The sequence below is a fragment of the Rhodoferax sp. genome (genome assembly GCF_028715765.1).
Classification (GTDB): Bacteria; Pseudomonadota; Gammaproteobacteria; order Burkholderiales; family Burkholderiaceae_C; genus Rhodoferax.
In genome coordinates this window covers 1-57,242 of sequence record NZ_JAQURE010000016.1, presented here as the reverse complement: position 1 = coordinate 57,242, position 57,242 = coordinate 1, and the positions used below count along the sequence as shown (strand labels likewise).

At 54.0% G+C, this 57,242-nt stretch carries 53 protein-coding genes and 6 tRNA genes (1 of these 59 running past the window's edge); 44 read left to right on the top strand and 15 right to left on the bottom strand.

The genetic code is table 11. The features are described 5' to 3' along the window. Positions 1–543, bottom strand: partial view of a transporter substrate-binding domain-containing protein gene (locus PHT20_RS07655; protein WP_301020051.1) — the 5' portion only. It extends 402 nt beyond the left edge of the window; 543 of the gene's 945 nt are visible here — the first part of the coding sequence; the start codon lies at positions 541–543; the stop codon falls past the left edge of the window. A gap of 174 nt (positions 544–717) precedes the next feature. On the opposite strand from PHT20_RS07655, the gene tsaD reads away from it, so the two are divergent. The 24 genes from tsaD (at position 718) to PHT20_RS07535 (ending at position 28,245) form a co-directional block, all read left to right on the top strand. Then, positions 718–1,788, top strand: coding sequence for a tRNA (adenosine(37)-N6)-threonylcarbamoyltransferase complex transferase subunit TsaD (gene tsaD, locus PHT20_RS07650; protein ID WP_301020056.1), 1,071 nt, complete (start codon positions 718–720; stop codon positions 1,786–1,788). A 151-nt stretch (positions 1,789–1,939) separates the two neighbouring features. After that, positions 1,940–3,202: a branched-chain amino acid ABC transporter substrate-binding protein gene (locus PHT20_RS07645; protein ID WP_301020050.1), complete on the top strand. Its 1,263-nt coding sequence runs from the start codon at positions 1,940–1,942 to the stop codon at positions 3,200–3,202. A gap of 120 nt (positions 3,203–3,322) precedes the next feature. Beyond that, complete coding sequence (gene rpsO, locus PHT20_RS07640; RefSeq protein ID WP_300083553.1) at positions 3,323–3,589, top strand: 30S ribosomal protein S15; 267 nt, start codon at positions 3,323–3,325, stop codon at positions 3,587–3,589. A gap of 224 nt (positions 3,590–3,813) precedes the next feature. After that, positions 3,814–5,928, top strand: coding sequence for a polyribonucleotide nucleotidyltransferase (pnp, locus tag PHT20_RS07635; RefSeq protein ID WP_300083555.1), 2,115 nt, complete (start codon positions 3,814–3,816; stop codon positions 5,926–5,928). Between the two features lie 70 nt (positions 5,929–5,998). Next, on the top strand, positions 5,999–6,994 hold the full coding sequence (locus tag PHT20_RS07630) for an NAD(P)H-quinone oxidoreductase (protein WP_301020049.1): 996 nt from the start codon (positions 5,999–6,001) through the stop codon (positions 6,992–6,994). Further along, complete coding sequence (tpiA, locus tag PHT20_RS07625) at positions 6,991–7,740, top strand: triose-phosphate isomerase (protein ID WP_301020048.1); 750 nt, start codon at positions 6,991–6,993, stop codon at positions 7,738–7,740. The genes PHT20_RS07630 and tpiA overlap by 4 nt, the downstream gene beginning before the upstream one ends. A gap of 31 nt (positions 7,741–7,771) precedes the next feature. Then, a complete protein-coding gene (secG, locus tag PHT20_RS07620) occupies positions 7,772–8,125 on the top strand; it encodes a preprotein translocase subunit SecG (protein WP_301020047.1) in 354 nt (117 codons plus the stop codon). A gap of 107 nt (positions 8,126–8,232) precedes the next feature. Continuing rightward, positions 8,233–8,317 (top strand) — tRNA-Leu (locus PHT20_RS07615). A 59-nt stretch (positions 8,318–8,376) separates the two neighbouring features. After that, positions 8,377–8,736 (top strand): NADH-quinone oxidoreductase subunit A, encoded by a 360-nt coding sequence (locus PHT20_RS07610; protein WP_301020046.1) that lies wholly within the window; start codon positions 8,377–8,379, stop codon positions 8,734–8,736. A gap of 4 nt (positions 8,737–8,740) precedes the next feature. Continuing rightward, positions 8,741–9,220, top strand: a complete 480-nt coding sequence (locus PHT20_RS07605; RefSeq protein ID WP_223910790.1) for an NADH-quinone oxidoreductase subunit B — start codon at positions 8,741–8,743, stop codon at positions 9,218–9,220. Between the two features lie 10 nt (positions 9,221–9,230). After that, entirely contained in the window at positions 9,231–9,842 is a 612-nt protein-coding gene (locus PHT20_RS07600; protein WP_301020045.1) for an NADH-quinone oxidoreductase subunit C, read from the top strand. A 10-nt stretch (positions 9,843–9,852) separates the two neighbouring features. Next, entirely contained in the window at positions 9,853–11,106 is a 1,254-nt protein-coding gene (locus PHT20_RS07595) for an NADH-quinone oxidoreductase subunit D (RefSeq protein ID WP_301020055.1), read from the top strand. Continuing rightward, positions 11,103–11,594: an NADH-quinone oxidoreductase subunit NuoE gene (nuoE, locus tag PHT20_RS07590; protein WP_301020044.1), complete on the top strand. Its 492-nt coding sequence runs from the start codon at positions 11,103–11,105 to the stop codon at positions 11,592–11,594. Before PHT20_RS07595 ends, nuoE begins: the two co-directional genes overlap by 4 nt. After that, positions 11,591–12,943, top strand: a complete 1,353-nt coding sequence (gene nuoF / locus PHT20_RS07585; protein WP_301020043.1) for an NADH-quinone oxidoreductase subunit NuoF — start codon at positions 11,591–11,593, stop codon at positions 12,941–12,943. Before nuoE ends, nuoF begins: the two co-directional genes overlap by 4 nt. Positions 12,944–12,955: 12 nt before the next feature. After that, positions 12,956–15,088: an NADH-quinone oxidoreductase subunit NuoG gene (gene nuoG / locus PHT20_RS07580; RefSeq protein ID WP_301020042.1), complete on the top strand. Its 2,133-nt coding sequence runs from the start codon at positions 12,956–12,958 to the stop codon at positions 15,086–15,088. Then, positions 15,085–16,167: an NADH-quinone oxidoreductase subunit NuoH gene (gene nuoH / locus PHT20_RS07575; protein ID WP_301020041.1), complete on the top strand. Its 1,083-nt coding sequence runs from the start codon at positions 15,085–15,087 to the stop codon at positions 16,165–16,167. The genes nuoG and nuoH overlap by 4 nt, the downstream gene beginning before the upstream one ends. A gap of 45 nt (positions 16,168–16,212) precedes the next feature. Then, entirely contained in the window at positions 16,213–16,713 is a 501-nt protein-coding gene (nuoI, locus tag PHT20_RS07570; RefSeq protein WP_301020054.1) for an NADH-quinone oxidoreductase subunit NuoI, read from the top strand. Positions 16,714–16,736: 23 nt separating this feature from the next. Then, the gene (locus PHT20_RS07565; protein ID WP_301020040.1) at positions 16,737–17,396 is read left to right on the top strand and encodes an NADH-quinone oxidoreductase subunit J; all 660 of its coding nucleotides are present in this window, start codon (positions 16,737–16,739) and stop codon (positions 17,394–17,396) included. After that, on the top strand, positions 17,393–17,701 hold the full coding sequence (gene nuoK, locus PHT20_RS07560) for an NADH-quinone oxidoreductase subunit NuoK (protein ID WP_300083583.1): 309 nt from the start codon (positions 17,393–17,395) through the stop codon (positions 17,699–17,701). Before PHT20_RS07565 ends, nuoK begins: the two co-directional genes overlap by 4 nt. A gap of 4 nt (positions 17,702–17,705) precedes the next feature. Further along, a complete protein-coding gene (gene nuoL, locus PHT20_RS07555) occupies positions 17,706–19,724 on the top strand; it encodes an NADH-quinone oxidoreductase subunit L (protein WP_301020039.1) in 2,019 nt (672 codons plus the stop codon). A gap of 13 nt (positions 19,725–19,737) precedes the next feature. Further along, entirely contained in the window at positions 19,738–21,213 is a 1,476-nt protein-coding gene (locus PHT20_RS07550; protein WP_301020038.1) for an NADH-quinone oxidoreductase subunit M, read from the top strand. A 37-nt stretch (positions 21,214–21,250) separates the two neighbouring features. After that, positions 21,251–22,741: an NADH-quinone oxidoreductase subunit NuoN gene (gene nuoN, locus PHT20_RS07545; protein ID WP_301020037.1), complete on the top strand. Its 1,491-nt coding sequence runs from the start codon at positions 21,251–21,253 to the stop codon at positions 22,739–22,741. Positions 22,742–22,759: 18 nt separating this feature from the next. Further along, positions 22,760–23,377 (top strand): NUDIX hydrolase, encoded by a 618-nt coding sequence (locus PHT20_RS07540; RefSeq protein WP_301020036.1) that lies wholly within the window; start codon positions 22,760–22,762, stop codon positions 23,375–23,377. Positions 23,378–23,475: 98 nt separating this feature from the next. Beyond that, entirely contained in the window at positions 23,476–28,245 is a 4,770-nt protein-coding gene (locus PHT20_RS07535; protein WP_301020035.1) for an NAD-glutamate dehydrogenase, read from the top strand. 46 nt (positions 28,246–28,291) lie between these two features. Here PHT20_RS07535 and PHT20_RS07530 read toward each other — a convergent pair whose 3' ends face one another. The 9 genes from PHT20_RS07530 to hpnC all read right to left on the bottom strand — a co-directional run bounded on the left by PHT20_RS07530 (position 28,292) and on the right by hpnC (position 35,966). Further along, the gene (locus tag PHT20_RS07530) at positions 28,292–28,642 is read right to left on the bottom strand and encodes a hypothetical protein (RefSeq protein ID WP_301020034.1); all 351 of its coding nucleotides are present in this window, start codon (positions 28,640–28,642) and stop codon (positions 28,292–28,294) included. 37 nt (positions 28,643–28,679) lie between these two features. After that, the gene (locus tag PHT20_RS07525) at positions 28,680–28,877 is read right to left on the bottom strand and encodes a hypothetical protein (RefSeq protein ID WP_301020033.1); all 198 of its coding nucleotides are present in this window, start codon (positions 28,875–28,877) and stop codon (positions 28,680–28,682) included. 126 nt (positions 28,878–29,003) lie between these two features. Beyond that, positions 29,004–30,056, bottom strand: coding sequence for a lipocalin-like domain-containing protein (locus PHT20_RS07520; protein ID WP_301020032.1), 1,053 nt, complete (start codon positions 30,054–30,056; stop codon positions 29,004–29,006). 150 nt (positions 30,057–30,206) lie between these two features. Then, positions 30,207–30,983: an ATP-binding cassette domain-containing protein gene (locus PHT20_RS07515; protein WP_300086885.1), complete on the bottom strand. Its 777-nt coding sequence runs from the start codon at positions 30,981–30,983 to the stop codon at positions 30,207–30,209. A gap of 29 nt (positions 30,984–31,012) precedes the next feature. Then, positions 31,013–32,143: a M14 family metallopeptidase gene (locus PHT20_RS07510; protein ID WP_300086888.1), complete on the bottom strand. Its 1,131-nt coding sequence runs from the start codon at positions 32,141–32,143 to the stop codon at positions 31,013–31,015. Between the two features lie 23 nt (positions 32,144–32,166). Then, positions 32,167–32,880, bottom strand: a complete 714-nt coding sequence (locus tag PHT20_RS07505; protein ID WP_301020031.1) for an ABC transporter permease subunit — start codon at positions 32,878–32,880, stop codon at positions 32,167–32,169. Continuing rightward, positions 32,880–33,578 (bottom strand): ABC transporter permease, encoded by a 699-nt coding sequence (locus tag PHT20_RS07500; protein WP_300086894.1) that lies wholly within the window; start codon positions 33,576–33,578, stop codon positions 32,880–32,882. The genes PHT20_RS07505 and PHT20_RS07500 overlap by 1 nt, the downstream gene beginning before the upstream one ends. Positions 33,579–33,632: 54 nt before the next feature. Further along, positions 33,633–34,400, bottom strand: coding sequence for a transporter substrate-binding domain-containing protein (locus PHT20_RS07495; RefSeq protein ID WP_300086897.1), 768 nt, complete (start codon positions 34,398–34,400; stop codon positions 33,633–33,635). Positions 34,401–35,123: 723 nt separating this feature from the next. Next, positions 35,124–35,966, bottom strand: a complete 843-nt coding sequence (hpnC, locus tag PHT20_RS07490) for a squalene synthase HpnC (RefSeq protein WP_301020030.1) — start codon at positions 35,964–35,966, stop codon at positions 35,124–35,126. Positions 35,967–36,027: 61 nt separating this feature from the next. On the opposite strand from hpnC, the gene PHT20_RS07485 reads away from it, so the two are divergent. Together PHT20_RS07485 and PHT20_RS07480 are read left to right on the top strand one after the other, a co-directional pair. After that, the gene (locus tag PHT20_RS07485) at positions 36,028–37,221 is read left to right on the top strand and encodes an efflux RND transporter periplasmic adaptor subunit (protein ID WP_300086903.1); all 1,194 of its coding nucleotides are present in this window, start codon (positions 36,028–36,030) and stop codon (positions 37,219–37,221) included. A 7-nt stretch (positions 37,222–37,228) separates the two neighbouring features. Then, positions 37,229–40,381: an efflux RND transporter permease subunit gene (locus PHT20_RS07480; protein WP_301020029.1), complete on the top strand. Its 3,153-nt coding sequence runs from the start codon at positions 37,229–37,231 to the stop codon at positions 40,379–40,381. Positions 40,382–40,499: 118 nt separating this feature from the next. Here the strand turns inward: PHT20_RS07480 and PHT20_RS07475 are convergent, their stop codons facing one another. From PHT20_RS07475 to PHT20_RS07455, 5 genes are read right to left on the bottom strand one after another with little or no spacing between them, the layout of a single operon-like run. After that, the gene (locus tag PHT20_RS07475) at positions 40,500–41,138 is read right to left on the bottom strand and encodes a tetratricopeptide repeat protein (protein ID WP_301020028.1); all 639 of its coding nucleotides are present in this window, start codon (positions 41,136–41,138) and stop codon (positions 40,500–40,502) included. Between the two features lie 30 nt (positions 41,139–41,168). Continuing rightward, complete coding sequence (locus PHT20_RS07470) at positions 41,169–41,960, bottom strand: SDR family oxidoreductase (protein WP_301020027.1); 792 nt, start codon at positions 41,958–41,960, stop codon at positions 41,169–41,171. After that, a complete protein-coding gene (locus tag PHT20_RS07465) occupies positions 41,951–42,616 on the bottom strand; it encodes an iron-containing redox enzyme family protein (protein ID WP_300087472.1) in 666 nt (221 codons plus the stop codon). Before PHT20_RS07465 ends, PHT20_RS07470 begins: the two co-directional genes overlap by 10 nt. Then, the gene (locus PHT20_RS07460; protein WP_301020026.1) at positions 42,613–44,106 is read right to left on the bottom strand and encodes an AMP-binding protein; all 1,494 of its coding nucleotides are present in this window, start codon (positions 44,104–44,106) and stop codon (positions 42,613–42,615) included. The genes PHT20_RS07465 and PHT20_RS07460 overlap by 4 nt, the downstream gene beginning before the upstream one ends. After that, a complete protein-coding gene (locus PHT20_RS07455; RefSeq protein WP_300087468.1) occupies positions 44,103–44,669 on the bottom strand; it encodes a thermostable hemolysin in 567 nt (188 codons plus the stop codon). The genes PHT20_RS07460 and PHT20_RS07455 overlap by 4 nt, the downstream gene beginning before the upstream one ends. Positions 44,670–44,880: 211 nt before the next feature. Here PHT20_RS07455 and PHT20_RS07450 point away from each other — a divergent pair. From PHT20_RS07450 to PHT20_RS07365, 18 genes are all read left to right on the top strand, one after another. After that, positions 44,881–44,967 (top strand) — tRNA-Leu (locus PHT20_RS07450). 130 nt (positions 44,968–45,097) lie between these two features. Next, positions 45,098–46,408 (top strand): trigger factor, encoded by a 1,311-nt coding sequence (tig, locus tag PHT20_RS07445; RefSeq protein ID WP_301020025.1) that lies wholly within the window; start codon positions 45,098–45,100, stop codon positions 46,406–46,408. A gap of 149 nt (positions 46,409–46,557) precedes the next feature. Further along, the gene (gene clpP, locus PHT20_RS07440) at positions 46,558–47,157 is read left to right on the top strand and encodes an ATP-dependent Clp endopeptidase proteolytic subunit ClpP (RefSeq protein WP_301020024.1); all 600 of its coding nucleotides are present in this window, start codon (positions 46,558–46,560) and stop codon (positions 47,155–47,157) included. A 5-nt stretch (positions 47,158–47,162) separates the two neighbouring features. Further along, complete coding sequence (gene clpX / locus PHT20_RS07435) at positions 47,163–48,425, top strand: ATP-dependent Clp protease ATP-binding subunit ClpX (RefSeq protein ID WP_301020023.1); 1,263 nt, start codon at positions 47,163–47,165, stop codon at positions 48,423–48,425. 81 nt (positions 48,426–48,506) lie between these two features. Beyond that, positions 48,507–50,945: an endopeptidase La gene (gene lon / locus PHT20_RS07430; RefSeq protein ID WP_300087460.1), complete on the top strand. Its 2,439-nt coding sequence runs from the start codon at positions 48,507–48,509 to the stop codon at positions 50,943–50,945. A 61-nt stretch (positions 50,946–51,006) separates the two neighbouring features. Continuing rightward, a tRNA-Gly gene (locus PHT20_RS07425) sits at positions 51,007–51,082 on the top strand. Between the two features lie 36 nt (positions 51,083–51,118). Further along, a tRNA-Gly gene (locus tag PHT20_RS07420) sits at positions 51,119–51,194 on the top strand. 47 nt (positions 51,195–51,241) lie between these two features. Beyond that, positions 51,242–51,315: transfer RNA gene (locus PHT20_RS07415), tRNA-Cys, on the top strand. 78 nt (positions 51,316–51,393) lie between these two features. After that, a tRNA-Leu gene (locus tag PHT20_RS07410) sits at positions 51,394–51,486 on the top strand. A 185-nt stretch (positions 51,487–51,671) separates the two neighbouring features. Further along, positions 51,672–52,898 (top strand): integrase arm-type DNA-binding domain-containing protein, encoded by a 1,227-nt coding sequence (locus tag PHT20_RS07405; RefSeq protein ID WP_301020022.1) that lies wholly within the window; start codon positions 51,672–51,674, stop codon positions 52,896–52,898. Between the two features lie 46 nt (positions 52,899–52,944). Beyond that, a complete protein-coding gene (locus PHT20_RS07400; RefSeq protein ID WP_301020021.1) occupies positions 52,945–53,199 on the top strand; it encodes an AbrB/MazE/SpoVT family DNA-binding domain-containing protein in 255 nt (84 codons plus the stop codon). Continuing rightward, positions 53,196–53,540, top strand: coding sequence for a type II toxin-antitoxin system PemK/MazF family toxin (locus PHT20_RS07395; RefSeq protein WP_301020020.1), 345 nt, complete (start codon positions 53,196–53,198; stop codon positions 53,538–53,540). The genes PHT20_RS07400 and PHT20_RS07395 overlap by 4 nt, the downstream gene beginning before the upstream one ends. Before the next feature lie 95 nt (positions 53,541–53,635). Next, positions 53,636–54,175, top strand: a complete 540-nt coding sequence (locus PHT20_RS07390) for a hypothetical protein (RefSeq protein WP_301020019.1) — start codon at positions 53,636–53,638, stop codon at positions 54,173–54,175. A 127-nt stretch (positions 54,176–54,302) separates the two neighbouring features. Then, on the top strand, positions 54,303–54,635 hold the full coding sequence (locus tag PHT20_RS07385; RefSeq protein WP_301020018.1) for an AlpA family phage regulatory protein: 333 nt from the start codon (positions 54,303–54,305) through the stop codon (positions 54,633–54,635). Positions 54,636–54,645: 10 nt separating this feature from the next. Then, positions 54,646–54,843, top strand: a complete 198-nt coding sequence (locus tag PHT20_RS07380; RefSeq protein ID WP_301020017.1) for a hypothetical protein — start codon at positions 54,646–54,648, stop codon at positions 54,841–54,843. Continuing rightward, positions 54,840–55,505: a Rha family transcriptional regulator gene (locus PHT20_RS07375; RefSeq protein WP_301020016.1), complete on the top strand. Its 666-nt coding sequence runs from the start codon at positions 54,840–54,842 to the stop codon at positions 55,503–55,505. The genes PHT20_RS07380 and PHT20_RS07375 overlap by 4 nt, the downstream gene beginning before the upstream one ends. Beyond that, on the top strand, positions 55,498–56,421 hold the full coding sequence (locus PHT20_RS07370; RefSeq protein ID WP_301020015.1) for a hypothetical protein: 924 nt from the start codon (positions 55,498–55,500) through the stop codon (positions 56,419–56,421). The genes PHT20_RS07375 and PHT20_RS07370 overlap by 8 nt, the downstream gene beginning before the upstream one ends. Beyond that, positions 56,414–57,130, top strand: coding sequence for a hypothetical protein (locus PHT20_RS07365; RefSeq protein WP_301020014.1), 717 nt, complete (start codon positions 56,414–56,416; stop codon positions 57,128–57,130). Before PHT20_RS07370 ends, PHT20_RS07365 begins: the two co-directional genes overlap by 8 nt. Positions 57,131–57,242: the final 112 nt, after the last annotated feature.

The following is a 57,242-nucleotide window of genomic DNA, read 5'->3' as shown; positions in this document are numbered from 1 at the left end:
GGCGCGCATCACTGGCAGGTCAGCCCACTGGCTGTTCAGGCCAAAGATTAATTCCTTGCGCAGGGCTTGTTCGTCCATCTGTGCGATGCGTTGTTGGTCGGCGGCGCGAATCACGAAAATACGAAACCCCACCATGCCGCGCAAAATGTCGATCTTGACAGGCCTCATTTGTGATTCACGTTCGGCATTGGTGCCCAGGGCGATCACGTCGATGGCCCCGGATTGCAGTAACTGCACGCCCCGGTTTTGGGTAACTTCTTCGGCATAAGGTACCAGTTGCGTCGGCGTTGGTTTAGCTTGGGTGTGGGTCAATGCCAACTCCAGCAGCTTCCAGCGGTACTCATAAATCGGGCCGGACGGGAAATACGATAGGGATGTTCCAGCTGCCATTGCAGGCATTGCCAACACAGCGGCGAACACACAACACTGAGCCATATTCGCGCATTTGACCAACAACCAGCTGATCAGTGTGGCCACCCAGCCCTGTTGCGTGCATGGCGCAACCCGGGCAACAAGAATTTGAAGTTGGATTGATTCGCCCATGCTTAATTCTCCTTTGCTTTTCATGGTCGGTGACTAAAAGCACCGGCCTCACGTTACTTTTGCAATTACACACCCGCAATGGCTTCGATTGAGTGGACAGTGCCTGCAGATGTTGATTTTTTGATCGGTGTGAGGTCGGTCAATGCACATGGCCATCCCCTAAACTTGCCTACTATGGCAAAAGACTATTGTGTGTTGGGAATCGAATCCTCGTGTGATGAGACCGGGGTGGCGTTGGTGCGTGTCAGCGGCGCTGCTTTGCCGGAGCTGCTGGCGCATGCGCTTTACAGCCAAATTGAGATGCATCAAGCTTACGGTGGCGTGGTGCCTGAGCTGGCCAGCCGGGACCATATTCGCCGTGTCCTGCCGCTGACCCAAGAAGTGCTGGCTGCTTCTGGGCAGTCTCTGGCTGATGTGGATGTGGTGGCGTTCACGCGCGGGCCGGGCTTGGCTGGTGCCTTGCTGGTGGGTGCGGGTGTGGCGTGCGCGCTGGGCGCAGCGCTGAACAAGCCGGTCTTGGGCGTGCACCACCTGGAAGGGCATCTACTCTCGCCATTTTTGAGTGCTGACCCGCCTGAATTTCCCTTTGTGGCGTTGCTGGTGTCGGGTGGGCACAGCCAGCTGATGCAGGTCACTGGGGTGGGGCAGTACCACATATTGGGGGAAACCATTGACGACGCGGCGGGCGAGGCTTTTGACAAGTCGGCCAAGTTGTTGGGGCTGGGTTATCCGGGTGGGCCGGCGTTGTCCAAACTGGCAGAACTGGGCAACCCGGCAGCTTTCAAATTACCCCGGCCGTTGTTGCACAGCGGTGACCTGGATTTTTCGTTTGCCGGGCTGAAAACGGCGGTGATGGTGCAAGCCAAGAAATGCGCAGCGGCGCATGGTGGCGCGGTTGAAGCGCTGCCACAGGCGGTGTTGGCTGATTTGGCGGCCTCTACCCAAGCCGCCATTGTGGAAGTGCTGGTGAAAAAGTCGTTGACCGCTTTGCAGCAAACCGGCTTGAAACGCTTGGTGGTGGCCGGCGGTGTGGGCGCCAACCGCAGTTTGCGCACCCAGCTCAATGCCGAATGCGCCAAGCGCCAGGTGCGGGTGCATTACCCGGAGCTGCATTTGTGCACCGACAACGGCGCCATGATCGCCATGGCGGCCGCCATGCGGCTGCAGGCCGGCCAGCAAACAGCAAACAAACAGTACAACTTTGATGTCAAACCGCGCTGGTCGCTGGATGCGATTTTGAGCTGATTTATAGGGCTAAAAATGGCTCTATCGATTGATATATTTGCGTGAGCAGCTATCAAAAAAATTTACGTCATACCCCTCTGTACACTTGCCAGCTCAAAAAATCATAAAGGTTGTTGATATGTTGAATATGTTTGAAAAAGCTTTAAAGCTCATGTTTTTGACTTGGGTGCTGGCGTTGTCACCATGGGCTCAGGCGGTTCAGGTGGCAGCAGAGCCCATCAAGCTGGCGATGATTGAGGGCTTGAGTGGGCCTTTTGGCAACACGGGAGAGGCTGTTTTTCGCAACCTGCTATGGGCGGTGGAGCAGGTCAATGCCGCAGGCGGTGTGAGCTTGAAGACTGCATCGGGCAGCACCACAGCGAAACACCTGTTGCTGCTCACACGCTACGACAGCAAAGGGCAAACCGAAGAGGCTTTGTCGGTGCTGAAGGCGGCCATTGATGACGGAGCGCGGTTTATTTTGCAGGGCAATTCGTCTGCCGTGGCTGCGGCTTTGATTGACGCCATCAACAAGCACAACGCACGCGAGCCAGACAAACGCGTGCTGTTTTTGAACTATGCGGCGGTTGATCCGAGTCTGACCAATGAGAAGTGCAGCTATTGGCATTTCAGGTTTGATGCCCATGCCAACATGCGCATGACGGCTTTGATGTCGGTGTTGAAGGCCGACACGGCACTGAAAAGCGTGTACCTGATTGGACAAGATTACAGTTTTGGTCACGCCGTGGCGCGCGAAGCCAAGCGCCAATTGGCCGAGCTGCGACCCGATGTGGCGCTGGTGGGTGAAGAGTTGCACCCGATTGGACGCGTCAAAGATTTCCTGCCCTATGCCAGCAAAATCAAGTCCAGCGGGGCGCAAGCGGTCATCACCGGTAATTTTGGCAACGACTTGGCGTTGTTGATCAAGGCGGCGAAAGATGTGGGTTTTGAGGGCAAGTTTTACACTTTTTATGGCAATGCGCTGGGTGCGCCCGCAGCCATCGGCGACGCCGGTATTGGCAAAGTGCTGGCGGTGGCCGACTGGCTGCCCAATGTTAAAAACACCCAGAGTGAAGCGTTTTACAAATCCTTCAGGGCGCGTTTTCCCAACCCCGCTGACGACTATGTGCACATGCGCATGCAGCTGATGGTGCGGGCACTGGCACAGGCCATTGACCAAGCGGGTACTGTAAATTCAATAGCTGTTGCTGCAATGCTGGAAAGGGTTAGCCTCACTTTTAGCTCACAAACTGGCAGCATGCGCGCGCAAGATCACCAGTTTCAGCAACCGCTGGTGGTGGGGGTGATGGACAAGCTGGGCGCACCTGGTGTGAAGTTTGATGTGGAGGGGTCTGGTTATGGCTTTAGGGTGGTTAAAACCATGGCCGCGGCTCAGGCTGAACAGCCCAGCAGCTGCCAGATGCAGCGGCCTTGACACGAGGTAGTCAGGCGGGTGGAGGCCTCTGGCTATAATCACTGGCTCTACAACAGGTAGAAAAGCACGTCAGGGGCAGTTCCAGTGCCTGACGCAAGTTCAATTCAAACAGGAAATCTCATGATTGCATCCAGTATCAAAGCCGCAGTTGTCAAAGACAACGCACGTTCCGCCGGTGACACCGGTAGCCCTGAAGTTCAAGTGGCGCTGCTGACCGCCCGCATCAATGAGTTGATGCCTCACTTCAAAACCCACGCCAAAGACCACCATGGTCGCCGCGGTTTGCTGCGGATGGTGAGCCGCCGCCGCAAGCTGCTGGATTACCTCAAGAGCAAAGACGCTGACCGTTATCTGGCACTGATTGCCAAACTGGGTCTGCGTAAGTAATTGGTTTTAAAAATATGACGAACGCCTGAGTTAGGTCACTAGCTCAGGCGTTTTTTACTTCTTTTTACGTCGAAAGCGGCAATAAACACAAGCGAAGCTGTGTCATTCCAAAGTCTTGCGCGTCCTGCTGCAGGCGGGCTTTGGAATGGCATCGTGTTCTGTGTTGCGGCTTCCGGGCTCGGGTGGGGTGGCCTGCATCCCCCAAATTCACAGGAGATTTACACATGTCAATGTTCAATAAAGTTAGCAAAACCTTCCAATGGGGTTCAAACACCGTCACCATGGAAACCGGCGAAATCGCGCGTCAATCCAGTGGCGCGGTCAAGCTGGACATGGATGGCACGGTGGTGCTGGCCACCGTGGTGGCCAAGACCGAAGGCAAAGCAGGGCAAGATTTCTTTCCTTTGACGGTGGATTACCTTGAAAAATCTTACGCTGCAGGCAAGATTCCCGGCAGTTTCTTCAAGCGCGAAGGCCGTCCCAGCGAGTTTGAAACGCTCACCAGTCGCCTGATTGACCGTCCGATTCGTCCGCTGTTTCCTGAAGGCTTTTTCAATGAAGTGCATGTGGTGGTGCACACCTTGTCGCTCAATCCTGAAGTCGATGCCGACATCGCTGCCATGATTGCCGTCAGCGCCGCGTTGTCGGTCAGCGGTGTTCCGTTCAGCGGCCCCATCGGTGCGGCTCGCGTGGGTTACATCAACGGTGAATACGTGCTCAACCCCGGTCAAACCCAACGCAAATCCAGCCAGATGGATTTGGTGGTGGCGGGCACTGAAGCCGCTGTGTTGATGGTGGAATCGGAAGCCGACCAACTGTCTGAAGAAATCATGCTGGGTGCGGTGGTGTTTGGCCATGCGCAAGGTGCCATCGCCATCAACGCCATCCATGACTTGGTGCGCGATGCTGGCAAGCCCGCCTGGAACTGGCAAGCGCCAGCGCGTGATGAGGTGCTGATTGGGCAAGTGGACGCATTGGCCAACGACAAGTTGACTGCGGCCTACCAAATCCGCAACAAACAAGCCCGCACCCAAGCCTGCCGCAGCGCTTATGCCGATGTCATGGCTGGCTTGAAAGAGCAGGGCGTTGCGTTTGATTCGGTCAAGGTGGAAGGCCTGCTGTTTGACATTGAAGCACGTCTGGTGCGTGGTCAGATTCTGGCAGGTGAACCGCGCATTGACGGCCGCGACACACGCACTGTACGCCCGATCGAAATCCGCAACAGCGTGTTGCCTCGCACCCATGGCTCCGCTTTGTTTACCCGTGGTGAAACCCAGGCTTTGGTGGTGACCACCTTGGGTACAGAGCGCGATGCGCAACGCATTGATGCCCTGAGCGGTGACTACGAAGACCGTTTCATGCTGCACTACAACATGCCTCCCTTTGCCACCGGTGAAACCGGTCGTGTGGGCACACCGAAACGTCGTGAAATCGGTCATGGCCGCCTGGCCAAGCGCGCCCTCGTTGCGGTACTGCCCAACAAGGAAGATTTTCCCTACACCATGCGTGTGGTGTCTGAAGTCACCGAATCCAATGGCTCGTCGTCCATGGCATCGGTGTGCGGTGGTTGCCTGAGCCTGATGGATGCTGGCGTGCCGTTGAAAGCACATGTGGCTGGTATTGCCATGGGTCTGATCAAGGAAGACAACCGCTTTGCGGTGTTGACTGACATTTTGGGTGACGAAGACCACCTGGGTGACATGGACTTCAAGGTGGCCGGTACCACCAACGGCATCACCGCTTTGCAAATGGACATCAAAATCCAGGGCATCACCAAAGAGATCATGCAAGTGGCGCTGGCTCAAGCCAAGGAAGCTCGCATGCACATTCTGGGCAAGATGGTGGAAGCCATGGGCACTGCCAAAACCGAGGTGTCCACCTTTGCACCGCGCCTGTTCACCATGAAGATCAATCCCGAGAAAATTCGCGATGTGATTGGCAAGGGTGGCGCAGTGATTCGTGCGTTGACCGAAGAAACTGGTACCCAAATCAACATTGACGAAGACGGCACCATCACCATTGCGTCGGCTGATCCGGCCAAGGCCGAAGAAGCCAAACGCCGCATTGAGCAGATTACCGCTGAGGTTGAAATTGGCAAGGTCTACGAAGGTCCGGTGGTGAAGATTTTGGACTTTGGCGCCCTGATCAACCTGCTGCCTGGCAAAGACGGTTTGCTGCACATCAGCCAAATCGCCCACGAGCGCGTGGAAAAAGTCACCGATTACCTGAAAGAAGGCCAGATCGTCAAGGTCAAGGTCATGGAAACCGATGAAAAAGGTCGCGTCAAGTTGTCCATGAAAGCGTTGTTGGAGCGTCCAGCACAAGAAAATCGGGCTTAATGTACTTGTAACTAGCTATTAATTTAATAGCTAGTTACGCTTTATCTATAAGCTATAGAGCACTATTTCAATGAAATTTATTGAAGTCACCCAAGCTGGTGCGCCAGAGATGATGCGCCTGGCTCAACGCCCTGTGCCCGTGGCGGGCGTGGGTGAGGTGCTGATCAAGGTCAGTGCCAGTGGCGTGAATCGACCCGATGTGCTGCAACGTAAGGGTCTGTACCCGGCACCAGCGGGTGCTTCAGATATTTTGGGGTTGGAAGTTGCCGGCGTGATTGAAAGTGGCGATTTCCAGGCCTTGTCGCAAGCAGGGTTTCAAGTGGGTGACAGGGTGTGTGCACTGGTGTCTGGCGGTGGCTACGCACAATGGTGTGTGGCACCCGTGGCGCAGTGTTTGCCTGTGCCTGCTGGGTTAACCGATATTCAAGCAGCCAGTTTGCCAGAGACATTGTTCACGGTCTGGAGCAATTTGGTTGATCGCGGGCGTCTTGTGGCCGGGGAGTCCGTGCTGATTCAAGGTGGCACCAGCGGCATTGGGGTGATGGCCATTCAACTGGCCAAAGCTTTGGGTGCAAGCGTGCTGGCAACCGCTGGCAGCGATGAAAAGTGTGCGGCATGTGTGGCGCTGGGTGCAGATGCGGCCATCAACTACAAAACCCACGATTTTCAGAGTGAAGTGGCTCGTTTGACCCAGGGTCAAGGGGTTGATGTGATTTTGGACATGGTGGCTGGTGGTTACATTGCCAAGGAAGTGCTGAGTCTGAGAGAGGACGGTCGGCTGGTCATCATTGCGGTGCAAGGCGGCGTGAAGGGTGAATTCGATGCCGGTGTGCTTTTACGTCGGCGTTTGACCCTTACCGGTTCCACACTTCGCGTGCGTTCGGTGGCTTTTAAAGCGGCCATTGCACAGGCCTGTGTCAAGCAAGTGTGGCCACTTTTAATTTCTGGCCAGATTAAGCCTGTGATTCACCGTGTTTTTGATGCTGGCGACGCTGCACAAGCCCATGCCTTGATGGAGTCGAACACGCACATTGGGAAAATTGTTTTGAATTGGGAAAACTCATGAAGAAAAAATTGATTGCTGGCAACTGGAAGATGAACGGCAGTTTGGCAGCCAACGAACGACTGATCAGTCAGCTGCTGTCTGGTTTGGGTGAACCGACATGTGATGTGGCAGTGTGCGTGCCGTCTGTCTACCTTGCGCAGTGTCAAGGTTTGCTCACAGATAGTGCAATTGCCTTGGGTGCACAAGATATTTCTTGCCATGACGCTGGTGCCTACACCGGTGAGATTGCACCTGCCATGCTGAAAGAATTTGGTTTGCGCTATGTGATTGTGGGGCACTCAGAGCGGCGTCAATACCACGGTGAATCCGATGAAACTGTGGCTTTGAAGGCTCAAAAAGCACTGGGCTGCGGTATGACGCCTATTGTTTGTGTGGGTGAATCGCTGTTTGAGCGTGAAGCCGGCAAGACCGAAGAAGTGGTCAAACGTCAATTGGCAGCAGTGATTCATGCCAATGGTCATTGCATCAGTGAAGTCGTTGTCGCTTATGAGCCAGTCTGGGCGATTGGTACGGGTCTGTCTGCCACTGCAGAGCAAGCTCAGCATGTTCATGCCGTATTGCGCGCGCAATTGAAGGCTGCAACACCCCATGCAGACAGAATTAAATTGCTTTACGGCGGCAGCATGAATGCTGTCAATGCGTCTGAGTTGTTGGCGCAGCCCGATATTGACGGTGGTTTGATTGGTGGTGCAGCGCTTAAAGCACAAGATTTTTTAACCATCATTGCTGCAGCAGTTTCATGCTGATGTGAACAGCGATATTTTTTTGGAGTAGTTTATGAATGTGATGTTGACAATTTTGTTGGCTGTGCAAATGATTTCTGCGGTTGCCATGATCGGGTTGATTTTGGTGCAGCACGGAAAAGGGGCTGACATGGGCGCTGCGTTTGGTAGCGGTGGTTCGGGAAGTTTGTTCGGTGCCAGTGGCAGTGCGAATTTCTTGTCTAGAACCACGGCGGTGCTTGCGTCTATCTTTTTTGCCAGTACGCTTGCTTTGGCTTATTTTGGTACGCCACGTGTTGCTGTGTCATCGGGTAGTGTGCTGGAAAATGCGGCATTGACAGTGCCATCGAGTGCTGCTTCTGCACCGGTTTCGGCTGCATCTGGCGCAGCGCAAATTCCTGCCAAATAATTGGCTTGAAGCACGCTCACCCTCTGAGAATGTACGGATTTCAGGGTAAACTCGTTGGGGTTGGTTGATCACAAAATGTAAACGTTTGGTTCATATCAACCTTATAAGCCGTCGTGGTGAAATTGGTAGACACGCTATCTTGAGGTGGTAGTGGCGAAAGCTGTGCGAGTTCGAGTCTCGCCGACGGCACCAAATAAATATGAACTGAAACACCTCAATGTTTCGGTTCAAAATTGAATCAAAGTCACACCATGAATCTTGATCAATATTTGCCAGTCATGATTTTCATTTTGATTGGTATCGCGGTAGGCGTTGCGCCTCAGGTTATCGGTTATGTCTTAGGACCCAATCGTCCTGACACTGCAAAAAATTCCCCTTACGAGTGCGGTTTTGAAGCATTTGGTGATGCGCGAATGAAATTCGACGTTCGCTATTACTTGATTGCCATTTTGTTCATTTTGTTTGACCTGGAAACCGCGCTGTTGTTTCCCTGGGCCATGACTTTGAAAGAGCTGGGTTTGTTTGGCTTTTTCGTGGGTTTGGAAATTGTGACCATTCTGACGATTGGTTTTGTCTACATGTGGATCAAAGGCGCCCTGGATTGGGAGTAACACGATGATTGAAGGTGTTTTCAAAGAAGGGTTTGTCACCACAAGTTATGACGCAGTGGTGAACTGGGCCAAGACGGGCTCAGTCTGGCCTATGACGTTTGGTTTGGCATGTTGCGCGGTGGAAATGATGCACGCTGCAGCAGCGCGTTATGACATCAGTCGCTTTGGTGCTGAGGTGTTTCGTCCGAGTCCACGTCAGTCTGACCTGATCATTGTGGCGGGCACCTTGACCAACAAAATGGCACCCGCATTTCGCAAGGTGTACGACCAGATGGCTGAGCCACGCTGGGTCATCAGCATGGGTTCTTGTGCCAATGGTGGGGGCTATTACCACTACAGCTATTCGGTGGTCAGGGGATGTGACCGCATTGTGCCGGTGGATGTGTATGTGCCAGGTTGTCCACCTACGGCGGAAGCGTTGATCTACGGAATTTTGCAATTGCAGCGAAAAATTCGTCGCACACAAACGATCGCACGGACGTAAAGGCTTGACGATGACTTCTTATGCTGTTAATTCACTTACTCTCAAAGCCAATGTTGAGACAGCCCTGCAGGGGTTGGTTCAGAGCTGCGTACTGGCCTTGGATGAGTTGACCGTGGTGGTTGATGCGGCCAACTATTACCAGGCTGCCAAAATTTTGCGTGATGATTCGACTTGCTGCTTTGAGCAATTGATTGACTTGTGTGGGGTGGATTACTCTACCTACAAAAATCAACCACAGACAGGTTTGCGCTACTGTGTGGTTCTGCATTTGTTGTCTGTGAGTCTGAATCAACGTGTGCGCCTGAAAGCGTTTGTGCCTGACGATCTAGCTCCGGTGATGCCTTCAGTGTGTGATTTGTGGAGTAGTTCCAACTGGTTTGAGCGCGAGGCTTTTGACTTGTTTGGCATTGTGTTTGAAGGACACAACGACTTGCGTCGAATTTTGACGGACTATGGTTTTATCGGTCATCCTTTTCGCAAGGATTTCCCAATCAGCGGTCATGTCGAAATGCGTTATGACGCAGAGCAAAAGCGTGTGGTGTATCAGCCCGTGACGATTGTTCCGCGAGAAATCACACCCCGCATCATCCGTGAAGAAAACTACGGAGGCCTTGCTAACTAGCAGTTCAAACATGGCTGATATCAAGAATTACACCCTGAATTTCGGACCGCAGCACCCTGCCGCTCACGGCGTGTTGCGCCTTGTGTTGGAGCTCGATGGTGAGGTGATCCAGCGCGCCGACCCGCATATTGGTTTGTTGCACCGTGCCACTGAAAAGTTGGCTGAAAACAAAACGTATATTCAGGCACTTCCGTACATGGATCGGCTGGATTACATGTCCATGATGTGCAATGAGCAAGCCTATTGCATGGCTCTGGAGAAAATGCTTGGGCTTGAAGTGCCCTTGCGAGCCCAGTACATCCGGGTGATGTTTGCTGAAATCACACGCTTGCTCAATCATTTGTTGTGGGTTGGCGCTCACGCCATTGACTGCGGTGCAATGACCGTGATGCTGTTTGCATTTCGTGAGCGTGAAGACCTGTTAGATGCGTATGAGGCCGTGAGTGGTGCGCGTATGCATGCTGCTTACTTTCGTCCCGGTGGTGTGTACAGGGATTTGCCTGACACAATGCCTAAACACCAAGCCAACAAAATTCGCAGTGCCAAATCAACTGCAGCTTTAAATCGCAACCGCGAAGGAAGTTTGCTGGATTTCCTGGATGATTTCACGCAACGTTTTCCAACTTATTTGGCTGAATACCATACGTTGTTGACCGACAACCGCATCTGGAAGCAGCGAACCGTGGGCATTGGTGTGGTAACACCTGAGCGGGCGTTGAATCTTGGTTTTACCGGGCCCATGTTGCGCGGTTCAGGCATCGCTTGGGATTTGCGTAAAAAGCAACCCTACGAGGTTTACGACCGGCTTGATTTTGATATTCCAGTGGGTAAGACCGGGGATACCTATGATCGGTATCTCGTTCGCATGGAAGAGATGAAGCAATCCAACCGCATCATCAAACAATGCGTGGATTGGCTTAAAGTGAATCCGGGGCCAGTGATTACGGACAACCACAAAATTGCGCCGCCAGATCGTGAATCCATGAAAACCAACATGGAAGACCTGATCCACCACTTCAAGTTGTTCACCGAAGGTTTCCCTGTCCCAGAAGGTGAAGCCTATGTGGGTATCGAACATCCTAAAGGTGAATTTGGTATTTACTTGATCAGTGATGGTGCCAACAAACCTTACCGCCTCAAAATCAGACCGCCTGCATTCGTTCATTTAGCTGCACTAGATGAAATGGGACGCGGGCACATGATCGCTGATGCAGTTGCGATCATTGGCACCATGGACATTGTGTTTGGGGAAGTTGACCGATGATTTCAGAAGAATCCAAAGCACGCTTCGCCAAAGAAGTTGCAAAATATCCGGCTGATCAGAAACAGTCGGCTGTGATGGCTTGTCTTGCCATTGTTCAGCAAGAATTAGGTTATGTGAGCCCTGAGAGTGAGCAGGCTGTGGCTGACTATCTTGGCATGGCTCCCATGGCTGTGCATGAGGTCACCAGTTTCTACAACATGTACAACCAAAAACCGGTTGGCAAGTACAAGATTAATGTGTGCACCAATTTGCCATGTCAGTTGCGTGATGGTGGTAAGGCCTTGGCTCATTTAAAGAGCAAATTGGGCATTGATGAGAACCAAACCACGCCTGATGGTTTTTTTACATTGCAACCCTGTGAGTGTTTGGGGGCTTGTGCTGACGCACCTGTGCTGTTGGTCAATGACGCAACCATGTGCAGCTTTATGACGAATGACAAGCTTGATCAAATGATTGACGGTTTACGCTCGACTGAGGTGAAGTCATGAATGCAAACCAATTTTTGTCTCAATTCAGAGCCAGTGGTGCTGAGACATGCTTGCACAACAGGCACATCAATCCCCAAATCTATGCTGATTTGAATGGTAGTAACTGGCATTTGAAAGACTACGAATCGCGTGGTGGTTATCAGGCTCTGCGTAAGGTTCTTGGTTTAGATGGCGGCGCTGGCTTGACACAAGACCAAGTGATCGCCACAGTCAAAGAATCTGCCTTGCGTGGCCGTGGTGGCGCTGGTTTTCCCACTGGGCTGAAGTGGAGCTTCATGCCACGTAAGTTTCCTGGCGACAAATACCTGGTGTGTAATTCGGACGAAGGTGAGCCTGGAACCTGCAAAGATCGTGAAATCATGCAGTTCAATCCGCACATTGTGATTGAAGGGATGATCATCGCGGCATACGCCATGGGCATTGCCGTGGGCTACAACTACATTCATGGCGAAATTTTTCAAACCTATCAGCGTTTTGAGGACGCTCTTGAAGAGGCGCGTGCGGCAGGTTTGTTGGGTAACAATATTTTGGGCAGTGGCTTCAGTTTTCAACTTCATGCAGCGCATGGTTTTGGTGCCTATATTTGTGGTGAAGAAACCGGATTGCTTGAATCTTTGGAGGGGAAAAAAGGCCAACCCCGGTTCAAGCCACCATTTCCTGCGAGTTATGGTCTATATGGCAAACCCACAACCATCAACAATACGGAAACCTTTGCCGCTGTGCCTTGGATCATTCGCAACGGTGGGCAAGCATATTTAGAGTGTGGCAAACCTAACAATGGTGGCACCAAAATTTACTCTGTAAGTGGTGATGTTGAACGCCCCGGTAACTTTGAAGTGCCCATGGGAACGCCTTTCGTAAAACTTCTTGAGCTTGCGGGTGGTGTTCGCAAAGGCCGTCAAATCAAAGCGGTCATCCCTGGCGGATCGTCCTCTCCGGTGTTACCTGCCGCCGTCATGATGGATTGCACCATGGACTACGACTCCATTGCCAAAGCTGGTTCCATGCTGGGTTCAGGCGCCGTGATTGTGTTGGATGACTCACGCTGTATGGTGAAGAGCTTGCAACGACTGAGTTACTTTTACATGCACGAGTCCTGTGGTCAATGCACGCCATGTCGTGAAGGAACCGGTTGGCTTTCGCGCGTTGTGGATCGAATTGAAACCGGGCATGGTCAAACAGCAGATTTAGAGCTGTTGAACTCTGTCGCTGAAAACATTCAAGGGCGCACCATTTGTGCGCTTGGGGATGCAGCGGCCATGCCCGTGCGTGCCATGCTTAAGCATTTCATGCCTGAATTTGAATACCATGTGGCTCACAAGACCTGCATGGTTCCTGCTTACGTTTGAGTGAGTCACACGATGATTGAAATTGAACTCGACGGCAAAAAGGTTGACATTGCAGAAGGCAGCACCGTGATGCACGCTGCTGAAAAAGCTGGTACCTTTATCCCCCATTTTTGCTATCACAAGAAACTCAGCATTGCGGCCAATTGCCGGATGTGCCTGGTTGATATCGAAAAAATGCCCAAGCCCATGCCAGCCTGTGCCACGCCCGTAACCCAAGGTATGGTGGTTCACACCAAGACAGACAAAGCCATCAAGGCACAGCAATCGGTGATGGAGTTTTTACTAATCAACCATCCCCTGGATTGTCCAATTTGTGATCAAGGTGGTGAATGTCAGTTGCAGGATATCGCAGTCGGCTATGGTGGCTCTACATCCCGCTACCATGAAGAAAAGCGTGTCGTGATCCCCAAAGATGTGGGGCCTTTGATCTCTATGCAAGAGATGACCCGTTGCATTCATTGCACGCGCTGTGTGCGTTTTGGTCAAGAAATTGCGGGTGTCATGGAATTGGGCATGTCCCATCGTGGTGAGCATTCTCAAATTGAAAGCTTTGTCGGTAACAGTGTGGATTCAGAGCTTTCAGGGAACATGATTGACATCTGCCCTGTTGGCGCATTGACCAGCAAGCCATTCAGATACAGTGCCAGAACCTGGGAATTGTCTCGCCGTAAATCCGTGAGTCCACATGATTCCACCGGCGCAAATTTGATTGTTCAGGTCAAAAAAAATCAGGTCATGCGCGTGGTGCCTTTTGAAAACGAATCAGTGAACGAATGCTGGATCGCTGATCGTGACCGGTTTTCTTATGAAGCTTTGAACGGCCCTGAGCGTTTGACTGAACCCATGATCAAGCAAGGTGGTCAATGGAAATCAGTGAATTGGCAGACTGCGTTGGAATATGTTGCCAATGGATTGAAGCAAATTCGTTCTGAGTTTGGCGCTGCAAGCTTAGGGGCATTGGTAAGCCCGCACTCTACATTGGAAGAGCTTTATCTGTCGGTTGAGTTGATAAAGGGCTTGGGCTCGTCTAATATCGACTTCCGTTTGCGAAACGCAGAGTTTCCTGCACCCGAGGGCATTCGTTATTTGGGCATGCCCATCGCGGCACTTTCCAATTTGCAGAGTGCGCTGGTGGTTGGTTCTAACTTGCGCAAAGATCACCCTCTTTTCGCTCAACGCATTCGTCAGGCTGTGCGCAAGGGTTGTTTGCTGACCGCGATCGGTTCGGGTGTTGAAGATTGGGCTATGCCTGTTCATTCCAGAATTCAGGCTCAAGCTGATCAATGGGTGCAAACACTGGCTTCGGTTGCCAGTGCGGTTGCCGCAGAAAAGGGTTGCACGCCTCCGACACCTGTGCAAGCGACTGAGAGTGCCGTGATCATTGCGCGTGCTTTGCTCGCAGGTGAGCACAAGGCCATCTTGCTGGGCAATGGCGCAGCACATCATGCACAGGCTTCAAGTTTGCTGGCACTCACTCAATGGATCGCAGACCAAACAGGTGCTGATTTTGGTTACTTAACCGAAGCCGCAAACACTGTCGGGGGTCAATTGGTCGGTGCACTACCTGTCAACGGAGCATCAAATGCAAGTGATATGTTGGCAGGGGCACTTAAAGCTGTGTTGTTGTTAAACACTGAACCCGAGTTTGATGGCGTTTGGAACCAAAAGGCTTTTGAAGCCATGAGCGGCGCCAATATGGTTGTGTCCTTGAACCCATTCAAAGCCAATATGCAGTTTTGTGATGTGGTGTTGCCAGTTTCTCCCTTTACAGAAACATCTGGCTCATTTGTGAATGCCGAAGGAATTGTCCAGAGTTTTCACGCAGTGGTTCAACCACTTGGAGAAACACGACCGGCATGGAAGGTATTGCGCGTGTTGGCCAATATGCTCGAGGTTTCCGGGTTTGATTACAACTCTTCACAGGATGTACTGAAAAGTATCACTGGCTTGCAATTCGGAGAGACGGTTCACGTCGAGGGAGAAAAATTGAGTAACCGTACCTCTGCGACTATTGAATTGAATGCACACGCAGGTGCGCCGGTGGTGGCAAGTCTGTATCAACTTGATGGCATTGTTCGGCGTGCGCCTTCACTCCAGTTGACAGCGGATGCAAGGTCTGTGAAGTCTCAAGAGGTGACAGCATGAGTGATCTTTTGTTTTCATTCGGGCATGACCTGCTCGGCGCATCTTGGTGGACGTCCATGGCGTGGCCTCTGATCTGGGCTTTGCTGAAGGTTGTGGCTGTTTTGATGATTGTGCTGACCGCTGTCACTTACGCCACGCTTTGGGAGCGTAAATTGCTTGGTTGGGTTCAGATTCGATTGGGTCCTAATCGGGTTGGACCCTGGGGCTTGTTGCAACCCATTGCCGATGCTTTGAAATTGATGACCAAGGAAATTGTTCGTCCAGCAGCCTCCGATAAAGTGCTTTTTTATCTTGGCCCGGTGATGACGGTGGCACCCGCATTGGCCGCTTGGGCGGTGGTTCCTTTCGGTCCTGAAATTGCAGTTGCCAATTTAAATGCAGGCCTGTTATTTCTCATGGCCATCACGTCTTTGGAGGTTTATGGCGTGATCGTGTCAGGTTGGTCATCCAATTCAAAATATGCTTTTCTGGGCTCTTTGCGCGCTTCAGCTCAAATGGTGAGTTACGAAATTTCAATGGGATTTTGCTTGTTGATTGTGTTGATGGTTTCTTCCAGTTTGAACCTGACCGACATCGTCATGACACAAGGCAAGGGTCAGTTTGCACAAATGGGATTGAACTTTTTATCATGGAATTGGCTGCCTTTGTTGCCCATTGTGGTTGTGTATTTTGTCTCTGGCTTGGCTGAAACAAACCGAACACCGTTTGATGTGATCGAAGGTGAATCTGAAATTGTGGCTGGGCACATGGTGGAGTATTCGGGTATGTCGTGGGCGATGTTCCAAATGGCTGAGTACGCCAGTATCTGGCTGCTCTCTATTTTATCTGTCACCATGTTTTTTGGTGGTTGGATGCCGCCTATTGACAGTGCTTTGTTTAATGCCATTCCTGGCTGGATTTGGCTTGGACTCAAGACGTTTTTTGTAATGACCATCTTCATTTGGGTGCGTGTGACGTTTCCAAGGTTCCGTTACGACCAAATCATGCGATTGGGCTGGAAGATTTTTATTCCGGTGACCTTGGTATGGTTGGTTGTGATCGGTGTTTGGATTCAGACCCCATGGAACATTTGGATCTAATTTGAGTTGCTTATGTCTATATCAACTACCAATACTGTTGCTCCCATGCCAGCTCAAGTTTTCTCATTAAAAGATTTCTTTTCCAGTTTTTTACTGGTTGAGTTGCTCAAAGGCATGAAACTCACGGGTAAGTATGCGTTTCGCAGCAAAATTACCCTTGAATACCCTGAAGAGAAGACACCGCTGTCACCACGCTTTCGGGGTCTTCATGCCTTACGCCGTTACGAAAATGGCGAGGAGCGCTGTATCGCTTGTAAATTGTGTGAAGCCGTGTGTCCTGCCATGGCCATTACTATCGAATCTGAGGTGCGTGACGATGGGTCTAGGCGTACAAATCGCTATGACATTGACCTCACGAAGTGCATTTTTTGCGGTTTTTGCGAAGAAAGCTGTCCAGTCGATTCCATCGTTGAGACCAACATTCTTGAGTACCACGGCGAAAAACGAGGGGATCTCTATTTCACGAAAGAAATGCTGTTGGCTGTAGGGGATCGTTTTGAGGCACAAATTGCGGCTGACAAGGCTGCAGATGCCAAGTACCGCTGACTTCTAAGAAAGATACGTTAACCATGGATGTCAAGACTGGTTTGTTTTACTTATTTTCGGCAATTTTGCTGGTGTCATCGTTTCGAGTAATTACCGCCCGAAACCCTGTGCATGCTGTGCTATTTTTGGTGCTGTCATTTTTCCAAGCATCCATGATCTGGATGTTATTGAAAGCTGAATTCCTTTCGATCACTCTGGTGTTGGTTTACGTCGGGGCTGTGATGGTCTTATTTCTCTTTGTGGTGATGATGCTTGACGTCAAGATCGAAGGGATGCGTGAAGGCTTCTGGAAACACTTTCCTTTGGCTGCTGTTGTTGGTGTTTTGATTGTGTTGGAAATGTCAGCGGTTCTCATGGGTGGTTTTCATGTCGTTGATGATCCCAAGTTGACCGCATCGGTGGGGCACGTGGGTGTGCCAGTGTCAAACACTCGTGAACTGGGTTTGTTGCTTTACACCCATTATATTTATCCCCTGGAGGTGGCAGCCGCGCTTTTATTGGTTGCCATGATCGCCGCAATTGCACTGACATTGCGTCACCGTAAAGATGTCAAAACAATCGACCCCTCCCAGCAGGTTCATGTGAAATCAATTGATCGCTTAACGGTTATCAAAATGGCAGCCACTCAGCCTGCTTTGCCTCAGCCACCGATTGAGGCACCCACTTTGGAGCAAAAGGCATGACACTCACCTTAGGTCACTTCCTTTCTTTGGGAGCGATGTTGTTCGCGCTCTCAGTGGTAGGAATTTTTTTAAATCGAAAAAACCTGATCGTTTTGCTGATGGCAATCGAATTGATGTTGTTGGCTGTGAATACCAACTTTGTCGCTTTTTCTCACTATTTAGGCGACTTAAATGGGCAGATATTTGTTTTCTTTATTTTGACGGTCGCTGCTGCTGAGTCCGCCATTGGCCTGGCCATTCTGGTTTTGCTGTTCCGTCACAAATCGACCATCAATGTGGACGAACTCAATTCATTGAAGGGTTAACAAAATGAGTCAAACCCTTTCTACTTCAACACTTTTGGTGATTGCCCTTGCTCCTTTGGTGGGGGCGGTTGCGGCTGGTCTGCTGGGTACACAGTTTGGTGGCAATGTCATCGGTCGGCGTTTGTCACATTCGCTGACAATTCTGGGTGTATTTGTTTCTTTTGTGCTCTCGGCTTTGACACTTCAGAGCGTCGCTTTGGATGGCGCACGATTCAATGAGACCATTTACACATGGATGGTAGTGGGTGGCCTCAAGATGGAAATCGGCTTTATGGTCGATGGATTGACTGCCATGATGATGGCTGTGGTCACTTTTGTGTCCTTGATGGTGCACATCTACACCATTGGATACATGGAAGAAGATGAGGGCTACAACCGATTTTTCTCCTATATCTCCTTGTTTACCTTCTCGATGTTGATGCTGGTCATGAGCAACAACATGCTGCAGCTGTTTTTCGGCTGGGAAGCGGTTGGGTTGGTGTCGTATTTGCTGATTGGTTTTTGGTTCAATAAACCAACGGCAATTTTTGCAAATATGAAAGCTTTCCTGGTCAACAGGGTTGGTGACTTCGGATTTATTCTTGGCATTGGTCTGCTCGCAGCTTATACCGGTACGCTCAATTACACGGAAACCTTTGCTAAATCCGCTGACCTTGCCAAGCTCATGTTACCTGGCACAGATTGGATGTTGGTCACCGTCATTTGCATTTGCTTGTTCATTGGCGCGATGGGCAAATCAGCCCAGTTTCCATTGCATGTCTGGTTGCCTGACTCCATGGAAGGCCCCACACCCATTTCGGCGTTGATTCATGCGGCCACGATGGTGACTGCTGGGATATTTATGGTTGCCAGAATGTCCCCCCTGTTTGAACTCAGTGACACGGCTCTCAACTTTGTGTTGATCATTGGCGGAATCACAGCACTGTTCATGGGATTTCTGGGCATCATTCAAAATGACATCAAGCGTATCGTTGCTTATTCAACCCTGTCCCAGTTGGGTTATATGACGGTGGCTTTGGGTGCTTCGGCTTATTCGGCAGCGGTCTTTCACTTGATGACGCATGCCTTTTTCAAAGCCTTGCTGTTCTTGGCTGCAGGCTCAGTCATCATGGGTGTGCATCACAATCAAGACATTCGTTGGATGGGTGGTTTGCGCAAATACATGCCCATCACCTGGATCACCAGTTTGATAGGCTCATTGGCTCTGATCGGAACACCGCTTTTTGCCGGCTTCTACTCCAAAGATGAAATCATCATGGCGGTGCATGCTAGCCAGTTGCCCGCTGCGGGGTTTGCTTACTTTGCTGTTTTGGCTGGTGTATTTGTGACTGCTTTTTATTCGTTCCGACTTTATTTCCTGGTTTTTCATGGCAAAGAGCGGTTTGATCAAAATCCTGATGTTCACCACACTCATGATGACCATGGACATCATCATGGCAGCCAAAAGCCACATGAATCTCCTTGGGTGGTTACTGTGCCGTTGGTCATGCTTGCCATTCCGTCGGTGTTGATTGGATTTATCACAATCAGTCCTATGCTTTTTGGTGATTTTTTTGGTGATGCTATTTTTGTTAATTCAGAATTTCATCAAGCTATGGAAATTTTGCGTGAAGAATTCCATGGTTCGCTTCAAATGGCATTGCACGGTTTGACAGCTGCACCATTTTGGTTGGCTCTGTCTGGTGTGGTTTTGGCTTACTACATGTACATGGTGAATCCAGCTCTGCCTGCTGCCATCAAGCGGCGCTTTGAATTGATTTACATCATATTGGAAAACAAATACTACATGGATTGGTTCAATGAGCATGTTTTGGCTCCTTCAACCCGTGGTTTAGGTATTGCCCTCTGGAAGGGGGGTGACCAAGCGGTGATTGATGGTGCTGTGGTGAATGGTTCTTGGCGTGTTGTGGGTTGGGTTTCATCCATCGTGCGCAAAGTTCAAACGGGGTATTTGTATGACTATGCCCTCACCATGGTATTGGGTGTTTTTGTTTTGATGACGTACTTCGTCTGGCTCAAATAGGAGAAATATAAAAATGGGTTTGCTGAGCCTGGCTATTTGGACACCAATATCATTTGGTGTGGTGCTGCTTGCTCTTGGTCGTGATGATCAAGCTCAGGCTGTTCGTTGGATTGCGTTGATTGGTGCGATTGTCAGTTTGCTGGTGACACTGCCTCTTTACACCCGCTTCGATGTTGCGACGGCAGCCATGCAATTTGTCGAAACATCGCCCTGGATTGAGCGCTTTAACATCAATTACCACTTGGGCATTGACGGCATTTCCATCTGGTTCATTTTGTTAACGGCATTCATTAATGTGATTGTGGTGATTGCGGGTTGGGAAGTGATTACCAAACGGGTCAATCAGTACATGGGGGCTTTTTTGATCCTCAGTGGTCTCATGATTGGTGTCTTTTGTGCGCTCGATGGCATGCTTTTCTACGTGTTTTTTGAAGCCACACTGATTCCGATGTACCTGATCATTGGTGTCTGGGGCGGCCCCAACAAAATCTACGCTGCCTTTAAGTTCTTTCTGTACACCTTGCTGGGCTCATTGTTGATGCTGATTGCATTAATCTATTTGTACACCGCTTCAGGTGGCAGTTTTGATTTGATGACTTGGCACAAACTACCGCTTGCCCAGACCCCTCAAACACTCTTGTTTTTTGCGTTTCTTGCTGCGTTTGCTGTCAAAGTGCCTATGTGGCCTGTGCATACATGGTTGCCAGACGTGCACGTTGAGGCACCTACGGGCGGTTCGGCAGTTCTGGCCGCCATCATGCTTAAGCTCGGTGCCTATGGATTCTTGCGTTTTTCTTTGCCCATTACGCCTGATGCATCGCATGAGTGGGCTGGGTTGATGATTGGCCTTTCTCTAGCGGCTGTGATTTATGTTGGTTTGGTCACGCTGGTGCAAAAGGACATGAAGAAACTGGTGGCGTATTCATCGGTTGCTCACATGGGTTTTGTCACGCTTGGTTTTTTCATCTTCAACGATCTCGGACTTGCTGGGGGCATCGTGCAAATGATTTCCCATGGCTTCGTGTCTGCTGCCATGTTCTTGGGCATTGGTGTCTTGTATGACCGTGTTCATTCACGCGAGATTTCAAGTTACGGCGGTGTGGTCAATACCATGCCCAAATTCACTGCGTTTGCCCTGCTTTTTGCAATGGCAAATTGTGGTTTACCTGGTACCGCTGGATTCGTTGGCGAATGGATGGTGATCTTGGGCGCTGTCAAGGTGAATTTCTGGGTTGGCATGGCTGCTGCGAGCGCCTTGATTTTTGGAGCTGCTTATACCCTTTGGATGGTGAAACGTGTGTATTTTGGGCCAGTAGCCAACGATCATGTGAAGCACCTGAAAGACATTAATTCACGCGAATTTTTCTATCTTTCATTGTTGGCCATTGCAGTCTTATACATGGGTGTTTACCCCAAACCCTTCACGGATGTGATGGATGTATCTGTTGCTCAATTGCTTACGCATGTGGCTCAATCGAAACTGAATTGATCAGTTTGTCCTGATAACACCGAGATAAGAGATTCCTATGATTGACAAACTCAGTTTGATTGCGGTTTACCCCGAGTTAATTTTGCTTTTGATGGGGTGTGTGATCGCTTTGTTTGACCTCAGTGTCAAAAGTCGTTCGCGGACTGCAACCTATGTGGTCACCATGTTGACGTTGGCTGTAGTGGCCGCCCTTCAGGCCAGTTATGCAAGCACGGGTCAAACCCTGTATGCATTTGGTCACATGGTCGTCAGCGATGTGATGGGCAATTGGCTGAAGTGCTTTGCCACACTGGCCATGATGGTCACATTGGTCTATGGTCGTCCTTATGCCGCTGACCGTGACATGCTCAAGGGTGGTGGCGAAATGTTTGTACTGAGTATTTTTTCGTTGCTTGGTATGTTCGTCATGATCTCAGGCAACAACTTTCTTGTGATTTACATGGGTATTGAGTTGTTGACACTGTCAAGTTATGCATTGGTTGCCTTGCGCCGTGATCACACTCAGTCCATTGAAGCTGCCATGAAGTATTTTGTGCTTGGCGCCTTGGCTTCCGGTTTTTTGCTTTATGGCATGTCCATGATCTATGGTGCCACGGGCTCATTGAACATGCAGGATGTTCTGAAGGCAGTCAGTTCGGGTCAGGTGAATCATCAAGTGCTGGTGTTTGGGGTGGTGTTTTTGGTGGCAGGTCTGGCTTTCAAGTTGGGTGTGGTGCCCTTCCACATGTGGATTCCTGACGTCTATCAAGGTTCACCGACTGCCATCACACTCATGATCGGTGGCGCTCCTAAATTGGCTGCTTTTGCTGTCACCGTTCGCATTTTGGTAGAAGGCTTGTCACCACTGGCTTTTGATTGGCAGCAAATGCTGATGTTGTTGTCGATTGCGTCTCTGGCCATTGGTAATTTGGCTGCGATTGCGCAGACCAACATCAAACGGATGCTGGCTTTTTCAACCATTTCCCACATGGGTTTTGTCTTGGTTGGCATGATGTCTGGTTTCGTGAGTGGTCAACCCGAACTCACGGGTGGTGCGTACAGTTCATCGATGTTTTACGTGATTTCTTACGTTTTGACGACTTTAGCCAGCTTTGGTGTAATTTTGTTGTTGACCCGCAATGGGTTTGAGAGTGAAGAACTCGCCGATTTTGCGGGTCTGAATCAACGTAGCCCCTTTTATGCGGGTGTGATGGCGATTTGCTTGTTTTCCTTGGCCGGCATTCCGCCCATGATTGGCTTCTATGCCAAGCTTGCGGTTTTGCAAGCCTTGATTGCATCAGGTGGCACGCTTCATTTGGTTTTGGCTGTTTTTGCGGTCATGATGTCTTTGGTGGGGGCGTTCTACTACCTGCGTGTGGTGAAGGTCATGTATTTTGATGTGCCCACCCAAACTGGCGCAGTCACTGCACCTTTTGAAGTTCATGCCGTTTTGTCCCTGAATGGTGCATTGCTTCTGGTTTTGGGTTTATTGCCAGGTGGGCTGATGACCCTGTGTGCCAGTGCCATCAAGCAAATGCTGAACAGTTGAGTTGGCTTGCTTGCGCAAATGACTGATTTGTCCCATGAGCGAGTGCCGTACACGGGTTTGATTGAAGAAAAAGTAGACAGCCAGGAGCTTTTCAAAGGCCACTTTCTTCAGGCTTTCCGTGACACGGTTCGCTTGCCAAGTTCTGCTTTGGCCAAGCGTGAGTATGTGGTTCATCCCGGTGCCGTCATGGTCATCCCTTTGCTTGAAGGTGACGATGGTCAAGTTCAAATGGTTCTTGAGCGACAGTTTCGCTACCCCATCGGTCAAGTCATGATCGAATTTCCTGCCGGAAAACTCGACCCAGGAGAGGACTGTTTTCACTGTGCTCAACGTGAGTTGCTTGAGGAAACAGGTTACTCCGCCACCCATTGGGCACATGCAGGTGTCTTGCACCCAGTGATTGCCTATTCCACAGAATTTATCGATATCTGGTTTGCGCGTGGTCTCAGTGCTGGCTCACAAAAACTCGATGAGGGCGAGTTTTTGGATGTCTTCACAGCCAACATGACTCAATTGCTCCAGTGGTGTGCACAAGGCCAGGTGACGGATGGCAAAACGTTGACAGGCGCCTTGTGGTTGCAGAATGTTCTATCGGGTGCGTGGTCTTTAGAGTGGCAAGAGGTCTCGATTGCATGAGTTTTTTGCATAACTCCATGAATTGACCCGTTTCGTGCGCTTTGTTTGTAGCGTGCTTCCTAGAATCTTCGGTATCAAAAATACTACCGGAGACCTGCATGACCCATGCTCCCCTTGCCGCTTTGCGTACCTACACCCTTGAAAACGCTGGCACTACCTCTGACGATTTAGCAGATTTCGTATCGGCTTATTTTGGCAAATCCGACCCCGATGAACTGCAAGCACGTGGCTCAACGCGTCTTCTGGCGCTGGCCAATGCGCATCGCCGCTTGTTGGATGCCGAACCCGATGCCAACGGCGTTCGGATTCGGGTCTACAACCCCAGTTTGGCTGAAGATGGTTTTGTCAGTGAGCACACCATCATCCAGATCGTCCATGAAGACATGCCATTTTTGGTTGACTCTGTCACCATGGCGGTCAATCGCAATGGCCGCGTTGCGCACTGGATTGTTCACCCTTTGCTGGCCGTTGAACGCAATGCTCAGGGGCAGGTGATTCGCACGGCAGTGGCTCATGTCACAGAGGCCAGTTCACACGCCATTGCATCTTTGATATTGGTCGAATGTGATCGCATTGTTAGCCTGGTTGAACGCGAGCAGTTGGTGTCTGATCTCTCCACTGTCTTGCGTGATGTGCGTGTGTCGGTTGCAGATTGGCTGCCCATGTTGCAACGCCTGCAAGCCGTTCGCCTGGCCTCAGAACAATCCGGTGTGGCGCTGACAGAGCAGCTTGAAGGCATTGATTTTCTACATTGGTTGGAAGACCAGCACTTTACTTTCTTGGGTGCACGCGATTACACCCTGACGCCTCAGTCAGATGGCATCCGCCTGGTGGCTGTACCTGGCTCTGGTTTGGGAATTTTGCGCAGTGAGCCGCAAACACCTCTGAGCGTTTTGCCCTCAGATGCCATGGACTTTGTTAACTCAGATCAGTTGGTATTGATCACCAAAGCCATGACACGCTCTACCGTGCATCGCCCCGCCTGGCTGGATTGTTTGTCTGTGAAGCGCTTTGATGCTGATGGAAAACTGGTGGGTGAGGCCCGGTTTTTAGGTCTTTACACCTCCAAAGCTTATGCCGCCGCAGTAGCTGCTATTCCGCTCATTCGTCTGAAAGCAGCGGCTGTGATGGCAGCCGTGGATGTGCTGCCTGAAAGCCATACGGCCAAAGCATTGCAAGCCATTTTGAATGCCTATCCACGCGACGAGTTGTTTCAAATCGACAAACCAACGTTGCTGGAGCACGCGTTGGGGATTTTGCGTTTGCAAGAAAGCCAGCGTCCCCGTGTCTTTGTGCGTCGCGACCCCTTTGGCCGGTTCACTTCGGTTCTGGTCTTTGTGCCACGCGATCGCTACAACACCGAGCTGCGCATCAAGATGGGTCTGGAACTCAGCCGCGCTTTTGATGGCGAATCGATTGAGTTCACACCCATGCTGACAGACAGTCCGCTGGCACGCATCCATTACCTGATCCGCGCCCGTCAACATGCGCCCAAAAATGTTGATGTGGCCATGTTAGAGGCGCGTGTGGCTCAGTTGGCGCAGCGTTGGGAAGACGACTGCCAACAAGCCTTGGTGCAAGTGCACGGTGAAGACCAAGGCATGCAATTGGCTGCACGCTTTGCCAATGGATTTCCGGTGGCCTATCAAGAGCAGTTTTCTGGTGCAATGGCCGCGGACGATGTGCATGTGTTGTTCGCTTTGTCTGACAGCACCCCCATGGCAGTCAAACTGTACCGTCCCATTGACAGTGCAGCTGGTTTCGTGCGGTTCAAAATTTTCAGTCGTTCCAAAGTTGCCCTCTCTGACTCTTTGCCTGTACTGGAGCGCATGGGGGCACGTGTGCTTGACGAGCACCCCTACCGGGTGCTGGATGCGCTTGAACACACAAGCGGCTCAGAGTGCTGGATTCATGACCTGGGTTTGCAACTGGGCACACAGTTGGCGTTTGCGGAAATTCGCCAACGCTTTGAATCCATGTTTGTTCAGGCCTGGCGCAAAGACTATGACAGTGATGACCTCAACCGGTTGGTGCTGGTCAGCACGCTCGATGCCCGCGCTATTGCAGTTTTGCGCGCCTACGCTCGCTACTTCAAGCAATTGGATTTTCCGTTCAGCCAAAGCTACATCGAAGCCACGTTGGTTAAAAATCCTCAGCTCGCTCAAAATTTGGTTCACCTGTTTGATCAACGCTTCAACCCACAACTGCAGCCTGACAGTGCTTCAAAAGCCTCAGAGCTGAGCTCGGCCATTGAGGCGCAACTCAATGCGGTGACCAGTCTTGAAGAAGATCGGGTGTTGCGCCAGTTCTATTTGGCCATGTTGGCAACGGTGCGCACCAACGTGTGGCAACTTGCCACCAGTGCAGAGTTCAAGCCCTACATGAGCTTCAAATTTCAGTCAAAAAGCATGCCCTGCATGCCAGAGCCCAAGCCGCTTTATGAAATTTGGGTCTACTCACCACGGTTAGAGGCCATTCACTTGCGCATTGACAAAGTGGCGCGGGGTGGCCTGCGCTGGTCAGACCGGCGTGAAGATTTCCGCACTGAAATTCTGGGGCTGGTCAAAGCCCAGCAAGTCAAAAACACCGTCATTGTCCCGGTCGGTTCCAAAGGTGGTTTTGTGCTGAAAAATCCCCCGCCAGCCAGTGACAGAGATGCCTACATGGCTGAAGGCATAGCCTGCTACAAACTGCTGCTCTCAGGCCTGCTGGACTTGACTGACAACCTGGTCAAAGGCCAAGTTGTACCCCCCCTTCAGGTGGTTCGGCATGACGAGGATGACCCCTATCTGGTGGTGGCGGCAGACAAGGGCACCGCCAGCTTTTCAGACATTGCCAACAGCGTGTCGGCTGACTACGGCTACTGGCTGGGAGATGCTTTCGCCTCTGGCGGCTCAGTTGGTTATGACCACAAAAAAATGGGCATCACCGCCCGTGGTGCATGGGAGTCAGCCAAACGGCATTTCAGAGCCTTGTCACACAACATCCAAACCCAACCCTTCACGGTGTTGGGCATTGGTGACATGTCAGGCGATGTGTTTGGCAACGGCATGCTGCTGTCGCCTCAGATTCAACTGCTTGCAGCGTTTGACCACCGTCACATTTTCATCGACCCCACGCCCGACATCGGTCGCAGCATGGCAGAGCGGCAGCGCTTGTTTCAACTGCCTCGCTCCAGTTGGGATGACTTTGACCGCTGCATCCTCTCTGAAGGCGGTGGTGTGTACCCACGCACAGCCAAAGTCATCAAGCTCTCAGACCAAGCTCGCCACGTGTTGGCCATTGAGGCCCATGAACTCTCTCCCAACGAGTTGCTTCACGCCCTGTTGCAAGCACCTGTAGACCTGCTCTACAACGGTGGCATAGGCACCTACGTCAAAGCCTCAACACAAAGCCATGCCGACGTGGGTGACAAGTCCGGCGATGCGTTTCGCGTCAACGGCCAACAACTGCGCTGCAAAGTGTTGGTTGAGGGGGGCAACCTGGGGTGCACCCAACTCGGTCGCATTGAATATGCGCAGCAAGGTGGCTTGATCTACACCGATGCCATCGACAACTCAGCCGGGGTAGATTGCTCCGACCACGAGGTCAACATCAAAATTTTGTTGGATCGGGTGGTCGAAGCGGGTGACCTCACGCTCAAACAGCGCAACGAATTGCTGGCCTCAATGACCGACGACGTGAGCCGCCTGGTGTTGGCAGACAACTACTACCAAACCCAGGCGCTGGATGTGGCGTGTCACCGCCCACAGTATTTTTTGGCTGGGCAGCAGCGCCTGATGCAATGGCTTGAAGGCGCAGGGCGACTCCATCGCCAGATTGAATGCTTGCCCACAGATGACGAGATGGCGCGCCGGCGCAAGTTGGGGCAGGGGCTGACTGCGCCAGAGGGGGCGGTGGTATTGGCTTACGCCAAGATGTCGGTGTTTGACGATTTGCTGGCAAGCACCTTGCCCGATGACCCCTATTTCAAGCGCTCGCTGCTGGCCTATTTCCCTCTGGCCTTGACGACGCGCTTTACCCCTGCCATTGAACAGCACCCGCTCAAGCGCGAGATCATTGCCACCTTTGTCGCCAACATGGTGGTCAACCGCACAGGCGCCACCTTCATCAACTTCCTGGCCGCTGAGTCAGCTGCCTCGGTACCCGATGTGGTGCGCGCATACACCCTGGCGCGCGAAGTATTCGGTTTGGAACCCCTGTGGGATCAAATTGATGCGCTTGATGGCGTGGTCTCTAGCAGCTTGCAGCTGGATTTACTGTGCAAACTCATTGCCATTGCCCAACGCGCCTCGCGTTGGATGCTGCGTGCCCGCAGCAACACCACCGACTTGCCCACCTTGATTGCGCGCTACCAGCCGGGGGCGCAAGCACTGCGCGCCAATTTGCCGCATTGGTTGCCCACGCAAACCGCCAAGCAATGGGCAGACGCGGCACAACAGTTGGTGCAAGCAGGGGTAGAGCCGCAGTTGGCCGAAAACCTGTGTGCCCTGGAGTTTATTTTCCCGGCGCTCGATCTGGTTGACCTCTCTGAGCGCGCTCAAACCAGCTTGCAACAAGCCGCGCTGGTGTATTTTTCAGTGGAAAACCTGCTTGGCTTGAGGGGATGGCGCTCACTCATCAACCGCTTGCCGACCGAGACCCTGTGGCAAACCCAAGCCAGAGGCAGTGCCAGAGACGATGTCTACGCCATCGCCATCCAGATCAGTCAAACCGTGTTGATGCATTTTGAGGGGGTATCAAGCTGGTCAGCGCACCACAGCGCAAGCATTGAAAAGCTGGCCAAATTGCTTCAAACCATCATGGCACAAGAGCCAGATTTGGCGCCGGTTTCGGTGGCTTTGAGAGAGCTTCGGCATTTGGCCTGATCAGCCTGATAGGGAAAAATGAGCTCTAGAGCTTGTTAAATAAGCTTCAGGCGCTCATGTTAATGTAGCGTCCTGCAGCTTGCCCCAGGGTTTTGAGCTGTTGGCTGTTGGTCAAGCCAGACAACCAGGGCTGCGTTTGCGCCGGACTCAAGGGCTTGCTGGAGCGCTGCAAATTTGTGGCATAGGTGGGGTCGGGCTGACTGGCTTGTCGGCTCAAACTGCGCACCTTGTTCTGCGATTGCTCTGTTTGAGACTCGGCATCAGACACCTGTTGACGCAAGCGCTGCTCATTGGCTTGCGCTTGGTCGGCTTCGCGCCGTGCTGCATCCAACCTGCTGCGCATCAGGCTGGTTTGAACCGAGGGCGTGGCGCTGTGGGTAGCGGCGAGTGCAGCCATGCTCAACTCAACGCGGTTGATGTTCGGCAGGCGAGTTTCAAGCCGTCACGTTCAAGAGCCGCCCAGTCGTTTGACCCTGGGTGTTCACCACTGGGGTGCTTTGCGTGGGTGCACTCTTTTTGTTCTCTGGCTCGGCATGTTTGGCAGCCATGTCAGCCTTTTGCTCGGACTGCTGAATTTGTGTGGGCCGTTGTGTGGGCTGAATCGAAGCTGTTTTGCTGGCGGTGACATTCATGGCGAACTCCTGGTGGGCTAAAGAGGGTTGGGTCGGCGGCAAGCCGAGGTACCTTGCGGCTGGTGTCTGACTGAGAGTTTACGAGCCTTGTGCCGCAGATTCAAGCGGCATCTGGTGTGGCCGCAGTCACAACCGCAACGCGCCGGCATACCCGGTCATTTCAAGGTAACCCTGTCCCAGCACGCGCCCATGGGCATCAAGCAACTGGCTCAACCCCTCCCAATACACCGCGCCGGTGGACTGGCGGCTGTCAAGCTCCTGGTTGTCCACCATGGCTTTGACCTGATAACGCTCGGTCACGGCAGGTGCGCCCAGTGGGCGCCGGGTGATCTGCAACCCCCATTCCACCGGGTACACACTGCCTGAGTGGGGGCTTTTCCAAAGTCGGCCAGGGGTGAAGACCACGTCTGACGCTGCCATAACTTCAGCTGCCACTTGATCCGCCGCCCGCACTGAGCCGCCCGCCCATACCGTGTCACCCTGCTGTGAGCGCAGTCGATACGCAGTCAGCGCGCTGCCATCAGTCAAATTCATGCCCAGCCAGTCCCAACCCACGGCATCGGGCGGCATCAGCGACTGGCTCCACTCATGATCCAGCCAAGCTGTGCCTTGCACCTGCAAGGTTCGCCCCGCCAGCTGCAAGGTACCGCTGGCTTGCAGCTGGGGCAGGGTGTAATAAAAACTGGCTTGGTGTGGTGCCGGCCCTTTGCGAGACCAACCTTGGTCACCTTGCAACAGCAGCGGCTGACTCTCAAGCAAGCGCAGGTCAAAAGCAAAGTCTGCCGCCGACGCCTGTGCTTGGTAGGACGTGCGGTCTCTGGTCAGCGTCCAGTCGCTCAGCTGGATGTCGGTATCGGTTTCACGGGTGTGCGCTAAGTCCACTGCGCTTGATATGGCTCCCGTGCTGCGGGCAATGCGTTGGTCGTGCCACAGCTGTTGTGCGGTCACATCGGTCACCGCCGCATGCGCAAACACCAGTTGCTTGGCTGCAAAGGCTGAGGTCATGGTTTGCGTAGACGGCACGCGTGACCTGAAAAATGTCAACTGAAAGCCAAACACCGCCGCACCTGCCTTCAATTGCCCGGTGACATACCACCATTCAATGGCGGTGTCGGGGTGGCTCCCCAGATCGCGCGGGAACTGCAGCACACGCGGCGTCCACTTGGGGGTGTGCGGCAAAGGCGTGCCACTGCCCTGTGTCAGTGCCAGGCTCGGCCAGCCCGCAGCAGATGCCAGCAGCTGACGGCGTGTGATGAAGGGTAGATGTGGCGTAAAAATATCAAAAATAAGAGCTACTAAAGCAATGAATACGAGCGCTAGAGGCCTAAATCACTTCAAACTGCCTGACAAAAACTGTGCCAGTCGCACGCTCTTGGGTGCGCCCAGCACCGTGGCAGGGTGGCCTTCTTCTTCAATTTGACCTTTGTGCAAAAAGATCAGATGGTTAGACACCTCGCGGGCAAAACCCATCTCGTGTGTCACCACCACCATGGTGCGGCCTTCCAGCGCCAAATTTTTCATCACCTTGAGCACTTCACTGACCAGCTCGGGGTCAAGCGCGCTGGTGGGTTCGTCAAACAGCATCACCTCGGGCTCCATGGCCAGAGCGCGAGCAATGGCCACGCGCTGCTGCTGGCCGCCGCTCAAGTGCGCCGGGTAAGCATCTTCTTTGCCCTCCAGTCCCACTTTGGCCAGGTATTTGCGGGCAATGTCGATGGCTTGATCGCGTGGCACACCCATCACATGCACCGGGGCTTCAATGATGTTTTGCAGCACCGTCATGTGGGCCCACAGGTTGAAATGCTGAAACACCATGGCCAGCTTGGTGCGCAGGTGTGCCAATTGCTTGGGGTTGGCGGCATGCAGCTCGCCGTTTTTGCCGGGGCTCAAATGCAGCTCTTCACCGGCGACGTTGATGCGACCCTGGTGCGGTTTTTCCAGCAGGTTGATGCAGCGCAAAAAAGTGCTTTTGCCCGAGCCCGAGCTGCCAATGATGCTGATCACATCACCGGCATGGGCGGTCAGCGACACGCCTTTGAGCACTTCATTGGCGCCAAAGCGCTTGTGGATGTTTTCAACCTGCAGTTTGAGTGGGGTGGTGGTCATGTCAATCCATGGGTGGGAAAGAGGGGGCTTCAGGCCCCCAGCAGCTCGCCGCTGCGAAACGCTGTGGCGCCGGCAATTTTGCCCAGTTCGCCGCCGGCGGTGATGTAGCGGTCGCGAATGCGGGCATAAAAACAGCCCGCCACACCTGCGGTGACACGCTGCACCTGGTTCGCCACGGGGTCAATCACCTCGGCCACCACATCGCCCACCTGCAGCCATTGACCCACTTGAGCCATGAACACCACCACGCCAGGGGCGCTTGCGTACAACGTTTCAGAGCCCGCCAGCGGCGTGGCCGGGCAAGAGGCTTGGGGCGCTGCTGGAGCGGGTTGGTCTGTCAACACACCGGCAAAGCGCAGCCACTGGGCAATGGCTTGGGCATCAAGCGCTGCCCAGGCGTGGCTCACATCGAGCTCACCGCGCAGCTCAATGGTGGTGCTGCAGCAGCCTTGCGGCAAGGGAGCATGTTGCCCATGCGCTTGCAACCGGTCGGCCAACTGCCACCAAGCGCCAGACAAACATTCGTCAATCGGGCGGTTGCCTGAGCTCTTGGCCAGCAAAATGGCTTGTGCACCCAAAAAATGCGCCAGCGGTGCCAGCTGCGGCCAACAGGCTTCTTCAGTGTAAAAGTGCAACACGGCTTCGCAGTCGCAATGCAGGTCGAGCAGGTAGTCGGCATCATGCGCCAGCAGCAGCAGGGTGCGGCGCAGGCTTTGCAGTTCGGTTTGGGGTTGCCACTGCTGCAGATAGTGACCCATGGCCTGGCGCACCAGCCGCACATTGGCCTGGGCATCATCGCCCAGCTGGGTGCGCACGGTGGGCTCAATGGCGGCGGCCAGGTCTGGGTAATGGCGGTTGAAGTTCTCAGAGGTGTCGAGCTCAAAGCGCCCCATGGGTTTGTGGTCGAGCCGCTGCGCCAGGCCAATTGGGTTGGCCACGGGCACCAACACCACTTCGCCGTGCAGCTGCCCCGCCGCTTGCGCCGCTGCCAGCACGCTGCGCAGGTGGTGCGCCACCAGCATGCCGGGCAATTCTTCAGCATGCAAACTGGCCTGAATGACAATTTTGCTGCCGCTGCCTGCCTGTCCAAAATGAAAACTGCTCAGGGTTTTATGGCTGCCCAGGCTGGGGCTGAGCAGTGGGTGGTCAATGCGTTGCATGGTGTCAGCCCTTGAAAAAAAATTCAGTCGCGCCTGGGCGCCAGGTAGGCCAGCAGGCGGCCTTCGGCCACGCGAAACAAGCCAATCAAACAAAAAGAGGCCACCAGGTAAATAGCGGCTGCTGCCAAATAGGCCTCAAACGGCAGGTAATAGGTGGCGTAAATGCGGCTGGCGGCCGAGGTGATGTCGAGCATGTTGGGCACCGCGCTGGCCAGGCTGGTGGCGTGCAGCATCATCACCACCTCGTTGCTGTAGGCTGGCAAGGTGCGGCGCATGGCGCTGGGCAGCACCACCCGCCACATGGTTTGGGCACGGCTCATGCCGTAGGCGTGGGCGGCTTCGATCTCGCCCGCAGTGGTTTCACGGATGGCACCAGCCAGCATCTCAGCGGTGTAGGCGGCGGTGTTCAGGCTGAAGGCCAGCAGGGCGCAAAAGAACGGTTCTTTGAAATACGTCCAGGGCCAGACGGCGTCCCAGCGCGCCTGAATCCACTCCAACTGCCCGAGCCCGTAGTAGATCAAATACACCTGTATCAACAGGGGCGTGCCGCGCATGACAAAGGTGTAAGCCCCCACCAAGTAGCGTGCCAGCGCCCAGGGCCCAGTCAGCAGCAGGGCAAACACCAGCGCCAGCACCCCTCCCACGGCCAAAGAGGAGAACAACAACCAGAGGGTAATGACAATGCCGTTGCCAAACAGCGCCAGGTTGTCGGGCTCAAAAATAACGGCCCACTCCATCACAACTGCCCTCGTTTGGTGCCCAGGCTGTAGCGCGCGTTGACCTTTTGCAAGGCATACAGGCTGACCGACGAGTAAATCAAAAACAGCGCGCCGGTGAACAAGAAAAACACAAACGGCTCGCGTGTGGCAGCACTGGCTTGCTTGGCCAGGTAGGTCATTTCTTGCAGGCCAATCAGGCTGACCAAGGCGGTGGCTTTGATCAGCACCAGCCAGTTGTTGGTGAAGCCGGGCAGGGCGTAGCGCACCATTTGTGGCAGTGTGATGCGCAGAAAAGTTTGCCAGCGGCTCATGCCAAAAGCCCAAGCGGCTTCCATTTGGCCCTTGGGAATGCTCAAAATTGCACCCCGAAATGTTTCGGTCATGTAGGCGCCGTAGATAAAGCCGATGGTGATCACGCCAGCGGCAAACGGCTCGATGTCAATGGTGGCCTCAGACCCCAATTTTTCCAGCAGCGTGTTGATGCCAATGGTGCCGCCATAAAACACCAGCAGCATTAGCACCAAATCAGGGATGCCGCGAATGATGGTGCTGTAAAACGTGCCCAGTGCCACCAGCACCGGGCGGCCGGAGAGCTTGGCCGCCGCACCCAGCAGCCCCAGCACAATGGACACCACCAACGCGCCCAACGACACCCCCACGGTGAGCAGGGAGCCGTGCAAAATGACCAGCAGATAAGACTGAATGTGGGGTGTCATGTGAGCTGGCGCCCGCTTCAAGCCAAGGCTGAAGCGGGCTCTATGTCATGCAGATTACTTGCCGTACACGTCAAATTTGAAATATTTGTCGTTGATGGCTTTGTATTTGCCGTTGCCACGAATCGCCTTGATGGCTGCGCTGATTTCTTTCTTCAGGTCGCCTTGGCCTTTGCGCAGTGCCACGCCTATACCAGTACCGAAATACTTGGGCATAAAGAGATCTTCACCTTTGACTTCGTAGGCTTCGCCACCGGGTTTACCCAAAAAGCCGCCGCCCACTTCCAAAATATCGGCCACGGTGCCGTCCAGACGACCAGCCTTGATGTCGAGGTAGACCTGGTCTTGCGCGTCATAAGACACCACTTCCACGCCCTTGGTCTTGAGTTCGCCCAAAGCGTATTTTTCTTGGGTAGAGGCTTTCAAAACACCAATTTTTTTGCCTTTGATCGAAGCTGGGCCGGTGTATTTCACATCTTTCTTCAGCACCACTTTGCTGGGGGTGTTGTAGTACTTGTCAGAAAAATCGACCTGTTTCAAACGTTCTTCGGTGATCGACATCGAGCTGATGATGACGTCGTATTTTTTGGCCATCAAGCCCGGGATCATGCCGTCCCAGGCTTGCTCGACAAACACGCAGTTGCGTTTGATTTGCTCGCACAGGGCGCTGGCAATGTCCACATCAAAGCCGGTGGGTTTGCCGTCAGCGGTTTTGAAGGTGAAGGGTTCGTAGGTAGGGTCAATGGCCACTTTGAGGTCTTTGCCTTGGGCGAAGGCGCTGGCGCACAGGGCACCAATGGCAGCAGCTAACAAGAGTTTTTTCATGGAGCAACTTTCTCAAAAAAGCCAAAGCGGTGTTTTGGCGGGTTAATAAAAAATTAAAAGTTGATTCTACGGTCAGGCCAGCAAGCTGCAGGGGCAGGTTTCTACCAACTTCATGGTCTTTACGACAACCCAAATGCTGAGTCTGTTTGCCCTGTGGTGGGTGCGATTCAGAGGTTTTGGTCTGGTTTTCAAAGTTGCCCACAACTTTGAATGTGAAACACTGGGTTGGTGGTTGCACCCGGCTCTGAGGGTTTAAACCGGCAGGGCGACTGGGTCAGGGGCGTGCGGTTTTGGGGTGAAAGCACGCGCGGGGCTGATAGCTCAGTACACCCAGTACCTTCTTCGCGCGCATTTCACCCCAAAGCCCGGTCCCCTGACCCAATCACCCTGCCTGACGTTGCTTGGACTCGGAGATTTATAAGAAAACAGCCTGTAGCCCATGTATATCAAGCACGAGTAGCTATGAATATTTTGGATTTTGTGACCGCATTTTTTTCATTTCGACCCCGATCAGCAGCCACACAGATAAGGCGTGGTGGCTGGGTCAGGTGACCGGGCTTTGGGGATGAAGGCGCGCGAAAGTGGTGCTGGCGTACTCAGACCTCAGCCCCGCGCGTGATTCACCCCCAAAACCGCATGCACCTGACCCAGCCGCCGCGCCGTGCTCGCAACACCAGTGCAACAGCACACCGACAGCGCTTAAAGTCGCCAGCCAAAGGCCGCTCACGCACGCATCCACAGCGCGCGCCACAGCATCACCGGCATGTCCCAGGCATTCAGTTTGGGGCGGGTGCGCCAGGTGGCGAAGTCAAGCGCTTCGATTTTGTCCAAAATGCGCAGGCCGCCTTGCACCACCAGCCGCAGCTCCCAGCCGGCGCGGCCAGGGATTCGGCATGCAAGTTTTGAGCCTTTTAGCATCCTAGACCTTGCACTGCTTGCATAAGAAGCTATTAAAAACCTAGCGTTTTCAGAATGCCTGTTGGGTTGTAAATCAGCCTCTGTCACGCCAAACTGCGCCATGGCCTGCTGGCTTGGGTACCAGCGCCCGCGCGCCACATCCACCCCCACGTCTTGCCAGAAGTTGATCAACTGCAGCGCGGTGCAGACCAGGTCGCTTTGCGCCAGCGACACCTCATCGGTCACACCATACAGGTGCAGCAGCAAACGCCCCACCGGGTTGGCCGAGCGGGTGCAGTAGTCCAGCAGTTCGTCATCCACCGCGTAGCGGTGCTGGCTGGCCGTGTGGCGAATGTCTTGCTCAAAGGCATCGAGCAAATCAGCCAGCAGCGGCACTGGCAAGGCATGCTGTGCGATCACCGCCGCCAGTGGCTCAAACACCTGCGGCCACCTGCCGCTGTGCGGCTGCTGGTGGGCGGCGGCGTGCAGGTCTTGGCGGAACTGCGCCAGTGCCGCCAAGCGCTCAGCGGGCGTGGCCGTGCCTTCGTCAGCCAGGTCGTCAGCGGTGCGGGCAAAGTGGTAAATGGCGGCGATGGCGGGGCGCAGGTGCGCCGGGCACAGCACCGAGGCCACCGGAAAATTCTCGTAGTGCGTGACAGGATTTTTCAATTGAATAGAATTACTAACCAATGGGTCATTAATTTGATGGGTATTTGAAAGAGGTCACTTCATGAATTCAAGGCATGCGTGGATGGGGTTGCAGCGCTTGGCGGCAACTATAGCGGCTGGTGCATTGCTGGCTGCCTGCAGCAAACCGGCGGTGACGGTGGAGCCGGTGCGGGCGGTGAAGCTGCTCACGGTGGGCACGCAGGACAGCACCAGCACGCTGGAATATGCCGCCGAGGTCAAGCCACGGGTGGAGTCGCGGCTGAGTTTTCGGGTCGGTGGCAAGCTGACCCAGCGCCCGGTGGCACTGGGTCAGCATGTGACAGCGGGCCAATTGCTGGCGCAAATCGACCCGCAAGACCTGCGGCTGGGGCTGGATGCGGCGCAAGCCCAGGTGCAGGCGGCGCGCACCAACCGGGACTTGGCCGCGTCTGATGCCAAACGTTACGCCGAGTTGAAGGCGCAAAACTTCATCAGCGGTGCCGAGCTGGAGCGGCGCGACGCGGTGCTCAAAGCCGCTCAGGCACAGCTGGACCTGGCGCTTGCCCAGGCCAGCGCCCAGGGCAACCAAGCGGTGTATGCCCGGCTGCAGGCCGATGTGGCCGGCGTGGTGACTGCGGTGTTGGCCGAGCCCGGCCAAGTGTTGGCAGCGGGCACCCCGGTGCTGCAAGTGGCCCAAGACGGCGCGCGCGACGTGGTGTTTGCGGTGCCCGAAGACAAGGTGGCGCAGATCTTGGTGGGGTCTGAGGTGTTGGTCAAATCGTGGTCAAGCGGGCGCAGCGTCAAAGGCCGGGTGCGTGAGGTGGCCGCCAGTGCCGACCCCGTGACCCGCACCTTTGGCGTGAAGGTGGCCATGGGCGCGCAAGACGATTTGCCACTGGGCAGCACAGTCACGGTCCGGCCTGCCAGCGTGCAGCACAGTGGTGTGCCGGTGATCAAATTGCCCACCAGCGCGCTGTTTCAGCAAGGCCAAAACAGCGCGGTGTGGGTGTTGGATGCAGCCAGCATGACGGTCAAGGCACAGCCGGTGCAGATTGCCACAGCCGACGGCAACGACGTGGTGGTGGCGAGCGGCTTGCAGCCTGGCATGCAAGTGGTGGTGGCTGGCGTGCATGTGCTGGCGGCCGGTCAAAAGGTCAGTATTTACAAGGAAAATAAGCCTGTAGCGCTTACCAGTATTGCACAGACAGCTACTGAAAGTGTAGCTCCTGAGGCACCTCAAACCCCTGCGGCAGCGGCCTCAGCGGCAGCCAAGTGAGCCCAACATGAGTGAACACCACTTGCACCCTGAGCGGGGTTTTAACCTCTCACGCTGGGCCATTGAACATGCGCCGTTGACCCGGTTTTTGATGATTGTGCTGATGGTGCTGGGCGCCACGGCTTATTTTCAGCTGGGCCAGGACGAAGACCCACCGTTTACTTTTCGCGCCATGGTGGTGCGTGCCTATTGGCCCGGTGCTACAGCGCAGCAAATGGCCGAGCAAGTGACCGACAAGCTTGAAAAAGTGCTGCAAGAGGTGCCCTATGCAGACCAGATTCGCAGCTACTCCAAGCCTGGCGAGTCGCAAATCACCTTTCAAATCAAAGACTACGCGCGTGGTGCTGAGGTCTCGAACGTGTGGTACCAGGTGCGAAAAAAAGTGGGCGACATGCGTGCCACCTTGCCGCAAGGGGTGCTGGGGCCGTTTTTCAATGACGACTTTGGCGACGTTTATGGTGTGATCTATGCCCTGCAAGCGCCCGGCTTCAGTTACGCCGAGGTCAAAACCTTTGCCGATGAGGTGCGCCAGCAGCTGCTGCGCGTGCCCAATGTGGCCAAGGTTGAGTTGTTTGGGGTGCAAGACGAAAAGCTGTTCATCGAAATTTCGCAACAGCGCCTGGCCCAGCTGGGGCTGGACATGAATACCGTGCTGGCACAGTTGGCGCAGCAAAACGCGGTGGAGTCAGCCGGTGCCATGCACACCCCGCTGGATGTGGTGCAAGTGCGGGTGGCCGGGCAGTTCAAAGCCATTGAAGAGCTGCGCGCCATGCCCATTCGTGCCGCTGGCACGCAACTGCGGCTGGGCGACATTGCCAACATCCAACGCGGCTACACCGACCCGCCCAGTGTCAAGGTGCGTTTTCAGGGGCAAGAGGTGGTGGCGCTGGGCGTGTCCATGACCAAAGGTGGCGACATCATTGCCCTGGGCAAGGCGTTGCGCACTGCCACCGGGCAGATTCAGGCCAGCTTGCCGGTGGGCGTGACGCTGGGGCAAATCCAAGACCAGCCGACCTCGGTGGCGACCTCGGTCAATGAGTTTGTGCGGGTGCTGATTGAGGCCGTGGTGATTGTGCTGGCGGTGAGTTTCATCAGCTTGGGGCTGCACAAACGCCCCGGTCAGCAGCCGCTGTGGCGGCGCTGGACGCTGGATGTGCGCCCTGGGCTGGTGGTGGGCATCACCATTCCGCTGGTGCTGGCCATGACCTTTTTGGCCATGCATTACTGGGACATTGGGTTGCACAAAATCTCATTGGGCTCGCTCATCATCGCGCTGGGGCTGCTGGTGGACGATGCCATCATTGCCGTCGAGATGATGGTGCGCAAAATGGAAGAGGGCTTTGACAAGGTGCGCGCCGCCACCTTTGCCTACGAGATCACCGCCATGCCGATGCTGACCGGCACGCTGATCACCGCCACCGGCTTTTTGCCCATTGGCATGGCCAAAAGCGCCACCGGTGAATACACCTTTGCCATTTTTGCGGTGACGGTGATCGCGCTGGTGCTGTCGTGGCTGGTGTCGGTGTACTTTGTGCCGTATTTGGGCACCCGGCTGCTGAAAGCGCCGCCGCATGTGGCCGCCGGCGCCCAAGCTCAGGCGCATGAGATGTATGACAGTGGCTTTTATCTGGCTTTTCAAAAGGCTGTGAACGCCTGCATTCGCCACCGCTGGCTCACCATTGGTGCCACCGTGGCGCTGTTTGGGCTGGGCGTGCTGGGCATGGGGCGGGTGCAGCAGCAGTTTTTTCCGGACTCCAGCCGCCCTGAAATCATGGTGGACTTGTGGTCTGCTGAAGGTACCTCTTTTGCCGCCACCGAAGCCGTGGCCAAGCGGGTGGAGGCGCGGCTGATGCGCGAGCCGGGCGTGACCTCGGTCACGCAGTGGGTGGGATCGGGTGTGCCGCGCTTTTATTTGCCGCTGGAGCAGGTGTTTCAACAAACCAATGTGTCGCAACTGATTGTGTTGCCCCAAGACTTGCCCACCCGCGAAGCCCTGCGCAAGCAGCTCCCCGCCCTGCTGGCGCAAGAGTTCCCCGAGGTGCGTGGCCGCGTCAAGCTGCTGGCCAACGGGCCGCCAGTGCCGTACCCGGTGCAGTTTCGGGTGATTGGGTCAGACCCCATGGTGCTGCGTGCGCGCGCCGACGAGGTCAAGGCCGTGCTGCGCGCCAGCCCCAACACGCGCGGCGTGAATGACAACTGGAACGAAGCCATCAAAGTGATGCGTCTGGAGGTAGACCAAGCCAAAGCGCGTGCGCTGGGCGTGACCAGCCAGTCGATTGCGGTGGCGGCCAAAACCATCTTCAACGGCAGCACCGTGGGGCAGTTCCGCGAGGGCGACAAGCTGATCGACATCGTGCTGCGCCAGCCGCTGCAAGAGCGCAACGCCATCACCGACATTGCCAACGCTTACTTGCCCACCGCCGCTGGCAAGTCGATACCGCTGACCCAAATTGCCAAACCGGTGTTCACCTGGGAGCCGGGCGTGCTGTGGCGCGAGAGCCGTGACTACGCCATCACGGTGCAAAGCGACATTGCCGAGGGCATGCAAGGCGCCACGGTGACGAACCAGCTGCTGCCCGAGCTCAAAGCGCTGGAGGCCAAATGGGCGCGGGCCGGCGAGGGGGCTTACCACATCGTGGTGGCTGGTGCGGTGGCCGAGAGCGCCAAGGGGTCAACCAGCATTGTGGCGGGGGTGCCGGTGATGCTGTTCATCACCTTCACGCTGCTGATGCTGCAGTTGCACAGCTTTAGCCGCGCTGTGCTGGTGTTTGTGACCGGGCCGCTGGGCATTGCCGGGGTGGCTGGGGCGCTGCTGCTGCTGAACCGGCCGTTTGGCTTTGTGGCGCTGCTGGGGGTGATTGCCTTGATGGGCATGATTCAGCGCAATTCGGTGATTTTGATTGACCAAATTGAGCAAGACCGTGCCCGTGGGGTGCTGGCCTGGGAGGCCATTGTGGGAGCCGCCACGCGCCGCCTGCGCCCGATTGTGCTGACTGCAGCTGCCGCCGTGCTGGCCATGATTCCGCTGAGTCGCTCGGTCTTTTGGGGGCCGATGGCGGTGGCCATCATGGGCGGGCTGATCGTGGCCACGGTGCTGACGCTGCTGGCGCTGCCGGCCATGTATGCGGCATGGTTCAGGGTCACACCCACAAGCAAATAGCTTGGGCAGGCTGGGTCAGGCGCTTTCTGACCCAGTGGCTGAGGTTGTGAATTGATATGGTTTTAAGAGCTACTCACGATTATTCCATAAGCGCTAGAGCCTGATTTGTTATAAATTTTCAGGGCTTGAGTTTCTTGAGCAGCGCTTCGATTTCCAGCTTGCGACCCGCATCAGCCACCTCGCGCCCAGGGCGGGGTGCGGCTTTTTGGGCCGCTTCCAGGTGGCTGATGGCCTCGGCGGTTTTGCCCTGGTCGGCCAGCACATCGGCGTACAAAAAATGGCTGTCAATGCCATTGGGGTTCAGCGCCAGGGCTTTTTTGAACAACTCGTCAGCCTTGGCTTTGTCGCCAAAGCCCAGCGGCCAACCTGGCACCTTGGCATACAGCGTGGCCAAGCTGGTGTAGGCCGAGCCGTCGAGCGCGGTGCCGTCGATTTGAATGGCTTGCTCGAACAGCAATTTGGCTTGTTTGGCCAGCGACAGTGCGCCCAAGCCGCCTTTGGCACCGGCCTCGCTTGACACGGCAATGCCGTGCCAAATCAGCGGCTCAGCCAGGTTGGGGTGGCTCTCGGCCAGCTTGGCGGCCAGGTCTGCCAGGGCGTGGTAGGCGTCGGCTTGTTGCTTGGCATCTTGCTTGTATTTGATTTGTGCCCACTGGTCTTGCAGCGGGCGCACCAAAGATTCGTCATTGGCCGCAAAGCAGAGGCTGCTGCTGAGCAACAGGCCAGTCAGAGCCAGGGAGAGTGCGTGTTTTTTCATCGGGTTTGCTCTTTGTAAAAACTTCAGGCGTTAAGCGTTGGGGGTTTTGGCGTGGTGTTGGATGGTGGCCAGCTTGCCGGCTAAGCCGCGGTCAATCAGGCTGGGGGCTACGCCATTGAGCCAGGCAAACAAGCGCTCTGGAAATCCAAGGTGCAGTTCAAGGCGGTTTTGCGCCATGGCTTTGAGCACTGCCGTGGCCACGGCCTCGGGGCTGTCACTGGCATTGCCCAGGGCGCGGTTGAGGGCATTGACCGCCGGGCTGTTGAGCGCGGTGTCTATGGCGCGAGGTGCCACATGCAGCACGTGCAGCTGGGTGTTTGCCAGCTCGCGACGCAGACTTTGCGAAAACCCGCGCAGCCCGGCTTTGGCGCTGGAGTAAGCGGTAAACCCAGCAAACGGCAAGCTGCCAAAGGTGGAGCCGATGTTGACCACACAGGCTTGGGGCTGGGCCAGCAGCTGGGGCAGCAAGGCTTGGGTCAAGCGCATGGGCGCCAGCAAATTGGTTTGCAGCACCTGCTCAGCGCAGTCCCAGGATTGGTCTTGCAGCAGGCCAAAGGCGCTGACCCCAGCGTTGTTGATCAGGCCGTTGATCTGGAAGGCTTGCGCGGCTTGGGTGAGTGCGTTGACCCCATCAGTTTGGGTGAGGTCAGCCACGCACACCGTGGCGGCTGCACCCAGCTGGGTTTGCAGCGTGTGGAGCTTGGCCGCGTCGCGCCCGGCCAGCAACAGCTGGGCGCCGTGTTGCACCAGTTGGCGCGCCAAAGCTTGACCCAGCCCACCGGTGGCACCGGTGAGCAAGAGGCGGGCGGTGTTCAGTTGCATGGGGCAGCCTGGTGCGCAGACAAACCGTGGAACACGTCGCCATAGAGTTTGAAAAACACTTTGGCGCAGCGCAGCACTTCTTGCTGGTCGGCGGCATCCATTTGCTCCAGCAAACCGGCCAGGTGCTGGGTGTGCTGCTGGTCAAGCGTGCCATGCGAGCGCAGGTAAGAGAAGGCCGCGTTGGGCAGGCTCAGGGCGTGCTGAATTTTGTCAGCGGCCATCAGTGCCAAGGCCACGCTGGTGCCCTCGAGCACAAACACCATGCCAAAAAAGCCCGCCGGGTTGCCGCGTGCGATCAGGTCGTAGGCGTAGGCCACCATCACCTCGGCAGGCAGGTCGGGGCGGCTGGCACGCACCGCGGCGGCATCGCCGCCGGCAGCGGTGATGTCGTCCAAAATCCATTCTTCATGGCCAATTTCTTCTTCTATGTATTCAGCCACTGCCCGGCGCAGCCAGGCCAGCCGCTCGGGCAGACGCCCCCCCAGTGACATCAGCAGCGGTGTGGTGTGACGCACGTGGTGGTAGGCCTGGCTTAAAAAAGCCAGGTAGTCAGGCAGCTGGGCACGGCCTTGCAGGCAGTCGGCCACCAAGGGCGCGGATAGCAGGTAAGCGCGGTCGGTTTGGGTGGCTGTGGCGAGTTGTTCGTAAAAGCTCATGGGGTAGGGTGGTCAGCGGGTGGGTTGTAGAGGGTTTCAAGGCGGCTGGCAAACTGCTCTGCAATGGCGCTGCGCTTGGGGCGGCCATTGCCTGTGGCCAGGCCATTGGCCAGGGTCATGGGTGGGGCGATGAGCCAGTGTTTGACTTGGGCGTAGTCGGGCAACTGACGGTTGGCATACGCCATGGCGGCAGTGATGTGCGACTCGGTCATGCCGGGCATGGGCGCCAGCACCGCCACCAACCAAGGGCGGGCATCGCCCAGCACCACCGCTTGCAGCAAGGCGGGCTGTGCCAGCAAAACAGATTCAACCCACTCTGGCGAGATGTTGCGGCCAAAGCTGGTGATGAGCAGGTTTTTGCTGCGTCCCATCAGGTGCAAATGGCCTTGGGCATCCAGCGTGCCCAGGTCTCCGGTGGCAAATTCGTGCGTTGCAGCCGCTGGGCGGGTTGTTTCAGGGGGCGGGGTTTGGCCGGTGTAGCCTAAAAATGCCGAGGTTTGCAGCAAGACTTCACCTTGGCTCAGACGCAGTTGCACATGCGGCAGCACGCGCCCCACACCGGTGCTTTCGTCGCCTGGCAGATTCAGGCTGACCACTGAGCCGCATTCAGTCAAGCCATAGCCCTCGTAGGCGGGAATGCCGGCCTGGCGCGCTTGGCTTATGAAGGCTGCGTCAACATGGGCGCCGCCCACAGCCACAAAGCGCAGGCTTTGCGGCGCGCGCTGTTGGGTGAGTTGCAAGAACAGCAACCAGGCTTTGAGCAGCTCTGGCACCAAAATCATGCTGCTGGGTTGGACGTTGAAAGCCATGTGTTGCAGCGCTGCCGGATCAAACCCCGCCATGCCGCGCCAGCCCAAGCTGGCCAGCGGCGGCACATGCACCGGTGAGCCGTTGAGCAAGGCAGCATAAATGCCGGCGGTGTTTTCCAGCAGCAAGCTCAATGGCAACACGACCAAATGCCGCTGAATGTCCAAGGGTGCCAAACTGCTTTGCACCGCTTGCGCGGTGGCCATCAAGCCACTTGCGCTGAGGCAAACGCCCTTGGGTGCGCCGGTGCTGCCAGACGTGAAAGACACCTTGCAGCAGGCTTGGGGCAGGTTGTGCGGCGCCACTGGACGACGCAGAAAGCTGTGTGAGTCTTGTGTCCATTCACACACAAAGCCCAGATTCAGGGCGGTGATGCGCTCGGGTTGGTCGGTGTACACCGCATCGGCCTGGGTTTGGGTCAAGGCATTGACCATTTGCTCGGGGCTGAAGAAGGTTGGCAGAGGCAAATGCACGGCACCCATGGTCAGCGTGGCCAAGTCGGCCAACACCCAGTTGGCGCTGTTGTCTGCCAGGACGGCAATCACTTGGGCGTTGGCAAAGTTTGCCGTCAGTGCCTGCACCTTGCGCAATACCTCTGCGGCGCTGAGCTGCTGGCAAGCGTCTGACAGCACCAGCCGCTCCCCCTGAGCAGCCAATGCGTCCAAAAGCCGGGTGGCGCTCATGCCTGGGCACTCATGCGGAGCAAGGCCGATTTGATTTTGCCAACAGCCACCACGGGCTGGGTGTCGTAGTAGCTGCCCCAAGCATCGGCTTGGCCGTTTAGCCTTTCGGGGTTGGCGGCAGCCAGTGCCAGCGGTGGCAAACCCAGTTTGGCAAAAATGCCCAGCAGCTCTTGGGTGGCGGTGGAGGCGACCCATTCAAACCCTTGCTGGTTGAGATGCTGCGCCAGCGCATGAAACAGATAAATGCTGCTGCCAGATTTTTTGGCGGCCAAGTGACCCACTTCCACCACGCTGTGGCGCGCAATGGGCAAGACAGACAGATGTGACATGGCTTGTTCAATGGGTGTGTCGAGGTAGCGTTCAAGGAAAAGTGTGGACGCTGCTGCACTGCGCCAGCCTGCCGCAGCCACGATGGCACCACGCTGTTCAAGCACCATGAGGTCGGGTGTGAAGGTGCTGACTTTGGCGTTGTAACGCGCATCAAACACCTGCTTGATGAAGTCTTCAGCCTGTTGGCGGCGCGGTGAATCAACACCTATGTGGATGGCACGCAATGTGGACATAGGGTTTCGAGATAACTTGCGCTGGGTGTTGGGCATGGAAAAACCGGGTTTGAGACGTTGAAAATCTGAAGTGCAGTCTAAAAATCGTTTCTTAAGTTGGTCTTAACTTTGCAGTCAGCAACAGAGCAAGCTACAAGCCTGGGTTTGCACGGGTTAAAATTCTGAGTTGACCTAATTGCAGGGTTGAGTTTGAAGAGCTCTGCAACAGTTTGCGCGGGTGGCGAAATTGGTAGACGCACCAGGTTTAGGTCCTGACGGTGGCAACACTGTGCGGGTTCGAGTCCCGCTCCGCGCACCACGATGAGAATTTGCCTGATTTGGTTTGGCAGCCGCGCTGTCAACCAAGGGCACAGGAGTGTCTGATGTGAGCCCGTTTATCGGGTGGTGCAGCGGGTGCTTGATTACCTATCTAATTTTGGAGATGTCCCATGGCCGTAGTTGTTGAAACTCTTGAAAAGCTTGAACGCAAAATGACTTTGAGCTTGCCTGTGCAAGTCATTCAGTCTGAAGTGAGCGCCCGGTTGAAAAAATTGGCTCGCACCATGAAGATGGACGGCTTTCGTCCAGGCAAAGTCCCCATGCAAGTGGTGGCACAGCGCTATGGTTATTCCGTTCAATATGAAGTGATGAATGACAAGGTTGGTGAAGCCTTTTTTAACGCGGCCAATGAAGCCAAGTTGCGCGTGGCGGGTCAGCCCAAAATCAGTGAAAAAGAAGGTGCGCCAGAAAACGAACTCAGCTTTGAAGCTGTGTTTGAAGTGTTTCCAGAAGTCAAGATCGGTGATTTGACCGAGGCTGAAGTTGAAAAAATCTCTACCGAAGTGTCTGAAGCTGCCATCGAAAAAACGATTGATATCTTGCGTAAGCAACGTCGCACTTTCTCGCAACGTCCACACGATGCTGCCGCCCAAGACGGCGACCGTGTCACGGTAGATTTTGAAGGCAAGATCGATGGCGAAACTTTTGAAGGTGGCAAAGCTGAAGACTTTCAATTTATTTTGGGCGATGGTCAGATGCTCAAAGAATTTGAAGAAGCTACGCGTGGCATGAAGACCGGCGAAAGCAAAACCTTTCCACTGGCATTCCCCGCGGATTACCACGGCAAAGATGTGGCTGGCAAAACGGCCGATTTCATGGTCACCGTGAAGAAAATTGAAGCCGCGCATTTGCCTGAGGTGAATGAAGCTCTGGCCAAGTCATTGGGCATTGAAGACGCAAGCGTTGAAGGTCTGCGCGCAGACATCAAGAAAAATCTGGAACGTGAAGTGAAGTTCCGTTTGCAGGCACGCAACAAAGCCGCCGTGATGGATGCCTTGGTGGCCAAAGCTGAGTTGGACTTGCCAAACGCCAGCGTTCAGGCAGAAATGCAACGCTTGCTGGAAGGTGCCCGCGCCGACTTGAAGCAACGGGGCATGAAAGACGCTGAAAAAATGACTATTCCTGAAGATGTGTTCAAGCCGCAAGCTGAGCGCCGTGTTCGCTTGGGTTTGGTGGTGTCTGAATTGGTGCGTGCCAATGAATTGCAAGCCACCATGGATCAAATCAAAGCCCACGTGCAAGAGCTGGCAGCCAGCTATGAAAAACCGTCAGAAGTGGAACGCTGGTATTTCAGCGACCAAAACCGTCTGGCTGAAGTTGAAGGTGTGGTGCTGGAAAATAACGTGACCAACTTTGTACTGGCAAAGGCCAAAGTGACTGAAAAAGCAGTCACTTTTGACGAACTCATGGCTCAAAACTGAGCACGCTAACATCCGTTTAAAACGGTTGATATTGGGGCTTGTGCGGGGCTTGTGGCTCTGCATTCAAGCCCCATTTGTTTTAGTGGTTTGATTTTTGGCTACAGTCCTATAAGTTTTTTGGAGTCAAGATGAATTTTGAAACGAATGCAATGAACCCCCAAGGATTGGGCATGGTACCCATGGTGATCGAGCAGTCTGGTCGCGGTGAGCGGTCTTATGACATTTACTCTAGGTTGCTGAAAGAGCGGGTGATTTTTTTGGTTGGCCCCGTGAATGATTACGTGGCCAATTTGGTGGTGGCACAGTTGTTGTTTCTGGAAAGCGAAAATCCAGATAAAGATATTTCTTTTTACATCAACTCCCCCGGCGGGTCTGTCAGCGCTGGTATGGCGATTTTTGACACCATGAATTTCATCAAGCCACAAGTCTCGACTTTGTGCACAGGCATGGCTGCCAGCATGGGGGCATTTTTGCTGGCCGCAGGTGAAAAGGGCAAGCGCTTTGCCTTGCCAAACTCAAAGATCATGATTCATCAGCCTTCAGGCGGTAGCCAGGGTCAAGCCACAGAAATTGAGATTGCTGCACGTGAGATTTTGAAAACCCGTGAGCAACTCAACCAAATCCTTGCAGAGCGCACCGGTCAACCCCTGGAGCGGATTTCACGCGACACTGAACGTGACTACTACATGTCGGCGCAAGAGTGTCAAGAGTACGGTCTGATTGACCAAGTTATTTCCAAAAGGGCTTAGTTCTCATGGCCGAAAAAAAAGGCTCCTCAGGCGAGAAAACTCTGTATTGCTCGTTTTGCGGCAAAAGTCAGCACGAAGTTAAAAAACTCATTGCCGGACCCTCGGTGTTTGTGTGTGATGAATGCATTGATTTGTGCAATGAAATCATTCGCGATGAATTACCCGCCACCACAGAGACGGCTGCCAAAAGTGATTTGCCCACACCGTCCGAGATCAAAGCCAATCTTGACAACTATGTGATCGGCCAAGAGCCTGCCAAGCGCATCTTGGCAGTGGCGGTTTACAACCACTACAAACGGCTGCGTCATCAGGAAAAATCGGCCAAGGACGATGTGGAGTTGTCCAAAAGCAATATTTTGCTGATTGGTCCTACGGGCTCTGGCAAAACCTTGTTGGCGCAAACCTTGGCTCGGATGCTGGATGTGCCATTTGTCATGGCCGATGCCACCACGTTGACCGAAGCTGGCTACGTGGGCGAAGACGTTGAAAACATCGTGCTCAAGTTGCTGCAAAGCTGCAATTACGAAGTTGAACGCGCGCAACGTGGCATTGTGTACATCGATGAAATCGACAAAATTTCACGCAAATCAGACAACCCCTCCATCACCCGAGATGTATCTGGCGAGGGGGTGCAGCAAGCGTTGCTTAAATTGATTGAAGGCACCATGGCCAGTGTTCCGCCACAAGGTGGGCGCAAACATCCGAATCAAGATTTTGTTCAGGTAGACACCACCAACATCTTGTTCATTTGTGGTGGCGCATTTGCTGGCCTGGAAAAGGTCATTGACAACCGCACAGAATCTTCAGGCATCGGTTTTGGTGCTGCCGTTAAAAGCAAACAAAATCGCAATTTGACTGAAGTTTTCAAAGAGGTTGAACCTGAAGACTTGATCAAATTTGGGTTGATTCCAGAGTTGGTAGGGCGTATGCCTGTGGTGGCCACCTTGGGTGAGCTCAGCGAAGACACTTTGGTGCAAATTCTCACTGAGCCTAAGAACGCCTTGGTCAAGCAATACAGCAAACTGCTTTCCATGGAAGGCGTTGAGCTTGAAATCCGCCCCAACGCCCTGAAAGCCATTGCCAAAAAAGCGCTGGCTCGCAAAACGGGGGCACGTGGTTTACGGTCTATTCTTGAACAAGCTCTGATTGACACCATGTTTGATTTACCAAACACTTCTAATGTTGAAAAAGTGGTGCTGGATGAGTCCATGATTGAAGAGAACAAGCCACCACTGTTGGTTTACCGCGAGCAAGCCAAAAAAGCCTGATTCACAAAGATTGACCTTTGTGACATTGATTTTTTTGGCTCTTTAGAGCTGCTTTATTGACAGGTTTTTTGAGGATTTCACATGCCCGGACACGTCCCTTTGCCCGCTACGCCCATCGATTTGCCTTTGTTACCATTGCGTGATGTGGTTGTTTTTCCGCACATGGTGATTCCGCTGTTTGTCGGACGACCCAAAAGCATCAAAGCGCTTGAAGCTGCTATGGATACAGATCGCCGCATCATGTTGGTGGCACAAAAGGCTGCTGCAAAAGATGATCCTGTGGTTTCAGACATGTTTGACATGGGCTGTATTTCAACCATTTTGCAAATGCTGAAGTTGCCAGATGGCACCGTGAAGGTGTTGGTTGAAGGGCAGCAGCGCGCCACAGTCGCGCACATTGAAGACGGTGAACATCTTTTTACTGCGACTGTGCTGCCTGTTGAATTGGCGGCTGAGCCAGAGCCTAAGTCGCGTGCCAAAGTCAGTGAAATTGAAGCTTTACGCCGTGCGGTGATGCAGCAGTTTGATCAATACGTCAAACTCAATAAAAAAATTCCGCCTGAAATTCTCACATCCATTGCCGGTATCGATGACCCAGGTCGTCTGGCTGACACGATTGCGGCACACTTGCCATTGAAATTAGAAAACAAGCAGGCCGTGCTTGACTTGCCAAGTGTGCGCGATCGCCTGGAAAATTTATTTGAGCAAATTGAGCGTGAAGTCGACATACTGAATGTCGATAAAAAAATCCGTGGCCGGGTGAAGCGGCAAATGGAGAAAAATCAGCGCGATTTTTACTTGAACGAGCAAGTCAAGGCGATTCAAAAAGAGTTGGGTGAAGGCGAAGACGGTGCCGACATCAATGAGCTTGAGAAAAAGATCAAAGCGGCCAAACTGCCCAAAGAAGCTTTGAAGAAAGTTGAAGCTGAACTCAAAAAGCTCAAGCTCATGTCTCCCATGTCGGCCGAAGCCACTGTGGTTCGCAACTACATAGATGTCTTGACTGGTTTGCCGTGGGCAGCCAAAACCAAGATCAAACACAACTTAACCCATGCTGAAACGGTTTTGAACGAAGATCACTATGGCTTGGACAAAGTGAAAGACCGAATTCTTGAATACCTTGCTGTTCAACAACGGGTAGAAAAGGTCAAGGCGCCGATCTTGTGTTTGGTGGGGCCTCCTGGCGTTGGTAAGACATCGTTGGGTCAATCCATTGCCAAAGCTACAGGCCGAAAGTACGTGCGCATGGCGTTGGGTGGCGTCAGGGATGAGGCTGAGATTCGTGGCCATCGCCGTACCTACATTGGCGCAATGCCAGGCAAAGTTTTGCAAAGTTTGACCAAAGTTGGCACGCGCAACCCGTTGTTTTTGCTCGATGAAATTGACAAGCTAGGCACGGATTTTCGCGGTGACCCTTCCAGTGCATTGCTTGAAGTGCTCGACCCCGAACAAAATCACAAGTTTGGTGATCACTACGTTGAAGTTGATTTTGATTTGAGTGATGTCATGTTTGTGGCCACTTCAAATTCAATGAATATCCCGCCTGCGTTGCTTGATCGCATGGAAGTGATTCGGCTCTCTGGGTATACCGAAGACGAAAAAACCAACATTGCACTTAAATACTTGCTGCCCAAGCAGTTGGGTAACAACGGCGTCAAAGAATCTGAATTGTTGATCACCGAAGAAGCCATGCGCGATATCGTGCGCTATTACACACGTGAAGCTGGCGTGCGCTCGTTGGAGCGGGAAATTTCCAAAATTTGCAGAAAAGTTGTCAAAAGTTTGCAACTTAAAAAGTTAAAACCACAGGTTGTTGTCAAAGGCGACAACCTCAATGACTTCTTGGGCGTTCGTAAGTACGACTATGGTCGCGCAGAAAAAAATAACCAGGTGGGGCAAGTGGTGGGTTTGGCCTGGACTGAAGTAGGTGGGGATTTGCTCACCATTGAAGCCGCCATGATGTCGGGTAAAGGTGTCATTACGCGAACCGGTTCCTTGGGTGATGTGATGAAAGAATCTGTTGAGGCGGCACGAACTGTTGTGCGCAGCCGGTCACAGCGTTTAGGCATCAAGAATGAATTTTTTGAGAAAAAAGACATTCATATCCATGTACCAGACGGCGCAACCCCTAAAGACGGCCCCAGTGCAGGTGCTGCTATGACAACTGCCTTTGTTTCTGCCATGACAGGTATCCCTGTTCGGTGTGATGTCGCGATGACTGGTGAAATTACTTTGCGTGGTGAGGTCACTGCCATTGGTGGTTTGAAGGAAAAACTCTTGGCTGCTTTAAGAGGGGGAATCAAAACAGTTGTGATCCCTGAAGACAACGCCAAAGACCTGCAAGACATTCCTGACAATGTCAAAAATGGTCTTGAAATTTTGCCTGTTCGCTGGATTGATAAGGTGTTGGAAATTGCTTTAGAGCGCATGCCCACTCCCATTTTTGAAGACGAACCAGTCTCGACTGCTGTTGCACCTGTGCAAGTCGTTGCCGAGGTCACTGCAACGGTTAAACACTGATAATTTTTTGCAATGGCTTGCAAAATTTTAGAAAATAACCCTATAATACGAGGCTTGAAACGCGGGAATAGCTCAGTTGGTAGAGCGATACCTTGCCAAGGTATAGGTCGAGAGTTCGAGCCTCTTTTCCCGCTCCAGTGTTTCATGTTTCACAAGTTTATTGCTTGTGATTTGCGGGAATAGCTCAGTTGGTAGAGCGATACCTTGCCAAGGTATAGGTCGAGAGTTCGAGCCTCTTTTCCCGCTCCATTTTTTAAAAAAGGGAAGCTTCGCTTCCCTTTTTTGTCAGTTTTTATGGCGCGATAGCAAATCGGTTATGCAACGGATTGCAAATCCGTCTAGCCCAGTTCGACTCTGGGTCGCGCCTCCAGGAAAATATGGCTTGTTTTTATGCGTAAAGCCCCGTTCAAATCAATTACGGGGCTTTTTTGTTTCAAAATATGACTGTGCCCGAGTGGTGAAATAGGTAGACACATCGGACTTAAAATCCGCCGCTTCGTGAATAACGGGCATACCGGTTCGATTCCGGTCTCGGGCACCATTTAGCAGTTTCAGACAGTCTCAAAACACCTCAAAACCCGCTTCTCTCATAGGGAACGCGGGTTTTTTTTGCCTTATCGGGTTTCAGGCGGTATCATGACATACCGACAAAATGACGGTACTTATGACGGTATCAGCACATACCGACAAACAGAGATACCGTCAAAACACTGATTTGGGGCAAATATGGCACTGACAGACACATTCGTTAAGCAAGCCAAACATAGCGGTGGTGCGGCTGGTGACAAACACGCTGACGGCGGCGGCTTGTATTTGCTGGTGAAGGCGGCTGGCAAGTACTGGCGCATGGATTACCGATTCGCCGATAAGCGCAAAACGCTGGCGCTAGGTACTTATCCCGAGATCAGCTTATCGGTGGCCAGACAACGGCGTGAGGCAGCACGCAAACAACTTGCCCACGGCATCGACCCCGGTGCAGCCAAACAGGAAGCCAAGGCAGCACAGGCGGCAGTGCTGGCCAACACGTTCGAGCGGGTGGCGCTGGAGTGGCTGGACAAAACCAAAGCTGATCGCATGGCCAGCACGCAAGCCAAGGTGACGACGTGGCTACAGAAAGACGTTTTTCCCTACATTGGCAGCATGGCGGTATCGACCATCGGGGCGCGTGACGTGCTGGGCGCATTGCGTCATATGGAAGCCCGTGGCGCATTGGACTCAGTGCAGCGCGTCAAACAAATCTGTGGGCAGGTGTTTCGCTACGCGGTGGCCACGGGCGGCTGTGAGCGTGACGTGACGCAAGACCTGAAGGGCGCATTGGCCAAAGCAGCACCTGGCCACTTTGCAGCCATTACCGACCCCAAACAGGCAGGCGCTTTGATGCGAGCCATTTACGCCTACCCCGGACACCCGCAAGTCACCACGGCTTTGAAGCTATCGGCCATGCTCTTTGTCAGACCCGGCGAACTGCGCGGCATGGAGTGGACAGAGCTAGATCTGGCAGCGGCTGAATGGCGCATACCCGGCAGCAAAATGAAAATGAAGGTTGACCACCTTGTCCCTTTGTCCACGCAAGCGCTGGCGCTGATCGAGGGCATGAAGCCATTGACCGGGACGCGGCGCTACGTTTTCCCCAGCATCGGGCGAAGTGAAGACAGACCCATGAGTGAGAACACCATCAACAGCGCACTGCACGCCATGGGCATCGACAAAGAAACCCACACTGCCCACGGATTCAGAGCCATGTTTCGCACCATTGCAGACGAAGTGTTGGGCGAACGTGTTGATTTGATCGAACACCAATTGGCGCATAACGTCAAAGACCCGCTGGGCAGGGCGTACAACCGCACGTCGCACCTGCCAGCACGCATTGCCATGATGCAACGCTGGGCGGACTATTTGGACAAGTTGCGCATTGGCGCAGACGTGATTCAGTTGCCAGTCAAGGCGGCATGAAAAGCACTGCGAGTTAAACTAAGTGCTACAAACTACAGGCAACACCATGCACACGTCAACGCTCAGAGCCGCAGGCGGTTCAATTGCAGTCACCATACCGCAGGCCATGGCCAAAACCACCGGACTGCACCCCGGTGACAAAGTGAACTTTGAATTTGACGCTGGGCGGCTGGTCATTACCCCCGTGCAGCGGCGCAGGTACAGCCTGGACGACCTGCTGGCCATGCAGGGCGACAAGCCGTTGCTGATCGACAAGGGCTGGGACACCATGCCCCCCAGCGGACAGGAAGCACCACTGTGACCCGCACCACCTGGCAGCGCGGCGACATTGTGGTGGCCAACTTTGACCCCACGCTGGGCATGGAGCAACAAGGGCGCAGACCTGCCATTGTGGTGACGCAAGCGGCGCTGAACAAGCTGGGCATGATTGGTGTTTGCCCCATTACGCAAGGTGGCCTGGCAGCACGACACACGGGCATGGCGGTATCGCTGACAGGCACCGGACTGCAAACCGCTGGCATTGTGCTGGTGCATCAATTCAGGATGATCGACCCGGCGCAGCGCAAGTTAACGCTGATCGAAAAGGCGCCCGACTATTTGGCTGAAGAAGTCAGGGCGAGAGTGGCGGCAATGCTGGACTGACAGTTTTTGACCACGCCTAGCCCGACGGGGCGAAAAGCAGATTACCCCTGATCTGCCTGGCGCTGGTTCATTCTCAGGGCGTAGAGGGGGACGTGATGGATTTGGACAATGATGACTACATTCCTGGCCTACATGACCCGTCATCAGTGCCATTCGATGTACGGGTTTCCAAATTTGAGGCACACCTACGCGAGTGGGTTGATTTTGATTTAGCCGTTCACATAGCCGCTAGAGCACAAATTGCTCTCAAAGATTGTGAAGACGGCTTGGCAATGATTGGGCCAAAGTTGGATGAGTATCGGAGCTTTGTAAAAACACTCCCTGATATTCTTGATGCGGGGGCTGATGCAGCGCATATTGGGGGTGTAGCAATAGAGGCGCTGATGACAGTTTCAAAAAAAGAGATTGATCGCAAAAAGAATCTTTCGACCGCTGGTGTAATCGGGGCTAATGCAAAGCACCGCAGTATTCGGGAACTCAAAATTTGGGCATTGAATGAAGCAAAGACTCAGCTTGTGGACGATAAGAAAATTGCACGCTACCTAGCGAATAACCTGCCAGAATTTTTGAAGAATGCATCGAAAGACCCGCAACGCCTGATTTACGACGCACTTCGCAAAAACAAAAAACTTTGATTTGATACGGCTGGCTTGCCACACGTAACGGCTGGCCTGGTAAGCGTAACGGCTAGCTGGCCATACGCAAAAAAAATAGCAAATCCGCACGACATTCACCCCGTCAACTTTCAAAAGGACGGACACAATGTCAAAAGGTTTCGGATTCGATAAAGGCCGCAAGCCCACCACCACGGTGAGCACCCTCAAGCCCACGGCAACAGCGCCAGCAACACCCCCAGCACCCGTTACAGCGGTGTTTGATCGACTGCCAGATAACGCATGGCTACGCGAGGCGCAACTGGTGCGCAGCGCAAAGAACCCCGACAGTGCCATTGCCCCATTGCCATTTTCAGCACCAACGTTATGGCGCATGGTGAAGCTGGGCAAGTTCCCCAAGCCCACCAAATTGAGCACCCGCGTGACGGCATGGCAAGCTGGGCAGGTAAGGGCTTGGATGGCAGCGCAGTCCGCGGCGTAAGGGGTGCAACATGACACACAACACCCAGCAAAAAGCCCCCAGAGCTTGCGACTCTGAAGGCTTGCACTCTGACGCCAACGTGTCGGATTTTCGCAGCCATGCACCCATTGGGCAAGCCCATGACGTTTATTTCTGGGTTTGCGAGATTGGCAGTTACGCGGTGGCATTTGGTATCGGCGTGATCTTGGCACGGATGGCGGCATCATGAAGCAACCGACCACACCAAAAACCCCAGCCATTGCAGAACCGCAAGACCTGGTGTTGACCACCACCACGAAAGAGCCACGGGTAAGCACCCAGCAACTTGCAAAGTACCTGGGCAACAAACACCGAAGCCTTTTTGAGCTGGTGCAAGACCATCGTGCTGACTTTGAACAGCTTGGAATACTTCGGTTTCAAACCGGAGTAATCGACGGACGTGGTCAGCCTGAAAAGTTTGCCATGTTGAATGAAGATCAAGCCACGCTGGCGCTGGCGTACAGCAAAAACACAAAGCGCGTGCGTGAACTGAAAGTGAAACTGGTCAAAGCGTTTGGAGACTTACGCCGGGCGGCAGCAATGCGCAAGACCGAGTACCTGCCCGAGTACCACCACCTGCATGATGCCCTGCACGTGCTGGCCAACGGTTCACCCAACGAGCGCCATGTTCACGCGAACGTCAATCGACTGCTGAACAAGTTTGCAGGCATCGAATCTGGCCAGCGTGCCAGTGCTGCACTACCCCAGCAAGCGCTGTTGATCGTGGGGCAGTTGGTGGCATCAAAAACCGCTCAAGGCGCAACAGACCACCATGATGCTTACCCTCGCATCAAAAACAGTTTGCAGGCGTTGACGGGCGTTATCGCGTTGGAGGTGGCTGGCCATGCGTAGCACCACCAAGCGTAAAGGGCGCGGACGTTCAGCCAAGAGCATGATCTTGATTGAAGCATCACGGCGCATCTTGCAGGAAATACAGCCTTGTTCTATCAGGGCAGTTTGCTATCGGCTTTTCACTCAAAAGCTGATATCAGATATGGGCAAAAAGAGCACGGGCGCAGTAGGTGAACAGCTTGTTTTTGCCCGTGAGACAGGGCTTATCCCCTGGGCTTGGATTGTTGACGAAACCCGTGCTGCTGAAACCGTGGCCTCATGGGACAACCCCGAGCAGATCATTGAAACGGCGGTGGCGCAGTACCGAAAGGACTACTGGGCTATGCAACCACGCCGGGTAGAGGTATGGAGCGAGAAGGGCACGATACGCGGCACGGTGGCACCGATTTTGAAGAAGTATGGGGTGACGTTTCGCGTGCTGCATGGGTATGGAAGCGCCACAGCTATTCACGGTATCGCAGAGGAAACGCTGGCCAGTGAGAAGCCCATGGTTGTTTTCTACGTTGGAGATCATGACCCCAGCGGACGGCATATGTCAGAGGTTGACTTGCCCAAGCGCATTGCACGCTACGGTGGCAGCGCGTCAATCATTCGGCTGGCCTTAGATGATGATGACGTGGGGGAATACAGCCAACTGCCATGGTTCCCCGTGGGCGACAAGATCAACGACACCCGTTACCAGTGGTTTACCAAACGCTTCGGTCAACGGTGTTGGGAAGTTGATGCACTACCCCCACCAGAGCTTAGATCGCGGCTTGATTCTGCCATTGCGGCTGTGTTGGATTTGGACGCATGGCAGCACGCGGTGCGCATCGAAAAGGCCGAAACGGACTCCATGAAAAGCATCATGGGTTACTTCAAAAGGAGTATTTCCGGGCTAGACCCAAAATACTCTGAAGGCGGTGCGCATGGCTAAAAAATCACGCGTTGACCAAAGCCGTGAGCCGGGCGGGTACTGTGCTTTACCCTGGTGCGTGATCGACTCGCAGGCGTACCAGAGCCTCAGTTACCCGGCGGTGGCGCTGCTGATCGAATTGGCACGGCAACGACAAGGCGGCGATAACGGGCGCTATTTGTTATCCGGGCGCTACCTTGCGACACGTGGCTGGCGTAGTAGAGACGTGATCGACCGGGCGCGGCGCGAACTGCTGGACGCAAAGCTGATCTACCAGACGGTGCAGGGGCACAGACCCAACAAGGCCAGTTGGTTTGCCCTAACCTGGTACAGCTTGGACAAGTTGCCGGGTTATGACGCTGGCGCAGTGGAGGGATTTAGGCGCGGCATGTACAACACCTTCAAGCCGTCAACACCTGCCCCAACGCGAGAAGCCTTGTTTGAGAAGTGGCGCGGACACGGCAAAACGGCATCAACCAAAATTAACATGCTTAGCCCGGCTGGCGGACTAGAGAAGCCCGCTATAGACCCGGCTGGCGGACTAGAGAGTGCAGCTAGACCCCCGGGAGACGGGGCTATCAGGGCACTTTTACCCCCCCTCTCTAGCCCGGCTAGCGGACACCCTCTAGATTTACCATTCTGTCCCGCTGAATCTTTGACTGCTGGCAGCAAGGCAGTGAAGGCAACGACCCCAGCGGCAACGACAGAGCCATGGTTTGAACCCAGATAATCCATTAGAGATTTCGATGTTTCAAGCGAGTCCGAACTTGTGCAGACTTGGGTCAATTTCAGCTTGAGCCCAAAGGCCCTCAAACCACTTTCGTCGCCGTCGTGCCAAAGCC

Bases quoted from the DNA above. Each gene is read 5' to 3' on its own strand.
- secG (WP_301020047.1), top strand. From the start codon at position 7,772: ATGAATGTGATGTTGACAATTTTGTTGGCTGTGCAAATGATTTCTGCG.
- PHT20_RS07540 (WP_301020036.1), top strand. From the start codon at position 22,760: ATGACTGATTTGTCCCATGAGCGAGTGCCGTACACGGGTTTGATTGAA.
- clpP (WP_301020024.1), top strand. From the start codon at position 46,558: ATGAACCCCCAAGGATTGGGCATGGTACCCATGGTGATCGAGCAGTCT.
- PHT20_RS07605 (WP_223910790.1), top strand. From the start codon at position 8,741: ATGATTGAAGGTGTTTTCAAAGAAGGGTTTGTCACCACAAGTTATGAC.
- PHT20_RS07535 (WP_301020035.1), top strand. From the start codon at position 23,476: ATGACCCATGCTCCCCTTGCCGCTTTGCGTACCTACACCCTTGAAAAC.
- nuoL (WP_301020039.1), top strand. From the start codon at position 17,706: ATGAGTCAAACCCTTTCTACTTCAACACTTTTGGTGATTGCCCTTGCT.
- PHT20_RS07460 (WP_301020026.1), bottom strand. From the start codon at position 44,106: ATGAGCGCCACCCGGCTTTTGGACGCATTGGCTGCTCAGGGGGAGCGG.
- PHT20_RS07530 (WP_301020034.1), bottom strand. From the start codon at position 28,642: ATGGCTGCACTCGCCGCTACCCACAGCGCCACGCCCTCGGTTCAAACC.
- PHT20_RS07405 (WP_301020022.1), top strand. From the start codon at position 51,672: ATGGCACTGACAGACACATTCGTTAAGCAAGCCAAACATAGCGGTGGT.
- PHT20_RS07455 (WP_300087468.1), bottom strand. From the start codon at position 44,669: ATGTCCACATTGCGTGCCATCCACATAGGTGTTGATTCACCGCGCCGC.
- PHT20_RS07645 (WP_301020050.1), top strand. From the start codon at position 1,940: ATGTTTTTGACTTGGGTGCTGGCGTTGTCACCATGGGCTCAGGCGGTT.
- PHT20_RS07400 (WP_301020021.1), top strand. From the start codon at position 52,945: ATGCACACGTCAACGCTCAGAGCCGCAGGCGGTTCAATTGCAGTCACC.
- nuoG (WP_301020042.1), top strand. From the start codon at position 12,956: ATGATTGAAATTGAACTCGACGGCAAAAAGGTTGACATTGCAGAAGGC.
- PHT20_RS07550 (WP_301020038.1), top strand. From the start codon at position 19,738: ATGGGTTTGCTGAGCCTGGCTATTTGGACACCAATATCATTTGGTGTG.
- clpX (WP_301020023.1), top strand. From the start codon at position 47,163: ATGGCCGAAAAAAAAGGCTCCTCAGGCGAGAAAACTCTGTATTGCTCG.
- nuoI (WP_301020054.1), top strand. From the start codon at position 16,213: ATGCCAGCTCAAGTTTTCTCATTAAAAGATTTCTTTTCCAGTTTTTTA.
- nuoE (WP_301020044.1), top strand. From the start codon at position 11,103: ATGATTTCAGAAGAATCCAAAGCACGCTTCGCCAAAGAAGTTGCAAAA.
- PHT20_RS07480 (WP_301020029.1), top strand. From the start codon at position 37,229: ATGAGTGAACACCACTTGCACCCTGAGCGGGGTTTTAACCTCTCACGC.
- PHT20_RS07630 (WP_301020049.1), top strand. From the start codon at position 5,999: ATGAAATTTATTGAAGTCACCCAAGCTGGTGCGCCAGAGATGATGCGC.
- PHT20_RS07465 (WP_300087472.1), bottom strand. From the start codon at position 42,616: ATGAGCTTTTACGAACAACTCGCCACAGCCACCCAAACCGACCGCGCT.
- PHT20_RS07390 (WP_301020019.1), top strand. From the start codon at position 53,636: ATGGATTTGGACAATGATGACTACATTCCTGGCCTACATGACCCGTCA.
- PHT20_RS07375 (WP_301020016.1), top strand. From the start codon at position 54,840: ATGAAGCAACCGACCACACCAAAAACCCCAGCCATTGCAGAACCGCAA.
- pnp (WP_300083555.1), top strand. From the start codon at position 3,814: ATGTCAATGTTCAATAAAGTTAGCAAAACCTTCCAATGGGGTTCAAAC.
- lon (WP_300087460.1), top strand. From the start codon at position 48,507: ATGCCCGGACACGTCCCTTTGCCCGCTACGCCCATCGATTTGCCTTTG.
- PHT20_RS07600 (WP_301020045.1), top strand. From the start codon at position 9,231: ATGACTTCTTATGCTGTTAATTCACTTACTCTCAAAGCCAATGTTGAG.
- PHT20_RS07500 (WP_300086894.1), bottom strand. From the start codon at position 33,578: ATGACACCCCACATTCAGTCTTATCTGCTGGTCATTTTGCACGGCTCC.
- nuoH (WP_301020041.1), top strand. From the start codon at position 15,085: ATGAGTGATCTTTTGTTTTCATTCGGGCATGACCTGCTCGGCGCATCT.
- tsaD (WP_301020056.1), top strand. From the start codon at position 718: ATGGCAAAAGACTATTGTGTGTTGGGAATCGAATCCTCGTGTGATGAG.
- nuoK (WP_300083583.1), top strand. From the start codon at position 17,393: ATGACACTCACCTTAGGTCACTTCCTTTCTTTGGGAGCGATGTTGTTC.
- PHT20_RS07610 (WP_301020046.1), top strand. From the start codon at position 8,377: ATGAATCTTGATCAATATTTGCCAGTCATGATTTTCATTTTGATTGGT.
- PHT20_RS07485 (WP_300086903.1), top strand. From the start codon at position 36,028: ATGAATTCAAGGCATGCGTGGATGGGGTTGCAGCGCTTGGCGGCAACT.
- PHT20_RS07495 (WP_300086897.1), bottom strand. From the start codon at position 34,400: ATGAAAAAACTCTTGTTAGCTGCTGCCATTGGTGCCCTGTGCGCCAGC.
- rpsO (WP_300083553.1), top strand. From the start codon at position 3,323: ATGATTGCATCCAGTATCAAAGCCGCAGTTGTCAAAGACAACGCACGT.
- PHT20_RS07595 (WP_301020055.1), top strand. From the start codon at position 9,853: ATGGCTGATATCAAGAATTACACCCTGAATTTCGGACCGCAGCACCCT.
- PHT20_RS07525 (WP_301020033.1), bottom strand. From the start codon at position 28,877: ATGAATGTCACCGCCAGCAAAACAGCTTCGATTCAGCCCACACAACGG.
- PHT20_RS07470 (WP_301020027.1), bottom strand. From the start codon at position 41,960: ATGCAACTGAACACCGCCCGCCTCTTGCTCACCGGTGCCACCGGTGGG.
- PHT20_RS07475 (WP_301020028.1), bottom strand. From the start codon at position 41,138: ATGAAAAAACACGCACTCTCCCTGGCTCTGACTGGCCTGTTGCTCAGC.
- tpiA (WP_301020048.1), top strand. From the start codon at position 6,991: ATGAAGAAAAAATTGATTGCTGGCAACTGGAAGATGAACGGCAGTTTG.
- PHT20_RS07370 (WP_301020015.1), top strand. From the start codon at position 55,498: ATGCGTAGCACCACCAAGCGTAAAGGGCGCGGACGTTCAGCCAAGAGC.
- tig (WP_301020025.1), top strand. From the start codon at position 45,098: ATGGCCGTAGTTGTTGAAACTCTTGAAAAGCTTGAACGCAAAATGACT.
- PHT20_RS07515 (WP_300086885.1), bottom strand. From the start codon at position 30,983: ATGACCACCACCCCACTCAAACTGCAGGTTGAAAACATCCACAAGCGC.
- PHT20_RS07505 (WP_301020031.1), bottom strand. From the start codon at position 32,880: ATGGAGTGGGCCGTTATTTTTGAGCCCGACAACCTGGCGCTGTTTGGC.
- nuoN (WP_301020037.1), top strand. From the start codon at position 21,251: ATGATTGACAAACTCAGTTTGATTGCGGTTTACCCCGAGTTAATTTTG.
- PHT20_RS07565 (WP_301020040.1), top strand. From the start codon at position 16,737: ATGGATGTCAAGACTGGTTTGTTTTACTTATTTTCGGCAATTTTGCTG.
- PHT20_RS07365 (WP_301020014.1), top strand. From the start codon at position 56,414: ATGGCTAAAAAATCACGCGTTGACCAAAGCCGTGAGCCGGGCGGGTAC.
- PHT20_RS07380 (WP_301020017.1), top strand. From the start codon at position 54,646: ATGACACACAACACCCAGCAAAAAGCCCCCAGAGCTTGCGACTCTGAA.
- PHT20_RS07510 (WP_300086888.1), bottom strand. From the start codon at position 32,143: ATGCAACGCATTGACCACCCACTGCTCAGCCCCAGCCTGGGCAGCCAT.
- PHT20_RS07385 (WP_301020018.1), top strand. From the start codon at position 54,303: ATGTCAAAAGGTTTCGGATTCGATAAAGGCCGCAAGCCCACCACCACG.
- nuoF (WP_301020043.1), top strand. From the start codon at position 11,591: ATGAATGCAAACCAATTTTTGTCTCAATTCAGAGCCAGTGGTGCTGAG.